Consider the following 47,717-nt stretch of genomic DNA (forward strand, 5'->3'; position numbering starts at 1 on the left):
GCCTCCGGGCGGACCGCAGTCCATTACTCGACTCAGCGCTCGACGCAGCGCTCGAAGATGGACGAGGTACCGGCGGCCTGGGCGGCCGACTCCTCGTCGACGGTGACGGTGACGATCTGGATGTCGAGTTCGAACTCGGACATGATTCCTCCTGAATCGAAAAGTGAATACAGCGTGAAAGCAGCCGGAACCCCGGGCGGAGATCAATTACCTACTCCTGTGGGTTTCTGGCCGCCGTAGCGGACCGCCGAAAAGGAAGACTGTCAGGTACTCCCGACGGCTCACGTCGATTCGGTCCACCGATTTCCGGTCGGCCGGCCGTTCCGAAGTGAGTCCCGCTGATGGGAGCTACGGCTCGGAGGGCGTGGCGAGTTCAATCGATCTCACGACAGCGTTGAATCGCCCCTATATTGTACAATTCTGACGCTATGTCGGGCGGTGCGTCCGCCTATACCGGTAGCTGCGCACGGTGGGCGGACCGGTAGTACAGTGTCAGCGAATTGTTTCTCCGCGCCCTGTCCGGATCTTGCCTCGGGAGTTCCCGCGAACGTCAAAGAATTGCTTCGCGAGCGGCGCTTCGCGTTGCTGGTCGGGGCCCGCTCCACCTCCATAACGGGGAATTCCCTCGGACGCATCGCGCTGACTTTCGGGATCCTGTCGATCCCCGGCGCGACGGTGCGGAGCGTGGCCTTGATACTGATCGTCCAGACCATTTCGCAAATCGCCCTGGTGCTCTTCGGCGGGGTACTCGCGGACCGATTCCCGCGGGCCCGCCTGATGGTGGCCGCGGACCTGGTGTCGGCGCTGGCCTACACGTTCCTCACGGTGGCGACGGCGCTCGCGCTGCCGGTTCCGCTGCTGGCTCTCGGCGCCGTCCCGGCCGGGGCGGCCACCGCCGTGTTCGCTCCCGCGATGAGCGGCCTGCTGCCCGAGTGCGTGCCGCCCGGGGCGCTGCAGTCGGCCAATGCCGTGATGCAGGTCACCCGGCGGGGAGCGGACCTGCTGGGCACCGCGCTCGGCGGCGTTCTGGTGGCGCTGGTCGACGCCCCGGCGGTGCTGGCGCTGAACGCGGTGTCCTTCGTCGCCAGCGCGGGCCTGACCGCCGCCATGCGGCTCGGCCGCGACAGCAGGGCCCGGGCCGCCGGCGTGCTGGCCGATCTGCGGGACGGCTGGCGCGACTTCACCGCACTCCGCTGGGTGTGGTCCACGGTGGCCGCGTTCTCGGTGGCCACCGCCGCGCTCAGCCTGGGGCAGAGCGCGCTCGGGCCGGCCCTGGCCCAAGCGCGCTGGGACGGGGCGCGGTCCTGGTCCCTGGTGCTGGCCGCCGAGGCGATCGGCATGATCTGCGGCGGTGGCCTGTCCGCCCGGATCAGGTTCCGGTACCCGCTGCGGACCGGTGTGCTCTTCTCGATCGGGCTGGCCCTGCCGATGGCGGCCCTGGGCACCGGCGCACCGCTCTGGCTGACCGTCCTCGCGGCCCTGTTCGCGGGTGTCTGCACCGACATCTTCGGGGTGCTGTGGACCACCACCCTGCAGCGCGAGGTTCCGGCCGACTCGCTCTCGCGGATCAGCTCCTACGACTGGCTGGGCAGCATGGCACTGGCCCCGCTCGGCCTGGCCCTGGCCGGTCCGCTCACCTCGGCGCTGGGAACCGAGGCCGCCACGCTGGTCTGCGCGGCGGCCGTAGTGCTCACCTCTGCCGCCGCGCTGCTGGTCCGCGACACCTGGCGCCTGACCGGGCCGCAGCCCGCCCCATGAGCCGGACACGACGGCCCGCGGGCCCGTACAAGCCGGCCTGGCGCCGTGCGGCGTCCACTGCCTCGCTCCGGTGCGTGGGATGAACGACGCGTCTTCGATCGCCGCCCATCGCTCCTCCTCGTCCTCGACCGAGACTAGGATCCGGTGCACCGTGAACGAGAGCCCCTCCTTGCGCCGCTCTTCGGGCCATCGGTCGGCTGAACCGTTCAGGGCTTCGGAGGCGAATCTCCCAGGGAGGATGTCGGTTCGGTGGGCGAGCGGTTGCGGTTCTCGGTTCTGGGGCCGGTCAGGGCATGGCGCGGTGAGGCCGAGATCGAGCTCGGCCCGCCCCAGCAGCGAGCGGTACTGGCCGCCTTGCTGCTGGCGGAGGGTGCGCAGGTGTTGTCGAGCGGCCTGGTCGACGCGGTCTGGGGGACAGAGACGCCGGCTACCGCGCTCGGTGTTCTGCGGACCTACGTCCACCGGCTGCGGAAGGCGCTGGAGCCCACCGGGGACGTCGCGTCCTCCGTGATCCGTTCGACAGGGGACGGCTATCAGCTGCGCCTCTCGCCGGACGCGCTGGACCTCGTAGTCTTCCGGGACCTGCTTGACCAAGCTGAGCAGGCGCGACGTGCGGGAGACGCCGAGAGTGCGGCGCAACACCTGCGGGACGGGCTCGGCCTGTGGCGAGGAACGGCCCTGTCCGGTGTCCAGGGCGCGTATGCGCAGACCCAGCGGCAGCGACTCGGGGAGCTGCGGCTGTCCGCGGAGGCGACTCGCGTCACGGCCGAACTCGACCTCGGCTTTCACGCGGAGGCGGTGGTGAAGCTGACCGGACTGGTCGCCGAGCATCCGTTGGACGAGCGGTTCCGGGAGCTGCTGATGCTCGCCCTGTACCGGTCGGGGCGGCAGGCGGAGGCCCTCACCAGCTACCGCGAGGCGCAGACTGTTCTGGTGGACGAGCTGGGGGTCGATCCCGGCCCGGCAATGCAGGCGATGTACCAGCGCATTCTGCGGGCCGATGCCGGGCTCCTCACGCTGCCGACTCCGGCCGCACCCGTACCCGCCGGTGTTCCCACCTCCTTGCCTGTCGAGGCCCCCTTACCCATACCTGCCCAACTGCCCGCAAAACTGCCGGTGTTCGTGGGCAGAGCCGCTGAACTGGCTGAGGTGGCCCGGTTGCCGTCGGACGGCACGGTGGTGGTCAGCGCCATCGCGGGCATGGCAGGTGTCGGCAAGACCACTTTCGCCGTGCACTGGGCGCGGCAGGTCGCCGACCGTTTCCCGGACGGCCAGCTGTATCTGAATCTGCGCGGCTTCGACCCGGCGGGTCTACCGGTTTCGCCGGAGCACGCCCTGCGAACCCTGCTGGAGTCGCTGAGCACCGACGTGCGCGGGCTCCCGCAGGACGTCGACGCCCTGGTCGGCCTGTACCGTACCCAGCTCGCCGGCAAGCGCGTGCTGGTGCTGCTGGACAACGCCCGCGACGCCGCGCAGGTACGCCCCCTGCTGCCCGCGGCGCCCGGCTGCCTGGCCATCGTCACCAGCCGCAACCGGCTCGCCGGCCTCGTCGCCGTCGACGGCGCCCACCCTTTGAACCTCGACGTGCTCTCCGTGCCCGAAGCCCGTGAACTGCTCGCCCGGCGTCTTGGGCCCGCCCGAGTCCAGGCCGAACCGGACGCCGTCGCAGAAATCATCGCCCGCTGCGCCCAGTTGCCACTCGCCCTCGCGGTCACCGCCGCCCGCGCGGCGATCCGGTCCGCTTTCCCCCTGTCGGCGATCGCGGCGGAACTCAGCGACAGCGCCGACCGTCTCGATGCCTTCCACGACGGCGACACCGCCGCGGACGTACGCGCTGTCTTCTCCTGGTCCTACCATGCCCTCACCCCCGATGCCGCCCGCCTGTTCCGGCTGCTGGCCCTGCACCCCGGCCCCGACATCACCCTGCCCGCCGCCGCGAGCCTGGCCGGTCTCACTCTTCCCCACACCCGCCAACTGCTGTCCGAACTCATCCAGGGCCACCTCGTGGACGAACCGGTTCCCGGCCGCTACGCCTCGCACGACCTGTTGCGCGCCTACGCCACGGGACTCGTCGACGTCACCGACCCGGTCCAGGAGACACAGGCGGCCCGGCACCGCATGCTCGACCACTACCTGCACACCGCCCACGAGGCTTTCGCGTTGACCACATCACGTGTACTGATTCCCCTGGCGACCCGGGCCGAGGGGGTGAGTGCCGAGGGATTCGCGGGAAACACCGCGAAGGCCACGGCCTGGTTCGGTGCCGAGCTGCCGGTCATGCTCGCGGTCGTCGAACAGGCCGCCGCGCACCGGTTCGACGTCCACACCTGGCAACTCACCTGGGTCATGGGGCACGATCTCCACTGGCGTGGCCTGTGGCGGGAGCAGGAGGCCGTGCACCACACCGCCATGGAGGCGGCACGCAGACTGGGAGACCCGGCCGCACAGGCGCATGTCCACTACGGCCTCACCCTCGCCACGGGAAATACCGGCCGCATCGCCGAAGCCCACGCCCACGCCGAGAAGGCCGTCGAACTGTTCACCGCATCGGGTGACATCGAAGCCTGCGCCGAGGCGTATCTCATGGTTGCCTGGGTGGGGGAGCGCCGGAGTGATCCGGAGGCCGCGCTCCGCGCCTCGAGGCGATTCCTCGAACTCCTTCGAGCTGCGGACGCCCGTCGTACCGACCGACGCCGCAGCCGGATGGCGATGGCGACCGCGCTCAACGCGGTCGGCTGGTCCCACACCCTGCTCGGACAGCACCAGCAGGCCCTCGACCACTGTCGACAGGCGCTGACACTGCAACAGGAACTCGGTGACGACATCAACGCGGCGCACACATGGGACAGCATCGGTCACGCCCACCACCACCTCGGCCAGTATGAGCAAGCCGTCACGGCATATCGCAACGCCCTCACCCTCTACCAACAGTCCGGCGGCGTTCCCTGGATGATGGCCGGATCGCTCAAGCGCCTAGGAGACACCAGTTTGACGGCCGGTCACCCGGACGAGGCCCGCGCCGCGTGGAAAGAAGGGCTGGACATCCTGGAGGGCATCGGCCATGCGGACGCCGGGCCCCTTCGCGACAGGCTGCGCCGACTCGATGAACCGAGCGGCCCTCCACCCAGCGCTTCTGCGTAGCCTTGAAGTGGGCGGGTCGCCGGAAAAAGCATGGACAAGAACATTTCGCCCGAGGGGCACCGGAAGGTCTTCGCTTCGTCTGCTCGGCTCACGAGCTGGTCATGACTCAGGACATGTGCGCCCCTGCGGGGCAGCAGCTTCGGGTGCCTTGTGACTTCCCTCTGTACTGTGAAGGTAGTTTCGCTATGCGGGTCGGTGTGTCCTCGCCGTCGGGCCATTCGGCCAGCAGGTGCGCCTGGGGCAGGACGCCGTCCCAGCGGCCGTGCCCGGCCACCGCGGCCGCCCGGGCCAGCCGGCGCGGACGCTCCCCGGCCGGCCGCACGCACTCCACTTCATATGCGTCCGCAGCCCTCAACATGCTCTTGATCAGCACGAACGGAAACACCCAACGGAGTCCTACTAGCCGCCACGTCGAAGCTCCCCGAGTACGTGCTCCAAGCCGCCGAGCGGCTGGACGCCGACGGGGTCACGGCGGCCGGCGTTGGGCCGGCTCCCACCGGCATCGTCCGGTTCACGGTGGACGGTGCCGAGTGCGGCAGGCCCGTACGCCTGCATGGTGGCCCGGCGGCGACGATCAAGCTCCGGCGCCTTTGTGGTCCTACGCATGAGGTTGTCGCCACGTACTTCGGTGACGCTCCGCACGAGGGCAGCCGTGACAGCGTGACCGGCTGACCCGGCTGACCCGTCGGGAGTGCCTTGGCCGAGGCATTCCCGCCCTGTGGTTGTCCGTCGCGCTCGGCCACCCTCAGGAAAGCCGGCCCCGGAGGAGCGGCGAGCGAGACGGGTGGCTCGAGCGCCTCGGTGCCGAGGCGACCCCGCGCAGGTGGTGAGCCTGCTCGGGTCTCGATGTCATCCGGGGACGAGAGCCCAGGACTGCTGGTCGTTGACGAAGGAGGCCGACGTTCCGGCCAGCTCCCGGGCGTCGGACGAGCCGTTGTAGGTGTCGAAGGTCGACTGGAGCGCCGTCCCTCGCGCCTTGTTGATCAGCCGGTAGTAACCGTCGGACGTCTTTTCGATGCGCCACAACTGGTCGTCGGAGCCGGAGTTCGGTGCGACCGCGATCCGGCGGTTGCCGGTTCCCGACGGGTAGGCATCCGCTGTCGTCGTCAGTCGCAGCCCCGGATCGCCGGCATTGACGACCGCGTAGTATCCGCCGTCGGCCTCGGTGAGGTTCCAGCGCTGCTGGTCCCACCCCCACGACGTGGGGGTGACGGCGGCGTTCAGGGCGCCGCTGTCGTCGTACGACTCGCCCGTCGCGTGCACGGCGAGCGTGGGCTGGGCCTTGTTGACGAGCCGGAACCGACCGGTGGGGCCGACAGGTCCGGTGGCGGCGTAGGCGCTGCCGTGGCTGGTGAGCCCGCCGTCAGTGCCGTAGAGCGTGGAGTACCGGCAGGTGGTGGTCTTGGCGCAGTCGTCGGCGAACCAGGCGTACCGCTCGACGTACGGCAGGCTTTCCAGCAGCGGGACCACCTTCTGGATGAAGCCGTCCGCCTTCGCTTGGGTGGGGGTGCCGTACATCTCCTTCCAGCCCGACGTGTCGACAGTGCCGATCTCGGTCAGCCAGATGGGCTTGTGCCACTTGTTCCAGGCGTCGGCCAGGATGCCGCGTACCTCCTCCAGTGCGCCGGGGTTGGTCCAGTCCGGATACAGGTGCAGGGCGATGAAGTCGACGCGGTAGCCGCGCTCCTCGGCGCCGTCCATGAAGTCGTCCAGCCAGCCGCTCCAGTAGTTCGCGGGCGCCGGACTGCCCAGGCGCAGGCCGGTGGACTGCAGGGCGGGCCAGGCGTCGAGAGCCTGCTCGACCGTCATGTTCGCCTGGTCGCCGAGGTCGGGTTCGTTGAAGCCGAGTACGGAGGTGTAGTCGCCGTTCGCGGCGCCGGCGGTCAGGGTCCGCACGGTGTCGTCGCTCAAAGCGGCACTGTTCCAGGCCATCGGCACGTACTCCGCGGCGCCCGCCTTCGCGCCGGACGCCGACCAGTTGTAGTACCAGGTACTGCCGAGCGCCGCGAGCTTCGCCGCGTCACCGGTCGAGGTGATGGCGGCGACGCCCTTCTTGCCGGTGGTCGTGATGGTCGTCCCGCCCGCGTAGTCGACGACGTACGCGGTGTCTCCGGACGCGGTCACCGCGGCGCCGGCGCCGTTGATGACGTGGCCGATGCCGCCGCTGCCCGCGAGGAACACGGTGACCATGTCGTGCAGCGCGACACCGGAGGTTTCCGGTACCTCGACGGCTCGCTCCGCGCGCACGGGTTGTCCCTTGTTGAAGTAGGAGTACACGCCCAGCCCCCAGGCCTCGTGCCGGGTGACCGAGTCGCCGACCTTGTACGAGGCATAGCCGTCGGAGGAGGCCGAACTCATCCAGTCGGCCTGGGACGGCGGGTCGTAGGGCAACTCGCTCTGGTAGAAGACCGTGCGGCCGTCCTGTCCGTTCCACACGACCTGGTGCTTCTGGTAGTGCTCGACGAAGAGACCGAGGGCGGTGACGCGGTCCCCGTTGACCGTGACGCCGGTCGACGCGGGATTCGTCGTCCAGCCCGCTCCGGCCCCGTGGTCCGCGCGCCAGGCCCAGACGTCGTCCAGCAGTACGTCGTTGCTGTTGACCAGCAGGCTGTTGGTGGCCCTGCCCGCCGTGGCGCCGCCGACGCGGAAGAACACATCCTGCACCGACGTGGGGTTCGCCGTGTGCCGTACCGATGACTTGTCGGCCGACCCGATGCGGACCAGGTCGGCCGAGTTCTGGGTTCCGGCGTCGACCAGGAGGCCGGCGAGGCGTACCCCGTCGACGTCACCGACCCGCACGGCGGAGTTCCCGGCCGTCGGCACGAGGGTGGGGAAGCCGAGGCCCAGGACCACCGTGCCGGCGCGGGAGACGTCGAGCGGCCGCGACAGCCGGTACACGCCGGGTGTCATGAGCAGGTTCTTGCCCGCGGCCAGTTGGGCGTTGAGGATGGTGGCGGTGTCCGACGGCTTGGCGACGTAGAAGGAGCTCAACGGGAGCGAGGTCCCGGGCGTGTCGCCCGACGACCAGGTGGTGCCGGACGACGACGACCGGGCCGAGGGTGCGAAGACGGAGTAGTTCCCGGCGCTGTCGACGGTCAGGTAGGGCTTCTCCCGGCTGACCGGCGTGGTGTCCAGCGTGGTCATCTGCGGATCGGGGAACGACTGCGGAGGTGCTCCGGACACGCCGGAGAAGACCTCGTTCCAGACCGATCCGGTCCACGCTCCGATGACGCTGTCGCGGGTGTAGTACTGCTGCTGGGTCGTCGCGTCGACGGTGCCGTCGACCTCGGTGTCGGCGATGAACCCCCCGCTGGCATAGGCGTAGTCGGCCGTGTGCAGGTCGAGGTCGCCCCGCACATGCACGCGTCTGAGCGGAGCGGCCTGTGACACCGCCCACCGGTTGGTGCCGCCGGACGGTGCGACGGACAGGTTCTCCGCCGAGCGCCAGAAGTTGGTCAGGGCGTCGTCGCGGCCCTCGACGCGTACCGCGCCGTTGATCGTGACGTCGTCGGGGGACGCGCCCAGGCCCGCGACGGAGGTGTAGTAGCCGAGGTTGACGTCGACGGAGTACTCACCGGGCTCGAAGAGGAAGGCATAGCGCTCGGTGCCGAACTCGTTGTCCTTCTGGAGGCTGTAGACGGCGTCGATCTTCGCCTGGACAGCCGCGTCGGACATCGACGGATCGAACACCGTGACACTGGTGCCGAAGTCCGGCGCGGCGGCCTGCGCGGGCGCGGCGGACACAGCGGTGAGCAGAGAGCCGAACAGTGCGGAGACGGTGAGCAGCACGCCTCGCGTTCGGACGCGGCGCCGCTGAAGGGGGTGTGTTCGGAATACTGCCGGTGGGGGGCCTGCGGGCGGTGCGGTCATGGGCTGAACCCTTCGGGCGGAGCGGGACGGGGAGACGCGTCCATGCGGACGGTCTGAGTGAAACGTTTCAATCGACTGGCGCGGGACGGGGAGTGGAGTGCGGCGATGCGCCAGGGATGGCGGGGCGGGGTGCGGTGGGTTGACTGTCGGATCCCGTGCCGCGACCGGTGGTCGGTCGGTTACGGCTTCGGCGCGGCCCATCGTCAAAGGGGTGGCGGAGTGTGTCAACACCTGTGACGGCGGCGCGTGGGGAAAGTTCGGCGGCGCGGGGCTGTTGATGCCACGTTGCGTCGTTTTGGTCGCTGTGCGGCGCGGGCGTCGGCGACTCCCGGTTCGGTCCCGTGCGCCGCCGGACGCCCAGGGTGATGAGTAACGGTCTACACCGCTCGGGGTAAGGGGCCGAGCGACCGTTGCGCGGCGTTCGGGTTTCTTCCTTGTTTCGCACGGAGTCTTGACGCCATGTCGCCCCGAGCGCACTGTGGTGCGCACCTCAACTTTGAAGAACGTTACACAAGTTGGTTCATCCGTCCCGCCGGAGGGGTTCGGTCACCCCGCCAGGGCGGCCACCGGCTGCCGCGCACCAGCTGAGCGCACTGGCTGCCGCGCACCGGCTGCCGCGCGCCTCCGGTCGGCACGGGAACGCCCCGCCGAGCCGGCACACCGTCGCCGCCCCGACTCCCTCCTCCACACGCCCCGTTCCACCACAAGGAGAACTCCACGTGAACCACCCCAGAGGCCTGTCCCGGCGCGAAGTCGTGGCCGTGTCCGTCGCCGCCCTCGGCGGGGCCGCGGTCCTGACCACCGGCGTCCCCGTCGCCGCGGCGGCGCCCCGGACACCCGCCACCGGCACCGCGGCCAAACAGGGATGGCTCGACCGCGGCCGGTCCGCGTCCAGGCGTGCCGAGGCGCTGTTGGCGGCCATGACCTTCGAGGAGCAGGTCACCCTGGTCACTGCCGTGGACCCGGAGGACTTCGAGCCGCTGAAGCACCTCGGCATACCCGCGATGACCAGGGTGGACGCCTCCGACGGGCTGCGCGGCGACACGGGCGTGACCGCCTTCCCGGCTCCCAACGCGCTCGCCGCCACCTTCGACGCCGGCCTCGCGCGGGAGTACGGGGCGGCGATCGGCACCGAGGCGCGCGGCAAGGGCTGGAACGTGCTGCTCGGCCCCACCCTCGACATAGACCGCGATCCGCGCAACGGCCGCGAGTGCGAGGCGTACGGCGAGGACCCGCTGGTCAGCGGCGTCATCGCAGCCGCGGTCGTCCAGGGTTTCCAGAGCAGGAACGTCATCGCCCAGCTGAAGCACTTCACCGTCTACAACCAGGAGAGTGCCCGCAACTACCTGGACGTGCAGGTCTCCGAGCGGGCGCTGCGCGAGGTGTACTACCCGGCGTTCGAACATGCCATCCGTGAGGGCGGCGCGCTGTCGGTCATGGGTTCCTATCCCAAGGTCAACGGCGTGTTCTGCTGCCAGAACGCCCACATCGTCACCGCCCTGAAACAGGACTTGGGCCTCGAGGGATATCTCGGCACCGACTTCTACCCGCAGGGCGACCGGGTGGAGTCCTTCAAGGCGGGCGTCGACTCCGGGGCGCTGATCCCGGACACCCCGAAAGAGGCGTTCACCGACGGCCGCATCCCCGAGGAGCGCACCCGGGACGCCGCCCGCCGTATCCTCTACGCCCTGTTCGCCTCCGGCGCCTTCGACCATCCGCTGCCCGACGCCCCGGCGGACACGGTGACCACCGGCGCCCATCAGCGGCTCGCCCGTGAGACGGGGGAGCAGGCCACCGTACTGCTGAAGAACGCGGGCGGGGTGCTGCCGTTGTCGAAGCGGCGGACCGTGGCGGTGATCGGCCCGGCGGGCAAGGACGCCATCACCGGTGTCGAGGGCTCCTCCTATGTGGACCCCGGTGATTTCACGACCGCCCTGGAAGCCGTCCGTGCCAAGGCCGGGGCGGACCGGGTCCTGTTCTCGCAGGGGAGCCTCGGTGACGTCGCCCTGCCGCTGATTCCGTCGGACGTCCTCACTGCCCCGGACGGCGCGGCCGGCCTGCGCGCCGAGTTCTTCGCCGGGGAGGACTTCGCGGGTGAGCCCCTCGCCACCGCCGTGACGTCCACGGTCGACTTCCGCTCGGGCGATCCCGTCGACGGACTGCCGGCGAAGTGGTCGGCCCGCTGGACCGGCACCATCACGCCGCCCGTCACCGGCTGGGTGCGCTTCGCGGCCCTGCTGTCCGGAGCCGCGAAGGTCGTCGTCGACGGCACCACCGTCTTCTCCGGGTCGCGGTACCTGTGGGACTCCTTCATCGGGCCCCATGAGTCGGCCATCGGCGGCGTCGTGAAACTCGACGGAGGCGAACCGCTCGACATCGCCGTCGAGTACAGCACGAAGGACGCCGGCGACCGGGGACCTAGCATGAAGCTGGGCTGGCAGCCCGAGTCCCTCATCCCCGCCGCCGTCGAGACCGCCGCGCGTGCCGACGTCGCCGTGGTGTTCGTCAACAACTACACCGGCGAGGCCATCGACCGGGACGGCCTCTCCCTGCCCGGCGACCAGGACCGGCTCATCGAGGAGGTGGCCGCCGCCAATCCCCGTACGGTCGTGGTCCTCAACACCTCAGGACCGATGCTCATGCCGTGGCTGAGCCGGGTGAAGGGTGTCCTCCAGGCCTGGTACCAGGGCGCCGCGACCGGGACCGCCCTCGCGAACGTCCTCTACGGCGACGCCGAGCCGGGCGGCCGCCTCCCGGTCACCTTCCCCGCCGACGAGGAGCAGGGACCCGCCCGTTACACCGGCAGCAAGAGCGACGGAGCCGGCGGCACCATCGTCTACGACGAGGGCGTCCACGTCGGCTACAAGTGGTACGTCAAGCACGGCGAGAAGCCCCTGTTCCCGTTCGGACACGGTCTCTCCTACACCTCGTTCGGCCAGAGCCGGCTGCGCGTGCGCGACCTGTCCGGCACTGCCGACGTGGCCGAGGTGAGCGTGGAGGTGCGCAACACGGGCGGGCGCACCGGCTCGCACGTCGTCCAGGTCTACGTAGGTCACCTGCCGACCAGCACGGACACCCCAGCCCGGAAACTGGCGGGTTTCACCAAGGTGACGCTGAAGCCGGGGGAGCGGCGCGCCGTCACCGTCACCGTGCCCCGGCGCGCGGTGTCCTACTGGGACGAGGCCCGGAGCCGCTGGGCGACCCCAGTAGGCAAGGTACCGGTCTACGTGGGCGGTTCGGTCGCGGAGGCCGAGCACGCGGGCATCATCACCGTGCGGTGATGCCGGTGCCGCGGGCGGGCGGATACCTCAACCCCACCTGCCCGCGGTGCGGACCGTGCCGCCGGGCGATGTCCGGCAGTGGGCGGCGGAGGGCCGTTCGCGCACCGCGCGCCGGCACCGGCTCCGCGGCGCAGGCCCTGGTCGGCGTCCTGTGCGAGTACGTGGCTTGCTCGCGTTGCCCGCCCCGCTCGCCTGCTTCTTCCAGGTGCGCCCGGACGCAAGGTGGCGCGCGCCCTCACCGCGCTGTGGGACGCACTGCGCCCGGGTGACCGCGTGGTCACCTGCCGCGGAGTCCACGCCACGGTCACCGCGCTCACGGACAGTTCCGTGACCCTGGAGGTCCAGCCCGGGGTCAGTCACCACTGCGACCGGGACGCCGTCGTACGACTGGTCGAGCACGCGGCGCCGAGCGGACAGCACCGATCCGCCGTGTCAGGGCCCGCACGGGGAACCGGTGGAGGCCCGCACCACCAGTTCGGGCTCCAGCAGGGTCTGTTCGTGCCGGTGGCCGGCCAGTTCCCCGGTGGTCTCCGCCAGGAGTCTGGCGGCGGCCGTGGCTCCCATGGCCGCCGCCGGTCTGCGTACGGAGGTCAGCGGCACGACGGCCGACGCCGCGTGGTCGATGTCGTCGTACCCGACCACGGCCAGGTTCCTGGGAACGCGTAACCCGGCTTCGTAGACGGTCTGCATGAGGCCGAGCGCGAGCAGGTCGTTGGCGCAGAAGACGGCGGTCGGACGCCCGGGCATGCCCAGCAGCCGGCCGCCGGCGTCCCGGCCCGCGGCGACGGTCAGCTCCGGGCAGCCGAGGTCGCGCACCCCGTGGAGCGGTACGCGGGCCTCGGTGAAGGCCCGCGCGATGCCGGCCCGTCGTTCCCGGACCTGCCGCAGCGACGCGGGACCCGTGACATGGACGAAGGTGCGGTGTCCCGATCCGAGCAGATGGCGGGCGGCCAGGTAGCCGCCGAGGACGTCGTCGACGGCGACGGAGCAGGCGTCCTCGGCGGCGGCACGGTGATCGGCCAGCACGAGGGGAACCCCGTTGCGCCGCAGGGCGTCGACCGCGGCTCCGCCCGGATCGGTCGGTGCCAGCACCGCGCCCCTGACCTGATGCTCGGTCAGCATGCCCAGCAGGCGCAGCTCCTCGGCGGCGTCGCGTGCACTGTTGCACACCAGCACGCCGAGTCCCGCGCCGCGGATCCGCTCCTCGGCGCCGCGGACGAGAGCGCTGTAGAACGGGTTGGCGAGGTCCGGGACGAGGACGGCGACGAGGCGGGACGTGCCACCGCGCAGTCCGCGCGCCTGTTCGCTCCGTACGTAACCGAGCCGGTCGATGACCGCCTGGATGCGGGCGTGGGTGGACGGGGCGACCAGGTGTGGTCGGTTGAGCACGTTGGAGACCGTGCCGAGCGACACGCCGGCCTCGCGGGCCACGTCCGCCATGCCCACTCTGCGCTTCACACGGTCCACGGGGCGCGCACCCGGCTACGAGAGGGGTGCCGACGTGCTGCGCCGGGCGACCAGCCGCGGCGTCATGGTGGTCTGCACGGCGTGCTCGCGGCGGCCCTCGACGCGTTCGATCAGCAGCCGGGCCGCGGTGCCGCCCATGTCGTGTCCGGCCTGGTCGACGCTGGTCAGCCGCACGGTGGCGAGGTCGGCGAGCGTGGTGTTGTTGTAGCCGGCCAGGGAGACGTCCTCGGGTACGCGCAGGCCGAGTTCGTGCGCCGCCCGCCAGACACCGAGGGCGGCGACGTCGGCGCCGGCCATGATCGCGGTGGGGCGGTCCTCGCCGCTCAGCAGGCTCATTCCGGCCTTGTAGCCGCCGTCGTCGGAGTAGGCGGCGCGGCAGACGCGGGTGTGCTCGGACAGGCCGTGCCGTTCCATCGCCTCGGTGTAACCGTTGCTGAGCACGATCTCCGGAGTGCGGGTCCACTTGCTGGACCGGGTGCCGGGCGCCGAGACGAGGGCGATGTTGCGGTGGCCGAGCGCGACGAGATGGTCCACCACGAGTCCGGCGCCCACTCCGTCGGCGTCGACGACGGAGTCGTGCAGCTCCGAGGGGTCATGGTGGCCGATGACGACCGTGGGCGTCGACTGAGCCGTGGTCAGGACCTCGGTCCGCGGCGTCCCCGGAGCGATCAGGATCAGCCCGTCCATCTGCCGGTCGACCATGGACCGCGTCGTCCTGCTCTGCGCGGCGGCGCCGAAGCCGGCGGCGCCGATCAGCACGGTGTACTCGCTGTCGTGCAGTTCGTCGCGGATTCCGTCGAGGATGTCGGCGAAGAAGGTGTTCCGGATGTTGTCCAGCAGGACGCCGATCGTGTACGTCCGCCCGCGCATGCCCCTGGCGGCGGCGTGCGGCCGGTAGTCGAGTTCGGTGATGGCCGCCTGGACCTTCTCCCGCATCGCGGCGCTCACCCCGTAGGCGTTGCGCAGGACCTTGGAGACCGCCGCGGTGGACACGCCCGCGTGCCGCGCCACGTCGGTGATGGTGACGCGTTTGTCCCGCCGAGCGTCCTGCCGCATACCGAAGCTCCCTGGATCGACTTAGCTCATCGATTCTGCTCATCGACTCGGTGCACCGGCTTCCGTGTACCGGCTCCGTGTACCGACTCTGCTTGATGCAACGGTTTACACGATCAGATGTCTCACTGGCCAGACGGAAGCGGCGTCGCGCCGATGTTACCGCCTCATGTCTTGACGCGGTCGCGAGCTGCATGCACTGTGGTGCGCACTCCGGCGTGAAGAACGTTCCACAAAATCAGGGTCGCATCTTCCCTGCGGGTCCGCGCCGTGCATCTCACCTCAACGACGACTGGGAGCCATCTGTGACCACCGACTCGCCTCGTGCCCGCAGGAACCGCGCCGCGGGGCTGACCGCGAGCGCGGTCGCCACGGTCCTGCTCGTGTCCGCGTGCGGCGGAGCGGGTGAGGGCTCGACCGCCTCGCCCAAGGAGTTCAGCTACCTGAGCGTCACGGAGAACACCACCGTGAAGACCGCTCTGACCACCCTGTCGAAGGGAGCATGTGCCGACCAGAACACGGCGTTGCCGCTGAAGGTGGAGACCGTCCCGCAGGCGAGCCTGGACCAGAAACTGCAGCTGCTGGCCGGCCAGGGCGCCCTGCCCGTGCAGTTCGCGGCGGGCAACGCCCCGGCGCTCACCCAGCAGTTGGCGAAGTCCGGCAAGGTCGCCGACCTGGAGAAGGAACTCGAGCGGCTCGGCGTCCTCGACCAGCTGGAGCCGGCCGCCGTCTCCACCGTCAAGGCGCTGTACGGCGGCAAGCTGGAGGTGCTGCCGTACGAGTACAACATCGAGGGCGTCTTCTACAACAAGAAGATCTTCAAGGCGAACGGTCTGGACGTCCCCGGCACCTGGGACGAACTGGTGTCGGCCGCCGCGAAGTTGGAGGCCAAGGGCATCCAGCCGTTCTCCGCCTCCGGTCAGCAGGGCTGGCCCCTGACCCGGCTGATCAGCGGTTACCTCTACCGCAGCCTCGGCCCCGACGCGCTGCAGAAGGTGGCCGACGGCAAGGCGAAGCTGACCGACCCCGAGTACGTCAAGGCCGCCGAGGAGGTCGCAGCACTGGGCAAGAAGGGCTACTTCGGCAAGGGTGTCGGCTCCATCGACTACGACACCTCGATGAACCAGTTCCTCACCGGCAAGGCCGGCATGCTCTACATGGGCAGCTGGGCGCTGGCGAACATCGCCGACGAGAAGCAGAACACGGTCGGCGCCGAGAACATCGGCTTCATGCCCTTCCCCGCCGTGTCCGGAGGCAAGGGGTCGATCGACCAGTACCCCTCCAACGTCGGCCTCGGCATCACCCTGGGCGCCAAGACCTTCGACGAGAAGACCGGCGACTGGGTGTCCTGCATCACGAAGAACTACGGCAGCACCGCGCTGAAGGACCAGGGCGCCATCTCCGGCTTCAAGGTGAACACCGAGGTCGAGGACGCCAACGAGGTCACCACCCAGGTCCGCGACACGATCAGCTCCTCGAAGCAGAACGTGCTGTGGTTCGAGGCGCTGTTCAGCACCAAGGCCACGACCGTCAGCCAGACCAACGCCGCCTCCCTGGTCAACGGCAGCATGAGCGCCGAGCAGTTCATGCAGACCGTTCAGGACGCCCTGTCCAGCAAGTGAGCCGGGCCGCACGGGGCTCGTGACCGCCGCGACCGGGCCCCGTAGCGTCCCGCACACCTTCTTCGAAGAAGTGGACCCTCTTCCATGCACCGCGTACTCGGTGACCGCCGGGCCATCCTGATCCTGGTGGGCCCCGCTCTGCTCGTCTACTCCCTCATCATGCTCGTGCCCATGGTGTGGTCGCTGGGTTACTCCTTCACCCAGGGCAACACCATCGACGGGTTCACCGGCAACGGCCTGGACAACTTCCAGCGGGCGTTCACCGACCCCGCCGCCCGGGACGCCCTCTGGTTCACCCTCAAGTACGCCGTCGTGGTCACCGCCGGGCAGGTCGTCGCCGGCTATCTGCTGGCGCTGCTGTACGTGTTCTTCCTCAAGCGTGCCTCCGCGCTCATCCGCACCCTGGTGTTCTTCCCTGTCGTCCTGCCCACCGTGGCGGTCGGCCTGCTCTTCCAGAAGTTCTTCCAGGTCGCCCCGCAGACCGGCCCGGTCAACGCCCTGCTGAACGCGGTCGGCATCGACTCCGTCGACTGGTTCGCGAGCGCGGGCAGCGCCTTCTGGGTGCTGGTCGTCATGGATGTCTGGCGCTCGATGGGCTTCTACGCCGTCCTGCTCTTCGCGGGGCTCGTCGACATCCCCGAGGAGGTCCTGGAGTCGGCGCGCCTGGACGGAGCCTCCGGCCTGCGGCTCGTCCGCCACATCGTGCTGCCCATGTCGTTCCCGGTGCTGATGTCCTCGCTGATCTTCAGTATCAACGGCACGCTCAAGGTCTTCGACTCGATCGTGGCCCTCACCAACGGCGGCCCCGGAAACGGCACGACCCCGCTGACCCTGTACATGTTCCAGACGTCGTTCACCTACAGCGAGTACGGCTACGGCAGCACCATCGCACTGATGCTGACCGTGGTGTGCCTCCTGGTGAGCCTGGTCGTCTACCGCGTCTCGCGGCGCGACCTCACGGAGGGCTGATCCCATGGCCATCGACACGCCGTTCAAGACCGCGTCGGTCACGGGTGACGGCCGCGGCCCCGCGCCCGTCACGGCCCGCCGCCGTCCCCGGCGGCTGTGGGTGAAGCTCGTCGTCACCCTGCTGCTGGTCGTCGAGGTGTATCCGCTGCTGTGGATGTTCCTGACCTCGGTGAAGTCCAACGACGACTACCTCAACCACTCCACCTGGAGCCTGCCCACCCACTGGGAGTGGGGCAACTACACCGAGGCGTGGACCACCGGGAACATCGGCCTGTACGTCCAGAACAGTCTGCTCGCCGTCCTGCCGGCCCTCGCACTGATCCTGCTGCTGGGCACGGCGGCGGGCTTCGCTCTGCAGATCATGGTCTGGAAGGGCCGCAGCCTCACCCTGCTCGTCTTCCTCGCGGGCATGATGGTGCCCTCGCAGATGATCCTGCTGCCGCTGTTCACCGTGTACTTCCAGACCGGCCTGTCCGGCACGCTGTGGCCGCTGATCCTCACCTACACCGGCACCGGACTGCCCCTGACGGTGTTCATGATGGCCACCTACTACAAGAGCGTGCCGCGCGAGCTGTTCGAGGCGGCGACCATCGACGGCGCCGGCATCCTGCGCGCCTTTTGGACCATCAGCCTTCCCATGGTGCGCAACGCCGTCCTCACCGTCGGCCTGGTGCAGTTCTTCTTCATCTGGAACGACCTGCTCATCGCGCTGACCTTCACCAACAGCCAGGACCTGCGCACCGTCCAGGTCGGCCTGCTCAACTTCACCGGCGACTTCGGCGCCACCCAGTACGGCCCCCTGTTCGCCGCGATCTGCATCAACGTCTTCGGCACCCTCCTGATCTACCTCTTCCTCAACCAGAAGGTGATGAAGGGCCTCACCTCGGGTGCCGTCAAGGGCTGACAACCACCTCTCGCCCCCACCGGTTGTCACACGCCCACCTCACGGAAGGCTTTCCCAGCTGTGTCGCTTCAGCCCACCCCCGTCACCTTCGAGCACCTGCGGGACGGCCTCGGGATCGGTCGGCCCGACCCCCGGCTGTCCTGGCGGCTGCCCCCCGGCAGCCGCCACCAGAGCGCCTACGAACTCGAACTCGACCGTGACGGCACACTCCACCGCACCGGCCGCGTCGACGGCGCCGACCACGTCCTGGTGCCCTGGCCGGGCCGGCCCCTCGCCTCCCGTGAGCGCGTCACCGTCCGCGTGCGCACCTGGTCCGCGGGAGGTGAGCCGTCCGACTGGTCGCCGCCCGCGAGCGTCGAGGCCGGCCTGCTGGACGCGGACGACTGGCTGGCCCAGCCGGTCGGCGCCGCCTGGGAGGAGGAACCCGGCAGCGACCGCCGGCCGGCCCGCGTCCGCCGGGACTTCCACCTCGCCCGGCCCGTCGCCCGCGCCCGCCTCTACGCCACCGCGCACGGCCTCTACGAAGCCGAGATCAACGGCTCCCGCGTGGGCGACGACACCCTCTCCCCGGGCTGGACCGTCTACGGACAACGGCTGCGTTACTACACCTACGATGTCACCGCCCACCTCACCGAAGGTGCCAACACCATCGGCGCCTGGCTGGGTGACGGCTGGTACCGCGGCCGGATCGGCTTCGACGGCGGCCACCGCGACCTCTACGGCACCGACCAGTCCCTGATCGCGCAACTGGAGATCACCCACGACGACGGCACCACCACGGTCGTCGCCACCGACGCCTCCTGGCAGGCCGGCCCCGGCCCCCTGCTGTTCAGCGGCCTGTACGAGGGGGAGACCTTCGACGCCCGCCTGCACGACCCCGGCTGGTCCGCCCCCGGGCACGACGACCGTGGGCACGACGACACCGACTGGAGCCCGGTGGCCGTGCGCGTACGCGACCCGCGCACCCTCGTCGCCCCCCAGGCGTCCCCGGTGCGCTGCACCCAGGAGATACCACCCGCCGCCATCACACCGCGCGGTACCGGCCGGTTCCTCCTGGACTTCGGCCAGAACCTGGTCGGCCGGCTGCGGGTGAGCGCCGACGGTCCCGCCGGGCACACCGTGACCCTGCGGCACGCCGAGGTCGTCCAGGACGGTGAACTCGCCACCCGCCCCCTGCGCGAAGCCGTCTCCACCGACACCCTGATCCTCGCCGGCGACGGCCCCCTCACCTGGGAGCCGCGGTTCACCCTGCACGGCTTCCGCTACGCCGAGATCAGCGGCTGGCCGGGCGAGCTGACCGCCGAGCACGTCACCGCCCGCGTCCACCACACCGACATGCGGCGCACCGGCTGGTTCGCGTGCAGCGACGACAGGATCAACCGCCTGCACGAGAACGTGGTGTGGAGCATGCGCGGCAACTTCGTCGACATCCCCACCGACTGCCCCCAGCGCGACGAACGGCTCGGCTGGACCGGCGACATCCAGGTCTTCGCCCCGACCGCGAGCTTCCTCTACGACTGCGCCGGCATGCTCGACTCCTGGCTCACCGACGTCGCCGTCGAGCAGCTGCCCGACGGGACCGTCCCCTGGTACGTACCGGTCATCCCGGGCGGGCCGATGTGGACACCCGTCCAGCCCGGCGCCGCCTGGGGCGACGTCGCCACCCTCACCCCCTGGGTCCTCTACCAGCGCTTCGGCGACCTGGAACTGCTGCGCCGGCACTTCCCCATGGGCCGTGCCTGGGTGGACCTGCTGGAACGGCTCGCGGGCGAGGACCGCATCTGGGACACCGGCGACCAACTGGGGGACTGGCTCGACCCCATCGCCCCGCCGGACGACCCCGGTGCCTCGCGCACCGACCGCTACCTGGTCGCCACCGCCTACTTCGCCCACTCCGCCCGCCACCTGTCCTGGTCGGCGCGGGAACTCGGGGACACGGAGACCGCCGACCACTACGGCCGGCTCGCCGACGCGGTCGCCGCCGCCTTCCGCGGCCGGTACGTGCGGGCGTTGGGCCGTATGACGAGCGACAGCCCCACCGCCTACTCCGTGGCCCTCGTGTTCGACCTCCTCGACGGCGACGAGCAGCGCGCCCTCGCCGGTGAACGGCTGGCCGAACTGGTCCTGGCGGACGACGCCCGCATCGCGACCGGCTTCGTCGGCACCCCGCTGATCTGCGACGCCCTGACCGAGTCCGGCCACCTCGACGTCGCCTACCGGCTGCTCACCCAGACCCAGTGCCCCTCATGGCTGTACACCGTCTCCATGGGCGCCACCACCATCTGGGAACGCTGGGACAGCCTGCGTCCCGACGGCACGCTGAACCCCGGCGGCATGACCTCCTTCAACCACTACGCCCTGGGTGCCGTCGCCGACTGGCTCCACCGCACCGTTGCCGGGCTCGGCCTCAGCAGGCCCGGCTACCGCACCCTCACCTTCCGGCCCCGGCCCGGTGCCGGAATCACCTGGGCCGAGGCCCGCCATGAGACCCCCTACGGCACCGCCGGGATCTCCTGGGAGCTGACCGGGTCGGGCATCCGTGCCCGAGTGACCGTCCCGGACGGCTGCGAGGGCGTGATCACCCTGCCCGGCTGCCCGCCGGTCACCGTCGGCCCCGGCGAACACCACCTCGACAGCGATTTCCCGGACGCACGGGCCGCTTGACCCCTACCGACTTGGCCCGCCACTGCCGGGCCCTGCGACGAGGCGGCCGCTGGAGTCCGGTTGCCGGCAGGGGCATGACGTCGGGGCCGTCGTCGGCGCGGCATCCGGGCGGCCCCGGGGGCGCGCGTCATGAGGGGATGCGTGAGAGGACCGCCTCCAAGCCGAAGGCGGAGCGCTCCTCGAAGTTCTGCCGGAGGTGGGGCAGAACCCGTTGCAGCGCGGGCTGCGCGCCGGGTTCGGCGGCCCGGTCGAGCCTGTCGCCGCCCTCCTGGGGGGCGGCCTGTTCCTCCTGGGCCGGACCGAGGGTGCGGTAGCTGATGGTCCAGGCCGTCCATGCCGCCCGCTGTTCGTCGGCACCGGCCCGCAGGAGCGCGTCGACGAGGCGGTCGGCGAAGCGCAGAGTGCGGGATTCGGCCGGTAGGTGCCGGTGACCAGGACTGCGCCGTCGCGGTGGGCGAACAGCGCCCCGCCCGCACCCGCGGCGGCTACCTGAAGCGCATTGAGTACGGACAGCGCTCCGGCAGCTCTTCGTGGTGTTTCCGGCCCCGGCAGGCCGACGGTCAGGTAGACGCGGTCACACCCGGGACCGTTCACGGCAGCCAGGTGGAGGACATCTGCTTTCCGCAGGCGCTGCGCGCAGTGGCTCGGGAGCGTCGAGGGTCGAGCGGCTCAGTCGCGGCTGCTCGTGAGGGCCTCCCGGTGGGCGCGCACCACGTCCGCGTACGCCTTCGCGCTCGGCTTCGGACGGCGCCGGAACGTCTCGCGGTCGACCTCGTGGAGGCCGAGCTGAGCGCCGTATCCGAAGATCCACTCGAAGTTGTCCATGAGCGTCCAGTGGCAGTAGCCGAGGACGGGCGTGCCGGAGTTGACCTCGGCCGCGAGCCCTTCGAGGGCGGCGGGGACGAACGCGGCGCGCTGGGTGTCGTCGGAGGTCTGGATGCCGTGCTCGGTGACGAGCACCGGTACTCCGGACACCTCGTGGGCGTAGCGCACCGCGCCGGCGAGGGAGCCGGGTTCGATGACGGTGCCCATGCCGTTGAGTTCGCCGTCGACCCTCACCTCGCCGTCGGGACCGTGGACGATGCGCTCGTAGTTCTGTACGCCGATGAAATCGTCGTGGCGTGCCTCGCGCAGCCAGTGGTCGTAGACGGCGGCGCGCTTGGCATCCCGGCGTTCCTCGCCGCCGGGTACGGCCACCTCGTCGGCGATGGCGATGGAGACGCCGACCGGCAGGTTGCCGCGGCGGGCCTTGATCGCGGCGCGGGCGGCACGGTGGGCGCGGGTGAACGCCTCCTGGAACTCGTCCTGCCGGTCGGCGGGGATGACATTCGCGCTGGCGTAGGTCTCGCTCCCGGCGGCGTGTGCGGCGGCGGCGAGCATCCGGTTCTTGAGCGCCTCCGCCTCGGCCGGGAGTTTCGCGCCCGCCTGGAGCAGCTGTTCGAGGTTGGGTTCGTTGAGGGTGACGCCGTAGGCGATGCGGTCGCCGAAGCGTGCCATGACGCGGTTGCACTGCTCAGCGAAGAGCGCCGGGGCGTCGGTGGCGGTCCAGGAACCGGCCGCCGCGAACCAGTGCGGTGAGGTGAAGTGGTTGAACGTCACCACGGGGGCGAGGCCGCGCTCCAGGCAGCCGTCGACCTTGCGTTCGTAGTGGTCGAGGGCCTCGGCGGAGACGATCCCGCGTTCTGGTTCGACACGGGCCCACTCGACGGAGAACCGGAAGGCGTTGAGCCCGAGACCGGCGGCCAGGTCGAGGTCCGTGTCCCACTGCTGGTAGCCCCGGCACGCCTCTCCGCTCGGCTCGCGGAACAGCGAGGGTGTGGTGTGTTCCAGGAACCAGGTGTCGCTGGCGCTGTTGTCGCCCTCGTTCTGGTGGCCCGCGGTGGCGACGCCCCACAGGAAGGTGTCGGGCAGGCTGAGGTGTGTCATGTGTGTGTGCTCCTTGCACTGAGCGGGCGATCCGGTGTGCGGACGGCCTGGCAGTCGGCCCGCGGGCGTCACCGTGTGGGCGCGGGAAACGGGGTGAGGAAGGTGTGCCGGCCGGGGCCGATCTCCACGGGCTCCGCGCCCGGCAGTTCGACCAGCGCGGTGACCTCGGGCGGCACGAGGAGGTCGACGTGCAGCGTGCCCCCTTCCAGCCGCCAGCCGGTCCCGGCCCGGCCGTACGGGGTGTCGTGCTCGGCCCGGGCCCAGGTGAGACCGCCGCCGGGGCGGGGACGGATCAGCAGTCGCCGGTAGCCCGGTTCGGCGGCTGCCAGTCCGGCGACGGTGCGGTGCATCCAGTCGGCGACCGCGCCGAGGGCGTAGTGGTTGAAGGAGGTCATCTCGCCGGGGTTGACGCTGCCGTCGGGCAGCATGCTGTCCCAGCGTTCCCACACGGTGGTGGCGCCCATGTCGACCTGGTAGAGCCACGACGGGCAGGACCGCTGGGTCAACAGCCGGTAGGCGGTGTCCACCTGTCCGGTGTCGGTCAGCGCGTCGCACACCAGGGGAGTGCCGAGGAAGCCGGTGCCGATACGGTGGCCGCGTTCCGCCACCAGCTCCGCCAGCCGGCGTCCGGCCGCGGCGCGCTCGTCGTCGTCGAGCAGCCGGAAGCACAGGGCCAGGGCGTACGCGGTCTGGGTCTCCTCCGTCAGCCGTCCGCCGCCGGTGTGGAAGCGGGCGCGGAAGGCGTTGCGGACCGCGTCGGCCAGGGCGTGGTGGCGAGCCGCTTCGTCCTTGTCGTCGAGGACTTCGGCGGTGCGGGCCAGCAGCCGCGCGGAGTGCGCGAAGTATGCGGTGGCGACCAGGGCGGACGATGTCATCGCGCGGCCGGGGTCGTCCGCCGGGGCGGTCGGGTCCAGCCAGTCGCCGAACTGGAACCCCTCGCCCCAGATCCGGTCAGGACCGGCGATACGGTCGACGGCGTCGACCCAGGCACGCATCGACGGGTACTGGGTACGCAGGACATCGCGGTCCGCGTACCGCTCGTACAGCACCCAGGGGACGATGACGGCCGCGTCGCACCAGCCGGCCATCGGCGGGTTGCCGGGCGGGATCGGGACCGGGGTGATCACCGGGATGTCGGGGCTGAACACCGGGGGGACGCGCCGTTCGTCTGCTTCCTGGTCGGCGGCGAGGTCGCGCAGCCAGGAGCGCAGGAAGTCGCCGACGTCGTAGAGGTAGGCGGCGGTGGGGGCGAAGACCTGGACGTCGCCGGTCCAGCCGAGGCGCTCGTCGCGCTGCGGGCAGTCGGTGGGTACGTCGAGGAAGTTGCCGCGCATGCCCCACACCACGTTCTCGTGCAGGCGGTTCAGGGAGTCGTCCGAGCAGGAGAACCAGCCGGTGCGGCGCAGGTCGCTGTGGAGGACCACGGCGGTGATGTCGGCCGGGTCGAGGTCGCCGGGCCAGCCCTCGATGTCGGCGTAGCGGAAGCCGTGGAAGGTGAAGCGGGGCTCCCATTCCTCGCCCGCCGGGTCGCCGCGCAGCACGTAGCGGTCGGTGGTGGTGGCGTGCCGCAGCGGTCGGGTGCAGAGGTCGCCGTCCTCCAGGACCTCGGCGTGGCGGAGGGTGACCGTGCGGCCGGCCTCGCCGCGGACGCGGATGCGCAGCCGCCCGACGAGGTTCTGGCCGAAGTCGAGGACCGTACGGCCGGTGGGTGAGGTGGTCACCGCGACGGGCGCGAGGTGTTCGGTACGGCGCACCGGAGGGCTGTCGGCCGGGAAGAGGACGGCGGTGTTGAAGTCGTCGAGGATCTTCACCGGCCGCCATGCCGAGTCGTCGAAGCCGGCCTCGCCGAAGCCCGCCCGTTCCTGGCGTGCGTCGTACTCCTCACCCTCGTAGAGGCCGGTGGCGAGGATGGGCCCGGGGCTCCAGCGCCAGCTGTCGTCGGTGACGAAGGTGTCGGCGGAGCCGTCGGTGTACTCCAGGCGCAGTTCGGCGAGGAGCCCGGTGCGTTCGCCGTAGATGTCCCGGGTGCCGCCGTTGAATCCGAGCAGGCCCCGGTACCAGCCGTCGGCCAGGTGGGCGCCCCAGGCGTTGCGCCCCTCGCGGACCAGCTCGGTGACGTCGAAGGACTGGTAGCGGTGGCGGTGGCGGTAGCTCGTCCAACCGGGGGAGAGGACGTGGTCGCCTACCAGGCGGCCGTTGAGCTGCAGTTCGTAGACGCCGAGCGCGGTGACCCGGAGCCGGGCCGTCCGCACGGCCGCCCGCGGGGTGAACTCGCCGCGCAGCAGCGCGGCCGGGCGGGGCCCCTCGGCGGGTGCGGGGTCGGAGGGGCGGGGAGAGACGACACGTGCGGTCCAGTGGTGGTGCATGGCGGCCTTTCTCAGCACCGGTGGTGAGCAGCACGATCATGCGGGCCAATACCTAGTGATGGCTAGGTGTTCAGGTGTGTGACCTGAGACACGTCAGCGATCGGTATCGTTGGGTGACGTGAGCATGACAAGTAGTGGGATGGCTCGTAAGGCGGTGCCGGTCGGGGCCGTACGTCCCCTACAGTCCCTGCCCGTCGGTCGAGATGGCCCGTATCAGGCGGTCGAGATGGCCGCGCATGACGGCGACCAGGTCGAAGGACCGCCCGCCGGCGAGCCACTGCTGCTGCAGTCCGGCGTCCATGGCCACGCACTCGCGGGCGATGCCCTCGTGGTCCAGGTCGGGCCGCAGTTCGCCGTTTCGGCTGCCGGCCCGCAGGCGGTCGGCGAGTTCTCGCACGCCCTTCTCCTGCCAGCCGGTGAAGTGGTCGTGGGCCGGATGACCGGCAACGGTGGCCTCGGCGGTGAGGACGACCGCCAGCTCGATCATGCCGGGCGTGGTGAGCGTCTCGGCCGTGTCCTCCAGATGGCAGCGGAAGGCGTCCCGTACCGAGTCCGAGACCCGTTCCCAGCGCACGTCCATGCGCTCGTGCCAGTACTCGACGACCGCGAGCAGCAACTGCTGCTTGCCGCCGAAGTGATGGAGCAGTCCGGCGTCGGTGATCTCGGCGTCGCGTGCGATGCGGGCGAGGGAGGTTTTCCGGTAGCCGTCCTGCCCGAAGCGCAGCAGGGCCGCCTCCAGGATCTGAGTGCGCCGCGCCCGGCCCGCCGTGTAGGGGCCGCGCGGTCCCCTGGGTGTCGCCATGACAGAACAGTACCGGTGGGGCGCGCGGGCGCTCCTGCCCGCCGACCGCCCGAGGGTGAGCTGTGTGACGTGGGTCACGACTCTGATACCTAACGGACACTAGGTGTTCGGGTCATAGTCAACGTCACGCGATGACGGTTGCCGCGCTGTCACGCCGTTGTCACCTGCGTACCTGCGTACAGACGCCGCGCCTCTCCTGCGCGCCACCCCCCGCTCTTCCCCTTTCCCTCGGCACCTCCGTGAAAGGAGGGCTGGCATGACGCCGACGTCATCAAGCCCCTCAGTCGACCTCGCAAGCCGCGCAGCCGCGGACGGACGGTGGACTCCCCGCCTCGTACTGCTGCTGATCGCACTCGCCTGGCCGACCCAGTTGCTGGCCGCGGGCGGCATCCTCGGCGCCAACGCCACAGCGGGTGTCGCGCAGGCCTTCCACACCACGCAGGTGGTGTGGTTCGGGCTGACACTGACACTGACGTCCACCCTGCTCACCCCCTTCGCGATCAAATTGGGTGACCTGTACGGGAAGAAGCGCGTCATGCTCGCCATGACGGCTCTGGGCGCCCTCGGCGAAATGCTGGCAGCACTGGCCGGGAGCTTCTGGCTGGTCCTGGCGGGCCGGGCGCTCGCCGGGTTCTACGGGCCCTTCGGCGCGCTGTCGTTCGCCGCGGTGCGGGACGTCTTCCCGCCCCGCCTGGTCAAGCAGGCCAGCGGCATCATGGGCAGCAGCGTCGGCCTGGTGGCCATCGTCTCCCCGTTCCTGGCGGGCTGGCTGGTCGACAACTGGGGCTACCGCGGCGCCCTGTGGTTCCTCGCCGCCGCCACCGCCGTCGCCTTCACCCTGGTCGCGGTGCTCGTCCCGGAAACGCCGCGGCACGCCTTCGACGCAGGGTTCGACTGGCTGGGCGGCCTCGTCCTCGGCGGTGGCCTGACGGCCGTGGTCTACGCGGTCGGCCAGGGCCAGAGCTGGGGCTGGTCGGACCCGCGGACCCTCGGCTGGCTCGCGGCGGGGGCCGTCGCGCTGACCGCCTTCTGGTTCGTGGAGCGCTCCAGCAGCCACCCCATCCTCGACCTGCGGGTGCTGAGCCGTCGCCCGGTGGCCCTCGCGCTCACCGCGGGCGGCCTCGCCCAGACGGTCGCCTTCACCCTGCCGGGCCTCGCCATCCTGCTCGCCCTCTATCCGCACATCCCCGGTGTGTCGGCCGGTCTGGGCTGGACGGCCCACCACAACGCCGTCGTCAGCGTGAGCTGGAACCTGGTGATGTTCGGCACCGGTCTGCTCGTCAGCCGCTACCTGCGCCACTTCGACGCCCGCAGGATCTGGTGCGCGGGGCTGGCGGTGATGGCCGTCGGCTACACGCTCGTCGGCTTCTACCACGGCAACGGACTCGAACTCATCCTCACTTCCTGCGTCGCCAACATCGGCGCCGGTGTCGTCGTCGCGGGAGCACCGGCACTCGTGGTCGGTGTGGTCACCCGCGACGAACAGGGCCTGGGCAGCGGCATGCTCAACATGCTGATCAGCCTGTTCGGCGCCATCTTCACGGCGGGTGCCTACGCGGTGCTCGCCTCGGACAGTACCGTCGTCGAGGGCACGGCCTTCTACCTCGACACCGGCTACTCCTGGATCTTCTGGCTCGGCGCCCTGGTCACGCTGGGAGCCCTGCTGCTCTCCCTCCTCATCCCGCCGCTGCACGACCCGGCGGACGAGGATCCGTTGCCCGGTCCCGCGGCCGCCTGACACACGTGAACGCCGGGCCGCGGGACAGACGGCCCGGCGTCGCCGCCACGCCCGAGCCCCGGTCGCCGGGGCTCGGGCGGTGGTGGGCCAAGGAGGGCACGAAGTCGGCGGTCTCGCCCAGTACGACCGTGTCCGCCAGGTATCCGATGCGGGTCTGGCAGAGCACGTTGTCGTTGGTCGCGCCGCTCAGCCGGATGCTGGTGTGTACGGGATGATGACACCGCTGCTGCGACTCGGGATTTCGCCGACCGGGCGGTGCCTGAACACACCGCGCGCTGACACGGGACTGGCCTCTCATGCCAGATCGGTGAAGTCGCGGTCGGTTGTGGGGCCGGACCGGACGATCCAGACGCCACTTCCAGGCGGTGTCTCGGAGCAATGCTCGAGACTTGTGGATCGGACGTGGGAGGGGTGCCTCGCGGAACTCGGAAGGCGTACCTTCCCGAGTGATCGATTTCTGGTCATCGAGTAGGCCCGTGTTGCAGCGCGGGTCGGGAAGGCACTCCCGTGCTGAGCGTAGTCAACGAGGACGGCGCTACCCAGGACGGCTCCCTGATGGACGACATCGTCCGTGGGGGTGCCCGTCGGATGCTCGCCGCGGCCCTGGAAGCCGAGGTCAACCAGTACATAGCTGAGTTGGCGGGCGAACGGGACGAGGCAGGTCGTCCTCTGGTGGTCCGTAACGGCCACCACCGCGAGCGGACGGTGACCGCCGCCGCCGGGCCGATTGCGGTCAAGGCACCGCGGGTGAACGACGAGCGGGTCGACGGCGAGACGGGCGAGGGCAAGCGGTTCTCATCCAAGATCCTCGCCCGCTGGTGCCGGAAGTCCCCGAAGATCAGCGAGGTCCTGCCCCTGCTCTACCTGCACGGGCTGTCCTCCGGCGACTTCGTGCCCGCGATGGAGCAGTTCCCCGGCTCGGCCGCTGGGCTCTCGCCGGCCACGGTGGCCCGGCCGACCAAGCAGTGGAGCGACGACCACGCCGCCTTCCAGGACCGGGACCTGGCCGGATACGACTACGTGTGCGTGTGGGCCGACGGCGTCCGCCCCGGGGTCCGCCTCGGCCAGGCCCGCTCCAGCGTCCTGGTCCTCATGGGCGGCGTAACGAGGGCAGTAAGGAGCTGATCGCGCTCGCCGAGGGCCTGCGTGAGTCGGCCGAGTCCTGGGCCGACCTCCTGCGGGACTGCCGCCGCAGCGGCATGCGCGATCCCGCGCTCGTCGTCGGCGACGGAGCCACGGGTCTGTGGTGGGCCCTGGCCGGGGTGTTTGCGCGGGCCAGACGTCAAAGGTGCTGGGTTCACAAGATTCGGAACGTGGTCAACGCCCTGCCGAGATCGGCCCAGCCCGGCGCGCAGAAGGCGCCGCAGGAGATCTATGACGGCGAGGACCGCGATCACGCCGAAAAGGCGGTGAAGGACTTCTGGCGCACCTGCGGCGCGAAGTGGCCCAGAGCCGTCAAGAAGATCACTGACGATGTCGATGAACTCCTGGTGCTCTACGACTTTCCGGCCGGGCACTGGGTCCACTTGCGAACGACGGATTCGATCGAGTCGACCTTCAGCACGGTGAAGCTGCGGACCAAGGTCACCCGCGGCGCCCGCAGCCCGGCCACGGCCCTGGCGATGATGTTCATGCTCGCCGAGTCTGCTCAGGCCCGCTGGCGCGCGATCAACGCACCCCACCTCGTCGCCCTCGTCCGCCACGGTGCCCGCCTCGAACATGGCACCCAGGCTCGGCCTGCCGCCCTTGCCGGTCATGACCTGGCCGGAGACCTCCGACGCGCAGGAACGCGAGGACAAGTGGTTCGGGATCCACTGGAGGACCCGAACCTTGGTGTCATGGGCGGACGGACGCCCGTTCATCTGGGTCGACGACGAGATCACCGAAGCCGAGCGGAACTGGGTGTCCACCCACCACCCCGCCCCGGCCCTCCTTCACCGCATCGCGTCGTCCCGCGGCCTCGCCGACGAAGACCTCGCAGTCCTCGATCAATGGCTACGGGCCGCTTGAGACTCCCTGCGGTGATCCACAACAATTGACAATTGCTCCTCGCCCACTGACAACGGTCGGTGAGCGACGGTTTTTACCGTCAGCGCGTATGGCCGGGCCATCCGGCGGTGATTCGCTCCAGCTCGGTGCCCTCGGCAGGAGCCTGTCAGTGGCGGGCGCGTCGCGTCGAAGGGGCAGGCACTCATCCCTCATATGCCGCCGCTGGCGTGGGGGCGCTCCTTGAGCCCGAGTGATCACCGGACCACGGCGCCGCGGTAACGGACGGCCGCAGTCCACGGACTGAGGGCAGCCGGGTGCCACTTCCTCCGAGACCTCATGTCGCAGTCTCCAGGTGTCCCGATCAGGAGGAAGGCGCGCACTGTACCGTGCTCAACGACGCGGACGCCTGCTGGCCGCCTGCGGCACCGGGTGCAGGCCGGGCCTCACCCGGTGCCCTCATTGGGCGTCGTCCCCGCCTTGGCCGAGGTGCGCTGCTGACGTCGTATCCACTCTGCCAGTCCCGCCGTAAGCGCCGCCGCGGCCGTGGCCACGAGCAACCCCCAAGTCGGAATAGCCACAGCCGACCACCACTCCAGCGGCGTTGGTAGTGGGGACCGGGACGGCACATCCCAATACCAGGTTCCACCGGTCAGTACTCGAAGCCCCGTCAACGTCCCGAGCGGGACTATGGCACCGGCCACGAAAGCGGCGACGACGCCATGAGGAAAGCGAAGGTCCTTGGTGCGCGCGGAAGTCACCACGGCGGCCGTCAGCTCGGCCACGACGGTGATTGCCTCGACGTCCATGATTTGGACCTTCTCCCCGGCCAGCACAAGGAGCAGGTATCCGCTCCACACCCCTGCGGCCCCGCAAACCACTCCGGTCCTCAACGCGACAGCGTGTTCCGGGGGCATGCTGCGGCCCCCTGGACCACGTCCGCACCGGCGCGCCCACGCGTGACCGGCGAGCGGAACGACGGCGAGCAGCAGCACGACGGTGATCACTACCCAGGGCGACTCCCCGAAAAGCATCGTCCCAGCCGCGGCCAGGAAGGAGCGCAGGGCACCCGCGCGCGGGCCGGCGTTCGCTTGCGCGTACAAGGCCACGTCTGCTTGCCGCAGGGTGTAGAACACCCAGAACGTCATGGGGAGCGAGGCCGCGGCGATAACAGCGGAGATGAGGAGCGCCGGACGGTCTCTGGCAGCGGCGACGGGGGCCCACGCGCGAGTGACGAGCCCGATCCAGCAGACGACGATCACACCGCAGAGGAGGGCCAGTCCGGACCAGAGGAGGAGGGTGGCTGCCGGCGAGGAGCGAAATTCGTGGACGAGCAGAGCGGTGCTCGGGCTGGTGACTGGGCGAAGGCAGAGCCCGAGGCCCACTCCGGCGGCCACGGGCCCGAGATTCATGGCGGTACCCGAGGTTCTGCACCTGTCGGCGACACGCCAGACCGAGAGGGTCAGTCCAGCCGTGAACAGGGGGCCCGCGACGGCGATCGCGACGTGGTCGCCGATCCGGGCGCCCGGGGAATCCACCGGATGCGCCATGAGATCTGAGATGTTGTTGAAGAGAATGGCTGCCGTCGCTCCCAGGCTCACCGATTCCCAAAAACCGAGCCGGAAGAAGTTGAACGTGTCCGTGAGTGCGGTACGGCGCTCGCCGAGCGACGGATGCTTGCGTAGCAGCCGTCTGTTTCCCCCGCCGGGTGCGGGGTGGGCCGAGTAGACGTCGAAGAGATGCTGCATGTTGCTCGGGCCGGTGTCCCAGAGCTTCGTCCTGGCGTCGGCGTACAACTCGCGACTGCGCAGCACCGCGTTGCAAGCCAGGGGCACCAGCGCGGTCAACACGGCGGTCTGCAAGGTGCTGGCTGTGTCAGGCAGGACACGGTCGGCGGAGAACCGCCCAACAAGAATCGCCAGCAAGAGGTAGACCGCACGCCGGAGGAGAAGAAAGGCGACCAGCCGCCACACCGTCACCGTGAGGAAGGTGATGTCCACGTCGTGATTGCGCAGATGCGCGAGTTCATGCAGAAGGACCGTGCGGAACGCATGGCGATCCTGGCTGAACAATGCCGCCAGGCCGCCGCTGATGACGACGTAGCGCCGACCGACTCTTCCGAAGGCCAAGCCGTTCACCCGGGGATCAAGGGGGTCCAGCAGGAAGGTGACACTCTCACGGACACCGGTCTGTTCCTGCAACCGGCTCAGGTACGCGGCCATCTCCGGCAGCAGAGCGGGACCGGTGCGGCGCAGTCGCTTCCGGCGGATCCGCCAGGCAGGCAGACACCAGTACACGACGAACACGATGAGCCAGAACAGCAACAGAGCGCTGATCGTGGGCCAGGGACCGAACACATCCCTGGGATCGTGGCAGGCGGGCAGCGACTCGGTGATCTCCCTGATGTCGGGCGACCCGCCCACATTCGAATGCCGCAGGGCGACCGCCTCGCGGGTTCGGACGATCATGCAGTGCTGATAGGTGAGCACATCGCTGGCGGACAGACCGAGTAATTGCCCCGTGTCCTGGCTGAGCAGGTTCTCAGCAGCAGTAGAGGCGGCGACGACGAGCAGGACGAAGCGGACGGCGGTACCGGAGGGGGTGGCGAAGGGATTCAGCGGTGGTGCCGCCGCGTCTGTCACTCCTGCCCCGTGGGATCAGAGTCAGAAAGGGAAGCAGGACCCGGTGCGGTGTCTGATGTAGTGTCGGGCGCGGTATCAGATATGACGTTGGCTCCGGCGCTGTTCCTGCCCAATTCGGCGACGATTCCGTCGGCGAGGAGTACGGCCAGATCCGACGGCAGCTGTGCGGCCAGGGCCTTTTGCTGCGCCAGCACATGCACTTCGGCCAACTGTTGATCAGTCAGTTGGGGTAGCGGAGGCGCCGCCAGGTCTTCGGATTCAGCCCGTCGCCCGGCGATCCAACGCACCCTCCGCCATAAGCGATCAAGCACCTTCTCCGAGTAGTCGGTTGCAAGGTGCTTGAGTACTTCCACGGCCACACTGAGCGCCACTGTACTCGTCAGCACCACAATGCTGTCCAGCCCCAGCCCCAGCGGTTCGTCGCGCTGCCTGATCCGCGTAGTACGTGACGATGACGCGAAGAACGCGTCAGCCGTAACCTCGAACTGCGACAGTTCCTCCGGCGCGGCCCGCGTCACTGCGGCCTGTGCCAACGCGGTAACCAACTGTCGGTCATGCTCTGAGACCATCGGCTGCCTCCCAACCCGTGGCGTCTCATGCTACGAGGTGCGTGCCGTGGTAGGGGCCTGTCCCCGGGGTGCGGGTGCGCTAGCGGGTCAGGGCTTGGTGGAGTTCGTCGGGCGGGATGAGCCCGGGGGTGGTGAGGGCGCCGATGGCCTGATCGATGACGGTGTGGGAGGTGACGGCGGCTTTGAGCTGTTGTATTCCGGTCTCGAGCCGTTCGCATTGCAGTTGCAGCGCAGTGCGGTCGGGCGGCTGGTGGGCGGTGGGGCGGGAGGGGTACATGCGATCACCTGGGTCTGGGGTGTGCGGGGCACAGGGCGAAACGCCATCACTGCCCGGTGGGCCTGCGCACAGTGTCCCGCGGGACCGGTCACACCGGCTGTCCGGTTGTGCCGGTGGGGATTGCAGGCAGCGGTATGGGCCAGGCCCGCTGCGGGCAGCCTGCCGTAGTCCGTGTCGCCGCTCACACGTTCTCCTCAGGGGTGTCGTCGTCCGGCCCGCTCGCGGCCGGTGGGATCGGGCGCGCCCAGCCGTCCGGGACGGGCTGGTGCGGGATGTAGCCGGGATCGGCCCGCCGCAGGTCCGTGGCGTCCGATTCGGCAAGTTCTGCCTCGGCCTCCGCCTCGGTCAGCGCACCCAGACGCTCGGGCGGGACGGCGGTGGTGACGGCCTCGAAGCGCTCGCGGCGCAGCCGTGCCGCGGCCTCGCTCGCCACGGCCGAGCGTGAACTCACCGGCACCGTCGCGCGGACCGAACTGGTGCGGCTCGGATGAGTTTTGAGCGCGGGCGCGACGATCCTGCCGCACGCCCTCACTCGCCTCACGGCGGCTGACCCGCAGATCGGTTTCTGGCACCGTCTTGTTCCGGGGTGCCACGCTCTGCTGTCTGCTCGTGACTTTCGGGGTGAGCGCGTGGCTGCCGGACCTGCTGCACGGCGCCGGTTACAGCCTCTCGGTCTCCCTCGGCTCGCTCATCGCCCTCAAGGCGGGGGCCGTGTGCGTGCTCGTGGCCGGCTGGCTGGCCGACAAGTTCGGCCGGAAGCGCGTGGTGGTGTGCACCGGCCCGGCCAGCGCCCTGTCCCTTACGGGACTGAGCGTGGCGCCGCCCCCGGTCCTCGTCTACGCGCTGATCGCCGTGGTCGGCCTGGGCACCGTGGGCCTGCGGACACTGAGCAACGCTTACGTGAGCAGTTACTACCCGGCGCGGGCGCGCGCCACCGGGCTCGGCCTCAACCTGTCGGTCGGCCGGATCGGCGGCATCGTGGGGCCCACGTACCCCGGCTTCATGGTGGCCTCCGGCCTCGGCCTCGGCGGCAAGTTCTACGCCCTCGCGGTGCCGGCGCTGATCGGCGCGGGCCTGCTGGCGGCCATCTTGGCATCCCGCGGTGCCACTAAGGGGCGCCGGCCCGAGGGCGCCGCGCCGCAGCGTATGAGCGGTTCGGCGTGAGCCGGCGTGAACGGGTTCCGGCCGGTCCTTCGATCAAGGCCGTGCTTGCGTGGTGAGGCCTCAGCTCCCTTCGGCCTGGAGAAGTCTGAAGACGAGGCGCGCCACCCCGCGCTGGGCGGTCCGGCGCAGGCGCTCCCGTGGCGAAGGGGTGAACGCCGGGGTGGCGGGAGCGGTGGCGAGGCGGGGGAACAGCACTGCGGCGCTGTCGTGGTCGATCGTCGCCCGCTGGGTGGCGTCGAGCGTCGAGGCCAGCCCGTTGGCGAAGTACTGGCCCGCGGCCGTGGGGGCGAAGGGCCAGTCGCTGCCGAAGAGGACGTGTCCGGGACGGGCGAAGGCGAGGAGCGTCGGCAGGGCGGCCGGGCTGGAGGACAGCGCGGTGTCGAAGTAGAAGGAGCGGAAGTCCTCCAGTACGTCGAGGGGGCTGCGGCCGGTCTCGCCGGCGATGGTCACGGCCATGCGGTGGGAGGAGTAGGGGACGAAGCCGCCTGCGTGGCTGAGGACGAACCGGATGTGCGGGAAGCGCCGCACGATGTCGTTGCGGACGAGCAAGTACGCGGCCCGGGTCGTGTCCAGCAGGAAGTCGGCGGCGAACGGCGGGATGCCGTCGACCGCGGGTGCCGGGAGTTCGGCGGGGTGCACGAAGGCGACGGTGCTCCGCTTGTCGAGGGCGCGCCACAGTGGCTCCTGGCCCTCCGTACCGAGGTACGTGCCACGTGTGTTGGCGAGGAGCGTCACCCCGTCCGCATTCAGCTCGTCGAGCGCCCGTACCGCTTCGGTCGCCGCGGCTGCGACGTTGGGGAGCGGCAGTGTCGCGAAGTACCCGAAACGGTTCGGTTGTTCTCCGGCCAGCGCGGCGGAGAAGTCGTTGAGACGGCGCGCCAGGGCGGCAGCCTCGCCCGGATCGTCGACGAACGTGGTGCCGGGCGTGGAGAGGGACAGCACTGCCGAGCTCGCACCCAGCAGGTCCATCAGATTCAGTGCCCCCTCGGGACTCCACTCGGGTAGCGCCCTGCCGCCTGCCTCACCGATGCCGGCCTCCGCCAACAGATCCCGGTAGAAGGGTGGAATGAGGTGCTGATGGACGTCTATCCGGCCGGGCCGGTCGGCGGAGGCGAGGGGCATGCGGCTCTCCAAGGGTGCGTGACGGACGGCCTTAACGTAGCAGTCGCTCCAATTGGTGTAACCACTACAGGATCATTGCTGGGCGATCACCCCGTTCCTGTCGTCAACGCCACCCCCCCGGCGCTGGGCCGAGAGCTCGCCCCCGGGATCCCTTCTGCTGCACATCGGGTGCGCCTCACCCGGGAACATCCCGTGAGAGCGAGACCCCCCGCGATCGTCGGGAGGATCGTGCTCGCCGTCGAGAGGTCCTCGTGCTGGACGCCGTCTGGTGGCCCACCTGAACCGGGACGGCCTCATCGATGCCTGGGTACGGCGGCAGTTGAAGGACGACACCGTCCGCTCCTGCACGCGAGGCACGGACCGCATCCACATCCTGCTGTGCGGCACCGGATCGCTGAACGTCGGTGAAGATCGGGCGCAGGCGTGCACTCTCGTCGCCGCTGGTGGCACGGTGTTCCTTTTGGATGCCAGTGATGCCGCCACCCAGTTCCTGGCCCTTGCCCCGTCGAAGGCCCCGATCGTGGACGGAGGCCGATATCGCCGTACTGAGGGGCACGCCATGGACGAACCGCGCATGCCTCTCTCCGAGTCGCTGTCCCGCGCAGGGCGCTCGCCTATCCCGAACTCGAGTTCAAGGAGGTTTTTGGCCTTTTGCGGACGGTGCCGACGCTGTTCGGCGCGAGCCTCGAACGGCCCGTCGTTCTCCCGGAGACCGCCGGGCGTGCGGCAGCGCTCATGACCGACTGCGACGCGAGTGACACGGGCGTGCGCGCCGTCGCGGCCTGGCAGACCATGGCAGTGGGCCGGTTCCCGATCGCACTGCCCACCCGATGGCGGCGGCCGAGGCATCCCGGCCGGACGTCCTCATCGACACGGCGGATCCCGTCTTTCCTGCGGGGGCAGGGATCGACCTGTGGCGCGCGTCATGGCGCGCGAATGGGAGGGGTTGTCACTTCTTGTTCCGTGCCGCCATGTCCTCGCTGGCGGCGTACAGGAGCCGGGCGTGCAGTTCGAGCATCGCCACCAGGTCGAGGGCGTCGCCAAGGATCTCGCGCTGTACGAACAGTCCGTCAGCGCCGGCGACCGCGTAGGTGGCGAGGGACTGCACCTGTTCCGGGGTCAGGCCGGGCTGCAGGTCCTTGATCACGTCGATGATCTTCGTCCGCGCGATGTCGCGCACCTGGAGGAAGACGGTGCGGCCGCGCGGCTCGGCGGGGCGGCGCTCCAGGGCGAGCATCAGGCCGAGCCGGAGGAAATCGGGTGCGTCGACGAGTGACTTGGCGATGCCGGCCGCCATGGCGATGACCCGGTCGAGCGGGGTTCCCGTCTCCTCGCCCGGCAGCTCCATGGCCGATAGCCAGGCATCGAAGCTGCGCTCGATGACGGCCGCGATCAGGTCGTCCTTGTCCTTGAAGTGCCAGTAGATGGAGCTGGCAGGCAGCCCGCACCGGGCGCTCACGGCTGCGATGGAGGTTCCTTCGTAGCCCCGCTCGCCGGCGATCGCCACCGTGGCGTCGAGGATGCGCTGGCGCGACTCGACTCCGTTGGCCCGCTTCTTGCGGGGTGCCTGGGACCCGGTCATCGCGTCCGCCTCTCTTACTGTCCGTGCTGTCTCGGCCCTTGACCGTACCGGGCCACCTCTCTACTGTAGCGTGCACTCCAATTGGAGTGAGTGCTACAGCAAGGGGTTGGGATGGGGCAGCACGGCGCCTACGACGTGGCGATCATCGGCTACGGGCCGACGGGGGAGACCGCGGCCAATCTGCTGGGCGCGCTCGGTCTCGACGTCCTCGTCGTGGAGCGGGACGCCGAGGTCTTTGCCCGCGCCCGCGCCATCTCGACCGACGAGGAGATACTGCGGATCTGGCAGCGGGTGGGCCTGGCCGAGCGGCTCAAGCGGGACATGCTGTCCGACGGGCAGCCGGTCGACTTCGTCGACGCGGACAACCGCGCGTTCCTGAGCGCCGAGCCGACTCCGCGCGGCCACGGCCATCCGCCGCAGCTGTTCATCTACCAGCCCGCCCTCGAACAGGTGCTGCGCGAGGGCGTCGACCGCTTTCCGAACGTCGAGGTGCTGCTGCGCCACGAGTGCCTGCGCCTGCGCCAGGACGACGAGGGCGTGGAGCTGACCCTTGCGGGTGTCGACGACGACTCAGTACGCAGGGTGCGCGCCGCCTACGTGATCGCGGCCGATGGCGGGTCCAGTCTGACCCGCGCCCAGTTGAACGTCGGCTACGAGGGGCGCACCTACGACGACCGCTGGGTGGTCATCGACACCGAGATGCTCAAGCCGTGGCCGGGCCACGACCGGCTGCGCTTCCGCTGCGACCCGGCCCGCCCGGCGGTCGACTGTCCCACCCCGCTGGGCCATCACCGCTGGGAGTTCCCGGTGCTGCCCGGCGACGACGAGAAACACCTCACCACCGAGGACGCGGTGTACGGCCTGGTCGCCCGGTACGGCATCGGGCGGGACCAGATCAAGGTGGTGCGGGCCACGGTCTACAGCCACCACGTCCGCTTCGCCGCTCGCTTCCGCGTGGGCCGCGTCTTCCTCGCCGGTGACGCCGCGCATGCCATGCCGCCGTGGATCGGCCAGGGCATGGCTGCGGGCGTGCGCGACGCGGCGAACCTGTGCTGGAAGCTCGCCGCCGTGCTCCGCGGTGAACTCCCCGATTCCGTACTCGATACGTACGAGACCGAACGCAAGCCTCACGTCAAGGAGGTGACCCGGCGGGCGGTTATCGTCGGCCGGATCATCACCGAGCGGCGGCCCGCGGTGGCGCGCGCACGCAACGCCGTGTCCGCCGTGCTGACCCGCCTCCCGGGTCTCGCCGCCCGGATGCAGGACGCGAACTGGGTCCCCGTCGCCCACTACACGGCCGGCTTGCAGGCCGCGTCCGGCAGCAAGGCGACCGGGCGGCAGGTCCCCCAGCCATGGGTCGTCGACGCCGACGGCGCACGCATCCGCCTCGACGACGCGCTCAACGGCAGATGGCTCCTCCTGCACGCCGGCCGCAGCACGGAACAGCCCGCCTGGGCGCGCGTGCCCTCCCTGACCGTCACCCCCGCCGGATCCCGCCCGGCCGAGGGCACCCTCGTCGACACCGACGGCGTCCTGCTGCCGTGGATGCGCGCCCACGGTGCGACGCTCCTGGCCCTGCGTCCCGACGCCTACGTGTACACCGCCGCCGGACCCGGCGGGCACCTCGCCCCGCCGCCCCGCGGCTTCACCCCTGTCCGCACCGCCACCCCCACCCCAGTGAAGGGCGCACCGTGACGCAGAACACCGGCGGCCTGCCGGCATCCGAGGACCTCCAGGAGAGCACGTACGACATCGGCGGCCGGAAGATCTTTGCTGTCCAGGCGGGCGACCCTGACGCGCCGCCCGTCCTGCTCCTGCACGGCGGCGGCCCCGGCGCCTCCGGAGTCTCCAACTACCACCGCAACATCACCGAGCTGGCCCGCCAGCACCGGGTCATCGTCCCCGATCTGCCCGGCTACGGCCGCAGCACCAAGGGCGTCGACGGCACGGACCCCTTCGGCTTCCTCGCCGACCACATCCGCGGCCTCCTCGACGCACTCGGACTGGCCAAGGCCCACTTGGTGGGCAACAGCTACGGCGGATCGGCCGCGCTGCGCCTCGCTCTGGACACCCCCGACCGGGTCGACCGCATGGTCCTCATGGGTCCCGGCGGCTTCGGCACCACCCGCGCCCTGCCCACGCCCGGCCTGAACAGCCTGCTCAACTACTACACCGGCGACGGGCCCTCGCGGCTGAAGCTGGAGAAGTTCATTCGCAACTACCTCGTCTTCAACGCCGCCGAGGTCCCCGAGGCCGCCATCGACGAACGGTACGAGGCGAGCATCGACCCCGAGGTGGTGGCCTCCCCGCCGCTGCGCCGCCCCTCCGGGCCGAACGCGCTGCGCACGTTGTGGAAAATGGACTTCACCCGCGATCCGCGCCTGTCCCGGCTGCCGGTGCCCACCCTCGTGCTGTGGGGCGCCGCCGACAAGGTCAACCGCCCCTCCGGCGGGCGGACGCTGGCCGAACGCCTGCCCAACTGCGATCTGTATGTGGCCGCGAACACCGGCCACTGGGTGCAGTTCGAACGGGCCGACCTCTTCAACCGGCTGTGCGCCGACTTCCTGGGAGGACGCCGGTGAACACCTCCGCTTCCGTGTTCGGCAATGTCCACCTCGGCTACATCGTCATCGAGACCGACCGCTTCGCCGACTGGCGCCGCTTCGGCACCGACGCCATCGGCATGCACCACGACGCCCTCTCCCGCGACCTCATGCGCTTTCGCCTCGACGAGACGGAGTGCCGCTTCCTGCTGCGCCGAGGCCCCGCCGAGGACGTCGTCACGACCGGCTGGCACATCGACGACCACGCAAGCTTCGAGCAGATCGAGGCCCGCATCCGTGTCCACGGTGTACCCGTGGTCGAAGGCACCGCGGAGGAGGCGCAGTTGCGCGGCGTGGAGCGCCTGCTGCGCTTCCCCGGCCCGAAGGGCATCACACAGGAGATCTACACGACGCCGGTGACGTCGTCCGCACCGCTGCAGATGCTCGCCTCCGGCTTCGTGACGGGCGACTCCGGTATGGGCCACGTAGCCCTCACGTCCACCAAACCGGCCCAGATCCGCGGATACTTCAACACCGTCTTCGACGCCCGGCTCACCGACTACATCGACGAGACGATCAGCGGAGTCAAGCTGAAGATCCGCTTCCTGCGGGTCAACGAGCGCCACCACTCCATCGCGGTGGCCGCCACTCGCGGACTGCCCCTCGACCCCATCCGCACCCGGGTCCAGCACCTCAACATCCAGGCCGCCACCCTCGACGACGTCGCCCAGAGCTACCAGCGCGTCCATGAACTCGGCTTCAACATGGCGCTGTCGGTGGGCCAGCACACCAACGACAAGGAACTCTCCTACTACGCCCAGACCCCCTCCGGCTTCGAATGGGAAGTGGGCTGGAACCCCATCGTCATCGACGAGTCGACCTGGGAGCCCTCCACCATGCAGGGCATCAGCATCTGGGGCCACCTCCCCGTCGGCCAGACGATCACGGACAAGCTCGCTCAGTTCCGTGACGGCGCCCGCTCCCTGGCCAGGCCGGAGAACACGGTGCCGGCGCTGAGCGGAGCGGGGATTCCGGACGACTGAGAAAGGAGACCTCCGGCCGGCCTGACCACGGGCAGGCCCTTGTACGCATGCGTCACCTCCGCACCGCCGATCAGCAACGGCGAAGGAACCCATGCCACCGACCGCCCTTGACCACCGAACGTTCCTCGGCGGCGTCGCCGGACTCGCCGCCACCGCGCTCGACGTGCCTCCGGCCCATGCCGAGCCCGCGGCCACCTACTTTCGCCAACATCGCCGGACGCACCTCCCCACCGGCCCCGGACCAGCCCTGAATACTCGTAGCCGCCTCGAATACGGAGCGCCTAGCCTCGATGTTTCATGACGGTCCGTTGGATTTTTTGGCGGGCCGTTTCGGTTGTTCGGGCTTGTCGTGGGTGCGTTCGTGGCCCGGCTGTCGCGTCGGGTGGGCGCCGGGTTCCACGGTCCCGGGCGGGGTGCTCCTGGGCGAAGTGGCGGTGGACGTACTGGTCAGCCGGGGTTCGGGAGAACGTGGAGCCGGTTGAGTGCGTCGGTGATCACGTCGGTCCAGGGCCAGTGACCTGCGAATTCCAGATGCCTGCGGCGGCCGGTCGTGACGAGCTGGGCGGCGGCGGAGAACAGGCGGAGTCGGAGACGACGAGGCTCCCACCTGCGGGCTTTCCCGGTCAGGGCGAGCATCGGCATCCTGGCGAGCAGGTCGAGGGCGATTTGAACGATCTCCAGCCAGATCTGGTTCTGCGCGGTGTCGTGCAGTGGCAGGTTGCGCAGGCCGGTGGCCCGCGCGCTTCGGATGCGGTCCTCGGCGCGGGCCCGCCGGCGGTGCCGCGGCTCCAGCTCCGCGATCGGGACATCCGCGGTGTTCGTGGCGAAGCACGTCAGCCGCAGGCCGTCGGCGTCGGTGAGGCGCAACTGGGCGCCGGGGTGCGGTCGTTCCTTGCGGACGATCAGCCGCATCCCCTTCGGCCGGCCCTGGAGACAGTCACCATCGAGTTCGGCGCCCCAGGCGCCGTCGCGGACCTCGCCGTCCGGCTCGACGGCCGGCGTCCAAGCGGAGGCAGGCACCTTGAGGACGGCCTGGTGGATGGCCTCGGTGATGGTCATGCCGACCGAGTACGACAGCCAGCGGCCGCGCCGGGCGAGCCAGGCCACGAATCCGTGGGTGCCGCCGCCGGGATCGGTGCGAATCAGCGTCTGCCGTCCGCGCCGGTACTTCTTGGGCAGCTGAGAAAGGGCAAGTTGTGCGGCCGGATGTGATCGGCGGCGGTGTCGGAGCCGGCGTTCCCGGGCCGCAGCAGTCCGGCGACCGGCTCCCCGCTGCCGCCCGGGCCGTGGTCGACGAAACCCGTCGCGGGGTGGTGCCCGAACGTCTTCTTTCAGGTTGTGGAGGCGTCCTGCTTCTCGGAGTGCGCCAGCACGAGCAATACGTCGATGTCCACGATCACCCGCCCGCCCGCATCCGGGCTGCCCTGTCCCGCCACCTTCCAGACATGGTCGCGGACGTGTGCGCGGGCGGTGCGGATCGCGGTCAGGGCTGTCGGCCCGGCCGCGGCGGGGGTATCGATCAGGCGGGAGACGGTGGGATCCGAGGCCACCGCGCCGAACACGGCCGGCTCGGCCCGCAGCATCCCCACATCGGCCAGACAGTCACCGCCCGGCGCGACCGCGAGAGCCACATCCAGCAAGACCTTCCCCGGGTCGTGCACCGCCCGGGACTTGCGCCACGGCGCCAGCGCCGTCGATATCGCCTGGTCCAGCCCGGTCTTGCGGATGGCCTCCACCAGCAGCACCCCGCCGGCCTGGGAAACCATCCCGCGGCCACCGCCCTCGGTACGGACACGCGGGCGGAACCCGATACGCTTCTTGACCTGGAGCATGCTTTTTTCCTGCGACGACCCGGACCCTAGAAAAGTCCCATCGTTGCAGGTCAGGAGCACTCTCTGTGTTTCTGGTCACCCACCGGACACCCTGCCACGTGAAAGCGCGAGGCTAATACAGAGTCGGGAGCACCCGGGCCACTGCCTCATGGAACTTGATCTGCAACGGCTCAAGCTGCCTGCTGGCCCGCTTACACGCCTCCACGTCCTTCGCCCACACCGACTCGCCTGCAAGGGTTCGCAGCTCCGTGGCAAGCGCTCGTATACCGTCGTCGAAGACCCGGGTTCGTGCTGTCTCAAGACTCAGCACGGCCGCCGACCAGCCAACGGCTGTCGGAGTTTCCCAGACTCGAGCAGTCCAGTTCCCCGTCTCCTGAAGCTCAACGAGCAACCTGTCCATCTCGCCATAAGCTGCCTTGATCAAATCAGCCACCGCAGCCTGCAGAGCCAGGACGCTCTCTCGCTGAAAAGCATCGCGGGCAGCTTGCTGATCACGCTCGAACTGCCGATCACGAGCGGCGGCCTCGCGACTTCCGGTGAGCCGCTCCTTATAGATGGTCAACGCCGATGTCGTGACGGAGCCCAGCACGACACCAACGAAGCCGAACACAGCCTCCCCAGCCAAGCCACACCCCCTACCCCGAGCAGCCTGAGCCTTTCCTACCACCGATGCCATGCCGCGACACACAGCCAGTTCAGAGAAGCCTGCATCCGCTGCCCACTTCTGCGGACGGACCCCGCTCAACTGCCCCGCCTTCGGGAGATTCGCGACGACCTCCTCGACCGCATCGACGAAGCCCGCGAGCACGGCTGGCTCGGCGAGGTCGATGGCCTCAACGTCAGTCTCGCCGCCGCCAACAACAAAATCGCCCAACTCGAAGAGTTAGCTCACTGGACCACTAACCTCGGCATGCCCCGCTTCCACGACGTCGCCCCGCACACCATCACGCCGAGCACCGGACCGCACTGCGATCCCGCGACCTGAAGCGGCTCCAGCACCTGCCCAAAACATCCATGGCCGTCACATACCTGCACCGCCTACGCTCCACCCCATGCGCAGCGTGTTTGTCTTGCCTGCAGGTGGGCGAGCTGAGACCGTCACCGCGCTCGATCAGCACCTGCCACAGCAGCGTGATCCGTGGAGCCTGAGCGGCAACCTCTTCATCGACATCGACGACGAGCACACTGGTCACCTCTTCTCCGACTGGCCTCCGGACGAGATCGCAGTCCTTGAAGCGGCCATCGGCCACCATCCCCGCTGGGCAGTGCAGATCGATATCTCCGGACGCATCGACGGCACCACAGAGATTCACCAGCTGGTCGTGCTGCTACTTGAGCACGGTGGTGTTGCCCTTGACGACTATCCCGCCCACCCCTGGACTCTGCCGGAAATCGAGTCCGGGACCGTGATTGGCGGCCTACGCCCGTCCTCAAGCTTCGGGCCCTGAACGACAATGACTATCTCGACGAGTACTGGGCACTCCATTTCGCCCGGGAACACGAACGTCTCTACTCCGCTCCCGATCATCACAACTACCAGCACACGGCCTGAGCCGCGAACTTCCCGGAACTGGAGCTACACCCAGGCAGCGCTCAGCCCGTCGTGCTGGCGCCGGAGCGGGAGGCGTACGCGAACGATCTCGGGAACAACCGTGCGCTGATCGCGGTGTCCGCGGCCAGTAACCGCAGTAAGGCTAACCAGGATCCCTCGACGTGGTGGCCGCCGGCGGCGGGCTACCGCTGCCGGTACGTGACGGACTGGGTGGCCGACAAGACCCGCTGGGGCCTGAGCATCGATCCCGGCGAAGAGGCTGCGCCGTGACCGCCTCGAACTCGCGCTCACCCGCTCCGGATCCATGCCGGGCCCCCGGCCGACCCGCAGTCTTCCGTCGCCGCGGATCCGCGCCCGGCGGCGCCGTCCGACACCGTCCGCCGGTGTCTGGCCCGTCCGATTCGGTCCGAAGCACTGCGTGCCGCCGCCGACGGTGCAGCAGTCCGCCGCGATGGTAGCGAGTGCGGCGGCGATGTCACCTCTGTGCGGCTGCACGATCCGCAGGATGCGGTCGCCCTGCTGCGCGAGCTGGCGGCCAGCAGCGAACTTGCCGCGGACGGGGGCCTCGACGAGGTGGTCGACTCCGCGGTGCTGACCGGCCTGCTGGCGCTGCAGGAGACGCGCACCACGTCCGATCCGAGCCCGGCGGGCGAGCTCTGCCTGAGCACCGTCCGCCACCTCGCGCTCGCGGTCATCCTGGCCAGCGCAGACCTCGACTGATCGCGATCCACGTCGGCGTGTGCCCTCGCCGCTGCACCCGCAGATCGCCAAAGCCTGATCGAGGTGGTCGCCTCCGCCTCCGCCCATGCCCTGGTCTTGAGGGTATTGCGGTGGCGGTGCGCTCCGGACACCTTGCTGACCAGGCCGGACAGCGACGCCCTGTCCGGGACTGTCCGGGACAACCCATAGCCGTTGTCAGCACACGCTGTCCTTGAGCAGCATCGGCAGGGCCGTTCCTGCGCAGCTTGCCCCAAGCAAGCGCTACCGCTGCTGCCGTCACCGGTGGGATGGATCCTCCTGGGTGGAAGGCGCAGCCGACCAGCGCCGGACAGCGTTCCGGTCACCGACTCGTGTGACCGGTCCCCACACTTATGGGAGTTGTTATGCACCTCACCTTCAAAGCCCGCTTGAGCCGGGCCGGTGTTGCCTCGGCCGCCCTGACGGCCCTGACGCTGCCCCTGGCGGGTACCGCCACGGCACAGGCCGATCCCGCCCCTTTGCGTGTTCCCGCGCAGGTCAACGCCATGACCTGGAACATCTGCGGAGGGTCACAGAGCAGCTGTGTGGGGACGGGCACCGCGGAGGAGAAGCTCGACCGCGTGATCCAGCGGGTCAACCAGGATTCCACCCTGACGGTGATAGCGCTGCAGGAGGTCTGCAGCTTCGCGCACGCCGCCAGGCTGCAGGAACGGCTCGGTGAGCAGTGGGTCGTCAATTTCCGGGCAGCACCGGTCATGGGAGGTGAACACGGCGAGCTCAACAGGTGCACCCTCGCCAATCTGCCGGCACCGAAGAACCAGCCGGGCGGTGTCCTGGTAGCGATGAAGAAGCTGCCGGGAGCCTCCATCACCGTCGTGGACGAGGACTTCGTGGGGGTGCCGTACGCCAACGACAAGGACGGCCACCCGACACAGGGCGCGGCCTGCCTGCGGGACTCGGTGAATAAATTGCTGGCTTGCTCATCCCACTTCCCGTTCGACGGGGCGGACAAGGAAAAGGGCACAGAGTTCGACAGCCGCAGCGGCTGCGCCAAGCAGTATGCGGCTCTGGGCAAGAAATGGCGGGCCCGGGGCTGGAGGACCATCCTCGCCGGCGACCTGAACCTCAACGTTCTGGCGAGAAGCGAGCTACTGCGTATCTGGCCGCTGTACAGCGGGGGCAACTTCGAAGGAGACCGACTCAACCGAACGACTGCCCCCAGCTTCCCGTTCGACAAGAAGCTGGACTACATCTTCTTCTCCGCGAACAACTGGCAACGCCGAGGAGCTGCCGTCGACAAGTCTGAGGCCATCAGCAGCCTCAGCGACCACTACCTGCTCAAGGCAACGGTGCGCCCCATCCGCTAGTGTCCTGCGCCAGTAGTTGCCCGTTAGTAGTTGTGTGACTTCTGCTGCTGGTGCGTCAGTGCCTCGTCGGGGCCCGAAGCTGGAACCGTTGCTGCTGTCCGCTGAAGAGCGGGCGGAGTTGGAACGGTGGACGCGTCGGGCGACTTCGGCCCAGGCGCTGGCCCTGCGGGCGCGGATCGTGCTGGCATGTGCGGGACCTGAGGTGCCGCCGATCGTCGCGGTCGCCCGGGAGTTGCGGGTCACCGCGGACACCGTCCGCAAATGGCGGCGGCGCTTCCTGGCCGGGCGGCTGGACGGGCTGGCCGACGAGCCGAGGCCGGGCCGGCCGCCCACCATCAGCGTCGATCAGGTGGAGGCGGTGGTGGTCACCACGCTGGAACAGCTGCCGAAGAACGCCACCCACTGGTCGCGCACGTCGATGGCCCGGCACAGTGGTCTGTCGAAGTCGACGGTGGGCCGGATCTGGCGGCAGTTCCAGCTCAGGCCGCATCTGGCGGACACCTTCAAGCTGTCGACGGACCCGCTGTTCGTGGAGAAGGTCTACGACGTTGTGGGCCTGTACTTCAACCCGCCCGAGGGCGCGGTGGTGCTCTCGGTGGACGAGAAGTCGCAGATCCAGGCCTTGGACCGGTCCCAGCCGGTGCTGCCGATGATGCCGGGCATGCCCGAGCGCCGCACCCACGACTATGTGCGCAACGGACTGACCACGCTGTTCGCCGCCTTCGACGTGGCCACGGGGGAGGTCATCACCGCCCTGCACCGCCGGCACCGGGCCGTGGAGTTCAAGGAGTTCCTGATCCGGATCGACAAGCAGGTGCCCGCGCACCTGCAGGTCCACCTGATCGTGGACAACTACGGCACCCACAAGACCCCGGCGATCAGGGCCTGGCTGGCGAAACACCCGCGGTTCGAGCTGCACTTCACCCCGACCGGCTCCTCCTGGATCAACCAGGTCGAGCGGTGGTTCGGCTACCTCGCCCACCAGATGATCCGTCGCGGCGCACACAAGAACATCCAGGCCCTGGAAGCCGACATCCGGGCCTGGGGCAAGGACTGGAACGAAGACCCCAAGCCCTTCATCTGGACCAAGACCGCCGAAGAGATCCTCGACTCCATTGCCCGCTTCTGCCGACGGATCTCTGGCGCAGGACACTAGAGTGTTGCCGGTAGGCAGTCGCGTTCGGGGGTATCGGTGGTACGTGTGGTGGCCGTCCACGGCATCGGCCAGCAGTCGCGGGGCGAGGAGACCCTTTTGACGCAGTGGTGGCCTGCCATGGCCGACGGGCTGCGCCGCGCCGGGGCTGAGCACGGTGTGATGCGATCCGCTGTGGCGATGGCGTTCTACGGGGACGTGTTCCGGCCGGACGGGGAGTTCCTCGCAGTGGGAGATCCCCCCTACCGGGCTGCCGACGTCGGTCACGGGTTCGAGGAGGAGTTGCTGCTGGCGTGGTGGCAGGCGGCGGCCGAACACGATCCGACGGTCGTGCCACCGGATGCGGCGGACACGCTGATGGCAACGCCACGGTTGGTACAGGCCGCGCTGCGGGCACTGTCGGCCTCGCCGTTCTTCGCCGGGGTGGCACTGCGGGCAATGGTCTTCGACCTGAAACAGGTGCACCGCTATCTGCTCGACCCGAAGGTGCGGGAGCAAGCTCGCAGCCGGGTGATGGAGGCGATAGGTCCTGGAGCTTCCCCGTGATCGCGGACACCTGGAGACTGGGATCTGAGTGATCCCAGAGGAAGTAGCACCAGGTGGGAAGTAAGTACACGAAGCGGTA

The 47,717-nt window shown here is 69.7% G+C and carries 30 protein-coding genes and 7 pseudogenes; 21 read left to right on the forward strand and 16 right to left on the reverse strand.

The genetic code is table 11. From position 1 onward, the window contains the following. Positions 1–489 precede the first annotated feature (489 nt). Positions 490–1,758, forward strand: coding sequence for an MFS transporter (locus tag ACFV6E_RS36340; RefSeq protein WP_385467518.1), 1,269 nt, complete (start codon positions 490–492; stop codon positions 1,756–1,758). A gap of 48 nt (positions 1,759–1,806) precedes the next feature. On the opposite strand, the pseudogene ACFV6E_RS36345 reads toward ACFV6E_RS36340, so the two are convergent. Next, a pseudogene (locus tag ACFV6E_RS36345) lies at positions 1,807–2,094 on the reverse strand (DUF6192 family protein); the annotation flags it as partial. Between ACFV6E_RS36345 and ACFV6E_RS36350 the strand changes: the two are divergent. Further along, complete coding sequence (locus tag ACFV6E_RS36350) at positions 2,008–4,899, forward strand: BTAD domain-containing putative transcriptional regulator (RefSeq protein ID WP_385467521.1); 2,892 nt, start codon at positions 2,008–2,010, stop codon at positions 4,897–4,899. The pseudogene ACFV6E_RS36345 and the gene ACFV6E_RS36350 sit on opposite strands and share 87 nt — an antisense overlap. An 849-nt stretch (positions 4,900–5,748) precedes the next feature. Here ACFV6E_RS36350 and ACFV6E_RS36355 read toward each other — a convergent pair. Next, positions 5,749–8,688, reverse strand: a complete 2,940-nt coding sequence (locus ACFV6E_RS36355) for a glycosyl hydrolase (RefSeq protein WP_385467524.1) — start codon at positions 8,686–8,688, stop codon at positions 5,749–5,751. 800 nt (positions 8,689–9,488) lie between these two features. On the opposite strand from ACFV6E_RS36355, the gene ACFV6E_RS36360 reads away from it, so the two are divergent. Continuing rightward, entirely contained in the window at positions 9,489–12,050 is a 2,562-nt protein-coding gene (locus ACFV6E_RS36360) for a glycoside hydrolase family 3 protein (protein ID WP_385467527.1), read from the forward strand. A gap of 222 nt (positions 12,051–12,272) precedes the next feature. After that, positions 12,273–12,422 (forward strand): annotated as a pseudogene (locus ACFV6E_RS36365) (preprotein translocase subunit YajC); the annotation flags it as partial. 60 nt (positions 12,423–12,482) lie between these two features. Here the strand turns inward: ACFV6E_RS36365 and ACFV6E_RS36370 are convergent. Then, positions 12,483–13,508: a LacI family DNA-binding transcriptional regulator gene (locus tag ACFV6E_RS36370; protein ID WP_385467530.1), complete on the reverse strand. Its 1,026-nt coding sequence runs from the start codon at positions 13,506–13,508 to the stop codon at positions 12,483–12,485. A gap of 24 nt (positions 13,509–13,532) precedes the next feature. Further along, a complete protein-coding gene (locus ACFV6E_RS36375) occupies positions 13,533–14,573 on the reverse strand; it encodes a LacI family DNA-binding transcriptional regulator (RefSeq protein ID WP_385467532.1) in 1,041 nt (346 codons plus the stop codon). A gap of 302 nt (positions 14,574–14,875) precedes the next feature. On the opposite strand from ACFV6E_RS36375, the gene ACFV6E_RS36380 reads away from it, so the two are divergent. The 4 genes from ACFV6E_RS36380 to ACFV6E_RS36395 all read left to right on the forward strand — a co-directional run bounded on the left by ACFV6E_RS36380 (position 14,876) and on the right by ACFV6E_RS36395 (position 20,729). Continuing rightward, entirely contained in the window at positions 14,876–16,192 is a 1,317-nt protein-coding gene (locus tag ACFV6E_RS36380; RefSeq protein WP_385467535.1) for an ABC transporter substrate-binding protein, read from the forward strand. An 84-nt stretch (positions 16,193–16,276) separates the two neighbouring features. After that, the gene (locus ACFV6E_RS36385) at positions 16,277–17,161 is read left to right on the forward strand and encodes a carbohydrate ABC transporter permease (RefSeq protein WP_385467538.1); all 885 of its coding nucleotides are present in this window, start codon (positions 16,277–16,279) and stop codon (positions 17,159–17,161) included. A gap of 4 nt (positions 17,162–17,165) precedes the next feature. Next, positions 17,166–18,065, forward strand: a complete 900-nt coding sequence (locus tag ACFV6E_RS36390; RefSeq protein ID WP_385467540.1) for a carbohydrate ABC transporter permease — start codon at positions 17,166–17,168, stop codon at positions 18,063–18,065. A gap of 60 nt (positions 18,066–18,125) precedes the next feature. Beyond that, a complete protein-coding gene (locus tag ACFV6E_RS36395; RefSeq protein WP_385467543.1) occupies positions 18,126–20,729 on the forward strand; it encodes a family 78 glycoside hydrolase catalytic domain in 2,604 nt (867 codons plus the stop codon). 669 nt (positions 20,730–21,398) lie between these two features. On the opposite strand, the gene ACFV6E_RS36400 is transcribed toward ACFV6E_RS36395, so the two are convergent. From ACFV6E_RS36400 to ACFV6E_RS36410, 3 genes are all read right to left on the reverse strand, one after another. Further along, complete coding sequence (locus tag ACFV6E_RS36400) at positions 21,399–22,655, reverse strand: family 1 glycosylhydrolase (protein ID WP_385467546.1); 1,257 nt, start codon at positions 22,653–22,655, stop codon at positions 21,399–21,401. Positions 22,656–22,723: 68 nt separating this feature from the next. After that, positions 22,724–25,021: a family 78 glycoside hydrolase catalytic domain gene (locus tag ACFV6E_RS36405; RefSeq protein WP_385467549.1), complete on the reverse strand. Its 2,298-nt coding sequence runs from the start codon at positions 25,019–25,021 to the stop codon at positions 22,724–22,726. A 178-nt stretch (positions 25,022–25,199) separates the two neighbouring features. Further along, positions 25,200–25,823 (reverse strand): TetR/AcrR family transcriptional regulator, encoded by a 624-nt coding sequence (locus tag ACFV6E_RS36410; RefSeq protein WP_385467552.1) that lies wholly within the window; start codon positions 25,821–25,823, stop codon positions 25,200–25,202. A 256-nt stretch (positions 25,824–26,079) separates the two neighbouring features. Between ACFV6E_RS36410 and ACFV6E_RS36415 the strand changes: the two genes are divergently transcribed. Further along, the gene (locus ACFV6E_RS36415; protein WP_385467554.1) at positions 26,080–27,561 is read left to right on the forward strand and encodes an MFS transporter; all 1,482 of its coding nucleotides are present in this window, start codon (positions 26,080–26,082) and stop codon (positions 27,559–27,561) included. A 91-nt stretch (positions 27,562–27,652) separates the two neighbouring features. On the opposite strand, the pseudogene ACFV6E_RS36420 reads toward ACFV6E_RS36415, so the two are convergent. Next, positions 27,653–27,795 (reverse strand): annotated as a pseudogene (locus ACFV6E_RS36420) (lipase); the annotation flags it as partial. A gap of 273 nt (positions 27,796–28,068) precedes the next feature. On the opposite strand from ACFV6E_RS36420, the pseudogene ACFV6E_RS36425 reads away from it, so the two are divergent. After that, positions 28,069–29,285 (forward strand): annotated as a pseudogene (locus ACFV6E_RS36425) (IS256 family transposase); the annotation flags it as partial. Continuing rightward, positions 29,281–29,571: pseudogene (locus tag ACFV6E_RS36430) on the forward strand (hypothetical protein); the annotation flags it as partial. The pseudogenes ACFV6E_RS36425 and ACFV6E_RS36430, both read left to right, overlap by 5 nt. Before the next feature lie 422 nt (positions 29,572–29,993). On the opposite strand, the gene ACFV6E_RS36435 reads toward ACFV6E_RS36430, so the two are convergent. From ACFV6E_RS36435 to ACFV6E_RS36450, 4 genes are all read right to left on the reverse strand, one after another. After that, the gene (locus ACFV6E_RS36435; protein ID WP_385467557.1) at positions 29,994–32,189 is read right to left on the reverse strand and encodes a M56 family metallopeptidase; all 2,196 of its coding nucleotides are present in this window, start codon (positions 32,187–32,189) and stop codon (positions 29,994–29,996) included. Continuing rightward, on the reverse strand, positions 32,186–32,758 hold the full coding sequence (locus tag ACFV6E_RS36440) for a hypothetical protein (RefSeq protein WP_385467559.1): 573 nt from the start codon (positions 32,756–32,758) through the stop codon (positions 32,186–32,188). The genes ACFV6E_RS36435 and ACFV6E_RS36440 overlap by 4 nt, the downstream gene beginning before the upstream one ends. Before the next feature lie 79 nt (positions 32,759–32,837). Further along, complete coding sequence (locus ACFV6E_RS36445) at positions 32,838–33,035, reverse strand: hypothetical protein (RefSeq protein ID WP_385467562.1); 198 nt, start codon at positions 33,033–33,035, stop codon at positions 32,838–32,840. A gap of 181 nt (positions 33,036–33,216) precedes the next feature. After that, entirely contained in the window at positions 33,217–33,486 is a 270-nt protein-coding gene (locus ACFV6E_RS36450) for a hypothetical protein (RefSeq protein ID WP_385467565.1), read from the reverse strand. 125 nt (positions 33,487–33,611) lie between these two features. Here ACFV6E_RS36450 and ACFV6E_RS36455 point away from each other — a divergent pair, with 125 nt between their 5' ends. Further along, complete coding sequence (locus ACFV6E_RS36455) at positions 33,612–34,199, forward strand: MFS transporter (RefSeq protein WP_385467567.1); 588 nt, start codon at positions 33,612–33,614, stop codon at positions 34,197–34,199. A 60-nt stretch (positions 34,200–34,259) separates the two neighbouring features. Here the strand turns inward: ACFV6E_RS36455 and ACFV6E_RS36460 are convergent, their stop codons facing one another. Further along, positions 34,260–35,321 carry an amidohydrolase family protein gene (locus ACFV6E_RS36460; protein ID WP_385467570.1) on the reverse strand — a complete coding sequence of 354 codons (1,062 nt, stop codon included), beginning with the start codon at positions 35,319–35,321 and terminating at the stop codon, positions 34,260–34,262. A 949-nt stretch (positions 35,322–36,270) separates the two neighbouring features. Then, a complete protein-coding gene (locus ACFV6E_RS36465) occupies positions 36,271–36,903 on the reverse strand; it encodes a TetR family transcriptional regulator (protein ID WP_385467573.1) in 633 nt (210 codons plus the stop codon). A gap of 111 nt (positions 36,904–37,014) precedes the next feature. Here ACFV6E_RS36465 and ACFV6E_RS36470 point away from each other — a divergent pair, with 111 nt between their 5' ends. Genes ACFV6E_RS36470 through ACFV6E_RS36480 form a run of 3 tightly spaced genes read left to right on the forward strand, consistent with a single transcriptional unit; the run spans position 37,015 to position 40,489 of the window. Beyond that, on the forward strand, positions 37,015–38,598 hold the full coding sequence (locus ACFV6E_RS36470; protein ID WP_385467576.1) for a bifunctional 3-(3-hydroxy-phenyl)propionate/3-hydroxycinnamic acid hydroxylase: 1,584 nt from the start codon (positions 37,015–37,017) through the stop codon (positions 38,596–38,598). 17 nt (positions 38,599–38,615) lie between these two features. Further along, the gene (locus ACFV6E_RS36475) at positions 38,616–39,485 is read left to right on the forward strand and encodes an alpha/beta fold hydrolase (protein WP_385467599.1); all 870 of its coding nucleotides are present in this window, start codon (positions 38,616–38,618) and stop codon (positions 39,483–39,485) included. Next, a complete protein-coding gene (locus ACFV6E_RS36480; RefSeq protein ID WP_385467580.1) occupies positions 39,482–40,489 on the forward strand; it encodes a VOC family protein in 1,008 nt (335 codons plus the stop codon). Before ACFV6E_RS36475 ends, ACFV6E_RS36480 begins: the two co-directional genes overlap by 4 nt. Positions 40,490–40,936: 447 nt before the next feature. On the opposite strand, the pseudogene ACFV6E_RS36485 reads toward ACFV6E_RS36480, so the two are convergent. Together ACFV6E_RS36485 and ACFV6E_RS36490 are read right to left on the reverse strand one after the other, a co-directional pair. Further along, positions 40,937–42,321: pseudogene (locus ACFV6E_RS36485) on the reverse strand (IS1380 family transposase). Between the two features lie 112 nt (positions 42,322–42,433). Continuing rightward, positions 42,434–43,195, reverse strand: coding sequence for a hypothetical protein (locus tag ACFV6E_RS36490; protein WP_385467582.1), 762 nt, complete (start codon positions 43,193–43,195; stop codon positions 42,434–42,436). Positions 43,196–43,373: 178 nt separating this feature from the next. Here ACFV6E_RS36490 and ACFV6E_RS36495 point away from each other — a divergent pair, with 178 nt between their 5' ends. The 6 genes and pseudogenes from ACFV6E_RS36495 to ACFV6E_RS36520 all read left to right on the forward strand — a co-directional run bounded on the left by ACFV6E_RS36495 (position 43,374) and on the right by ACFV6E_RS36520 (position 47,638). Beyond that, positions 43,374–43,769 carry a hypothetical protein gene (locus ACFV6E_RS36495; protein ID WP_385467585.1) on the forward strand — a complete coding sequence of 132 codons (396 nt, stop codon included), beginning with the start codon at positions 43,374–43,376 and terminating at the stop codon, positions 43,767–43,769. A 161-nt stretch (positions 43,770–43,930) separates the two neighbouring features. Further along, positions 43,931–44,143 (forward strand): annotated as a pseudogene (locus ACFV6E_RS36500) (DUF1524 domain-containing protein); the annotation flags it as partial. Between the two features lie 213 nt (positions 44,144–44,356). Next, positions 44,357–44,593 carry a hypothetical protein gene (locus tag ACFV6E_RS36505; protein ID WP_385467587.1) on the forward strand — a complete coding sequence of 79 codons (237 nt, stop codon included), beginning with the start codon at positions 44,357–44,359 and terminating at the stop codon, positions 44,591–44,593. Positions 44,594–44,976: 383 nt separating this feature from the next. Beyond that, a complete protein-coding gene (locus tag ACFV6E_RS36510) occupies positions 44,977–45,939 on the forward strand; it encodes an endonuclease/exonuclease/phosphatase family protein (protein WP_385467590.1) in 963 nt (320 codons plus the stop codon). 58 nt (positions 45,940–45,997) lie between these two features. Continuing rightward, positions 45,998–47,095: an IS630 family transposase gene (locus tag ACFV6E_RS36515; protein WP_385467593.1), complete on the forward strand. Its 1,098-nt coding sequence runs from the start codon at positions 45,998–46,000 to the stop codon at positions 47,093–47,095. A 48-nt stretch (positions 47,096–47,143) separates the two neighbouring features. Then, the gene (locus ACFV6E_RS36520) at positions 47,144–47,638 is read left to right on the forward strand and encodes a hypothetical protein (protein WP_385467596.1); all 495 of its coding nucleotides are present in this window, start codon (positions 47,144–47,146) and stop codon (positions 47,636–47,638) included. Positions 47,639–47,717: the final 79 nt, after the last annotated feature.

It is taken from the genome of Streptomyces sp. NPDC059785 (genome assembly GCF_042732375.1).
In the GTDB taxonomy this organism is placed as follows: Bacteria; Actinomycetota; Actinomycetes; order Streptomycetales; family Streptomycetaceae; genus Streptomyces.

Bases quoted from the DNA above. Each gene is read 5' to 3' on its own strand.
- ACFV6E_RS36375 (WP_385467532.1), bottom strand. From the start codon at position 14,573: ATGCGGCAGGACGCTCGGCGGGACAAACGCGTCACCATCACCGACGTG.
- ACFV6E_RS36385 (WP_385467538.1), top strand. From the start codon at position 16,277: ATGCACCGCGTACTCGGTGACCGCCGGGCCATCCTGATCCTGGTGGGC.
- ACFV6E_RS36390 (WP_385467540.1), top strand. From the start codon at position 17,166: ATGGCCATCGACACGCCGTTCAAGACCGCGTCGGTCACGGGTGACGGC.
- ACFV6E_RS36400 (WP_385467546.1), bottom strand. From the start codon at position 22,655: ATGACACACCTCAGCCTGCCCGACACCTTCCTGTGGGGCGTCGCCACC.
- ACFV6E_RS36405 (WP_385467549.1), bottom strand. From the start codon at position 25,021: ATGCACCACCACTGGACCGCACGTGTCGTCTCTCCCCGCCCCTCCGAC.
- ACFV6E_RS36410 (WP_385467552.1), bottom strand. From the start codon at position 25,823: ATGGCGACACCCAGGGGACCGCGCGGCCCCTACACGGCGGGCCGGGCG.
- ACFV6E_RS36415 (WP_385467554.1), top strand. From the start codon at position 26,080: ATGACGCCGACGTCATCAAGCCCCTCAGTCGACCTCGCAAGCCGCGCA.
- ACFV6E_RS36440 (WP_385467559.1), bottom strand. From the start codon at position 32,758: ATGGTCTCAGAGCATGACCGACAGTTGGTTACCGCGTTGGCACAGGCC.
- ACFV6E_RS36445 (WP_385467562.1), bottom strand. From the start codon at position 33,035: ATGTACCCCTCCCGCCCCACCGCCCACCAGCCGCCCGACCGCACTGCG.
- ACFV6E_RS36460 (WP_385467570.1), bottom strand. From the start codon at position 35,321: ATGCCCCTCGCCTCCGCCGACCGGCCCGGCCGGATAGACGTCCATCAG.
- ACFV6E_RS36465 (WP_385467573.1), bottom strand. From the start codon at position 36,903: ATGACCGGGTCCCAGGCACCCCGCAAGAAGCGGGCCAACGGAGTCGAG.
- ACFV6E_RS36470 (WP_385467576.1), top strand. From the start codon at position 37,015: ATGGGGCAGCACGGCGCCTACGACGTGGCGATCATCGGCTACGGGCCG.
- ACFV6E_RS36495 (WP_385467585.1), top strand. From the start codon at position 43,374: ATGCGCAGCGTGTTTGTCTTGCCTGCAGGTGGGCGAGCTGAGACCGTC.
- ACFV6E_RS36510 (WP_385467590.1), top strand. From the start codon at position 44,977: ATGCACCTCACCTTCAAAGCCCGCTTGAGCCGGGCCGGTGTTGCCTCG.